This is a genomic window from Deinococcus depolymerans (genome assembly GCF_039522025.1).
Lineage (GTDB): Bacteria > Deinococcota > Deinococci > Deinococcales > Deinococcaceae > Deinococcus > Deinococcus depolymerans.
Map to the genome: position 1 here is coordinate 64,065 of NZ_BAAADB010000008.1, position 53,620 is coordinate 117,684.

55 protein-coding genes (1 of these 55 running past the window's edge) are annotated in these 53,620 nt (G+C 67.7%); 24 read left to right on the forward strand and 31 right to left on the reverse strand.

Annotation, left to right across the window (positions count from 1 at the left end; translation table 11 throughout):
- Window positions 1-319 precede the first annotated feature (319 nt).
- Complete coding sequence (locus ABDZ66_RS05495; RefSeq protein WP_343756973.1) at window positions 320-1,309, reverse strand: alpha/beta fold hydrolase; 990 nt, start codon at window positions 1,307-1,309, stop codon at window positions 320-322.
- 252 nt (window positions 1,310-1,561) lie between these two features.
- Between ABDZ66_RS05495 and ABDZ66_RS05500 the strand changes: the two genes are divergently transcribed.
- Window positions 1,562-2,566, forward strand: coding sequence for a polyprenyl synthetase family protein (locus ABDZ66_RS05500; RefSeq protein ID WP_343756975.1), 1,005 nt, complete (start codon window positions 1,562-1,564; stop codon window positions 2,564-2,566).
- A gap of 328 nt (window positions 2,567-2,894) precedes the next feature.
- On the opposite strand, the gene ABDZ66_RS05505 is transcribed toward ABDZ66_RS05500, so the two are convergent.
- The 6 genes from ABDZ66_RS05505 to ABDZ66_RS05530 all read right to left on the reverse strand — a co-directional run bounded on the left by ABDZ66_RS05505 (window position 2,895) and on the right by ABDZ66_RS05530 (window position 6,904).
- The gene (locus ABDZ66_RS05505; protein WP_343756977.1) at window positions 2,895-3,716 is read right to left on the reverse strand and encodes an N-formylglutamate amidohydrolase; all 822 of its coding nucleotides are present in this window, start codon (window positions 3,714-3,716) and stop codon (window positions 2,895-2,897) included.
- A gap of 46 nt (window positions 3,717-3,762) precedes the next feature.
- Window positions 3,763-4,875 (reverse strand): LysM peptidoglycan-binding domain-containing M23 family metallopeptidase, encoded by a 1,113-nt coding sequence (locus ABDZ66_RS05510; protein WP_343756979.1) that lies wholly within the window; start codon window positions 4,873-4,875, stop codon window positions 3,763-3,765.
- Between the two features lie 60 nt (window positions 4,876-4,935).
- Window positions 4,936-5,373: a D-aminoacyl-tRNA deacylase gene (gene dtd, locus ABDZ66_RS05515; protein WP_343756981.1), complete on the reverse strand. Its 438-nt coding sequence runs from the start codon at window positions 5,371-5,373 to the stop codon at window positions 4,936-4,938.
- A gap of 1 nt (window position 5,374) precedes the next feature.
- Window positions 5,375-5,659 carry a DUF1844 domain-containing protein gene (locus ABDZ66_RS05520; protein ID WP_343756983.1) on the reverse strand — a complete coding sequence of 95 codons (285 nt, stop codon included), beginning with the start codon at window positions 5,657-5,659 and terminating at the stop codon, window positions 5,375-5,377.
- Window positions 5,660-5,744: 85 nt separating this feature from the next.
- Complete coding sequence (locus ABDZ66_RS05525) at window positions 5,745-6,422, reverse strand: uracil-DNA glycosylase (protein WP_343756985.1); 678 nt, start codon at window positions 6,420-6,422, stop codon at window positions 5,745-5,747.
- A 71-nt stretch (window positions 6,423-6,493) separates the two neighbouring features.
- Window positions 6,494-6,904: a hypothetical protein gene (locus ABDZ66_RS05530; protein ID WP_343756987.1), complete on the reverse strand. Its 411-nt coding sequence runs from the start codon at window positions 6,902-6,904 to the stop codon at window positions 6,494-6,496.
- A gap of 461 nt (window positions 6,905-7,365) precedes the next feature.
- Here ABDZ66_RS05530 and ABDZ66_RS05535 point away from each other — a divergent pair, with 461 nt between their 5' ends.
- The gene (locus ABDZ66_RS05535; RefSeq protein ID WP_343756989.1) at window positions 7,366-7,986 is read left to right on the forward strand and encodes a C40 family peptidase; all 621 of its coding nucleotides are present in this window, start codon (window positions 7,366-7,368) and stop codon (window positions 7,984-7,986) included.
- Between the two features lie 277 nt (window positions 7,987-8,263).
- Here the strand turns inward: ABDZ66_RS05535 and ABDZ66_RS05540 are convergent, their stop codons facing one another.
- Together ABDZ66_RS05540 and ABDZ66_RS05545 are read right to left on the reverse strand one after the other, a co-directional pair.
- Window positions 8,264-8,926, reverse strand: coding sequence for an outer membrane lipoprotein carrier protein LolA (locus ABDZ66_RS05540; RefSeq protein WP_343756991.1), 663 nt, complete (start codon window positions 8,924-8,926; stop codon window positions 8,264-8,266).
- A gap of 143 nt (window positions 8,927-9,069) precedes the next feature.
- Window positions 9,070-10,134, reverse strand: a complete 1,065-nt coding sequence (locus ABDZ66_RS05545; protein WP_343756993.1) for a hypothetical protein — start codon at window positions 10,132-10,134, stop codon at window positions 9,070-9,072.
- A 75-nt stretch (window positions 10,135-10,209) separates the two neighbouring features.
- Here ABDZ66_RS05545 and ABDZ66_RS05550 point away from each other — a divergent pair, with 75 nt between their 5' ends.
- The 7 genes from ABDZ66_RS05550 to ABDZ66_RS05580 all read left to right on the forward strand — a co-directional run bounded on the left by ABDZ66_RS05550 (window position 10,210) and on the right by ABDZ66_RS05580 (window position 15,881).
- Window positions 10,210-10,710 (forward strand): LEA/WHy family protein, encoded by a 501-nt coding sequence (locus tag ABDZ66_RS05550; RefSeq protein ID WP_343756995.1) that lies wholly within the window; start codon window positions 10,210-10,212, stop codon window positions 10,708-10,710.
- A 76-nt stretch (window positions 10,711-10,786) separates the two neighbouring features.
- Window positions 10,787-12,016, forward strand: a complete 1,230-nt coding sequence (locus tag ABDZ66_RS05555; RefSeq protein ID WP_343757133.1) for an amidase — start codon at window positions 10,787-10,789, stop codon at window positions 12,014-12,016.
- Window positions 12,013-12,462, forward strand: a complete 450-nt coding sequence (locus ABDZ66_RS05560; RefSeq protein WP_343756997.1) for a hypothetical protein — start codon at window positions 12,013-12,015, stop codon at window positions 12,460-12,462. Before ABDZ66_RS05555 ends, ABDZ66_RS05560 begins: the two co-directional genes overlap by 4 nt.
- Before the next feature lie 63 nt (window positions 12,463-12,525).
- Complete coding sequence (locus ABDZ66_RS05565) at window positions 12,526-12,984, forward strand: hypothetical protein (protein WP_343756999.1); 459 nt, start codon at window positions 12,526-12,528, stop codon at window positions 12,982-12,984.
- A gap of 125 nt (window positions 12,985-13,109) precedes the next feature.
- The gene (gene miaB, locus ABDZ66_RS05570; RefSeq protein ID WP_343757001.1) at window positions 13,110-14,489 is read left to right on the forward strand and encodes a tRNA (N6-isopentenyl adenosine(37)-C2)-methylthiotransferase MiaB; all 1,380 of its coding nucleotides are present in this window, start codon (window positions 13,110-13,112) and stop codon (window positions 14,487-14,489) included.
- Window positions 14,490-14,629: 140 nt separating this feature from the next.
- On the forward strand, window positions 14,630-15,223 hold the full coding sequence (locus ABDZ66_RS05575; RefSeq protein WP_343757003.1) for a hypothetical protein: 594 nt from the start codon (window positions 14,630-14,632) through the stop codon (window positions 15,221-15,223).
- Window positions 15,224-15,332: 109 nt separating this feature from the next.
- Window positions 15,333-15,881 carry a hypothetical protein gene (locus tag ABDZ66_RS05580; protein WP_343757005.1) on the forward strand — a complete coding sequence of 183 codons (549 nt, stop codon included), beginning with the start codon at window positions 15,333-15,335 and terminating at the stop codon, window positions 15,879-15,881.
- A gap of 57 nt (window positions 15,882-15,938) precedes the next feature.
- On the opposite strand, the gene ABDZ66_RS05585 is transcribed toward ABDZ66_RS05580, so the two are convergent.
- The 5 genes from ABDZ66_RS05585 to ABDZ66_RS05605 form a co-directional block, all read right to left on the reverse strand.
- Window positions 15,939-16,889 carry a ring-cleaving dioxygenase gene (locus tag ABDZ66_RS05585; RefSeq protein WP_343757007.1) on the reverse strand — a complete coding sequence of 317 codons (951 nt, stop codon included), beginning with the start codon at window positions 16,887-16,889 and terminating at the stop codon, window positions 15,939-15,941.
- A 189-nt stretch (window positions 16,890-17,078) separates the two neighbouring features.
- Window positions 17,079-17,597: a DinB family protein gene (locus ABDZ66_RS05590; protein WP_343757009.1), complete on the reverse strand. Its 519-nt coding sequence runs from the start codon at window positions 17,595-17,597 to the stop codon at window positions 17,079-17,081.
- A 125-nt stretch (window positions 17,598-17,722) separates the two neighbouring features.
- Window positions 17,723-18,904 (reverse strand): acetyl-CoA C-acyltransferase, encoded by a 1,182-nt coding sequence (locus ABDZ66_RS05595; RefSeq protein WP_343757011.1) that lies wholly within the window; start codon window positions 18,902-18,904, stop codon window positions 17,723-17,725.
- A gap of 45 nt (window positions 18,905-18,949) precedes the next feature.
- Window positions 18,950-19,258: a hypothetical protein gene (locus ABDZ66_RS05600; RefSeq protein ID WP_343757013.1), complete on the reverse strand. Its 309-nt coding sequence runs from the start codon at window positions 19,256-19,258 to the stop codon at window positions 18,950-18,952.
- Window positions 19,259-19,263: 5 nt separating this feature from the next.
- Complete coding sequence (locus ABDZ66_RS05605) at window positions 19,264-21,366, reverse strand: 3-hydroxyacyl-CoA dehydrogenase NAD-binding domain-containing protein (RefSeq protein ID WP_343757015.1); 2,103 nt, start codon at window positions 21,364-21,366, stop codon at window positions 19,264-19,266.
- 147 nt (window positions 21,367-21,513) lie between these two features.
- Between ABDZ66_RS05605 and ABDZ66_RS05610 the strand changes: the two genes are divergently transcribed.
- The 3 genes from ABDZ66_RS05610 to ABDZ66_RS05620 all read left to right on the forward strand — a co-directional run bounded on the left by ABDZ66_RS05610 (window position 21,514) and on the right by ABDZ66_RS05620 (window position 25,231).
- Window positions 21,514-22,503: an NADPH:quinone oxidoreductase family protein gene (locus ABDZ66_RS05610; RefSeq protein ID WP_343757017.1), complete on the forward strand. Its 990-nt coding sequence runs from the start codon at window positions 21,514-21,516 to the stop codon at window positions 22,501-22,503.
- A 428-nt stretch (window positions 22,504-22,931) separates the two neighbouring features.
- Window positions 22,932-24,047 (forward strand): semialdehyde dehydrogenase, encoded by a 1,116-nt coding sequence (locus tag ABDZ66_RS05615; protein WP_343757019.1) that lies wholly within the window; start codon window positions 22,932-22,934, stop codon window positions 24,045-24,047.
- Window positions 24,044-25,231, forward strand: a complete 1,188-nt coding sequence (locus tag ABDZ66_RS05620) for an NAD(P)/FAD-dependent oxidoreductase (protein ID WP_343757021.1) — start codon at window positions 24,044-24,046, stop codon at window positions 25,229-25,231. The genes ABDZ66_RS05615 and ABDZ66_RS05620 overlap by 4 nt, the downstream gene beginning before the upstream one ends.
- A 287-nt stretch (window positions 25,232-25,518) precedes the next feature.
- On the opposite strand, the gene ABDZ66_RS05625 is transcribed toward ABDZ66_RS05620, so the two are convergent.
- Both ABDZ66_RS05625 and purU read right to left on the reverse strand, forming a co-directional pair.
- Window positions 25,519-25,962: a hypothetical protein gene (locus ABDZ66_RS05625; RefSeq protein WP_343757023.1), complete on the reverse strand. Its 444-nt coding sequence runs from the start codon at window positions 25,960-25,962 to the stop codon at window positions 25,519-25,521.
- Between the two features lie 282 nt (window positions 25,963-26,244).
- Entirely contained in the window at window positions 26,245-27,132 is an 888-nt protein-coding gene (gene purU / locus ABDZ66_RS05630; protein ID WP_343757025.1) for a formyltetrahydrofolate deformylase, read from the reverse strand.
- Between the two features lie 44 nt (window positions 27,133-27,176).
- Here purU and ABDZ66_RS05635 point away from each other — a divergent pair, with 44 nt between their 5' ends.
- The 6 genes from ABDZ66_RS05635 (at window position 27,177) to ABDZ66_RS05660 (ending at window position 33,386) form a co-directional block, all read left to right on the forward strand.
- Window positions 27,177-28,271: an aminopeptidase gene (locus ABDZ66_RS05635; RefSeq protein ID WP_343757027.1), complete on the forward strand. Its 1,095-nt coding sequence runs from the start codon at window positions 27,177-27,179 to the stop codon at window positions 28,269-28,271.
- 878 nt (window positions 28,272-29,149) lie between these two features.
- Window positions 29,150-29,575, forward strand: a complete 426-nt coding sequence (locus tag ABDZ66_RS05640) for an acyl-CoA thioesterase (RefSeq protein WP_425544406.1) — start codon at window positions 29,150-29,152, stop codon at window positions 29,573-29,575.
- Entirely contained in the window at window positions 29,572-29,976 is a 405-nt protein-coding gene (gene nrdI / locus ABDZ66_RS05645) for a class Ib ribonucleoside-diphosphate reductase assembly flavoprotein NrdI (RefSeq protein WP_343757031.1), read from the forward strand. The genes ABDZ66_RS05640 and nrdI overlap by 4 nt, the downstream gene beginning before the upstream one ends.
- Complete coding sequence (gene nrdE / locus ABDZ66_RS05650; RefSeq protein WP_343757033.1) at window positions 29,960-32,047, forward strand: class 1b ribonucleoside-diphosphate reductase subunit alpha; 2,088 nt, start codon at window positions 29,960-29,962, stop codon at window positions 32,045-32,047. The genes nrdI and nrdE overlap by 17 nt, the downstream gene beginning before the upstream one ends.
- 72 nt (window positions 32,048-32,119) lie before the next feature.
- Window positions 32,120-33,118 (forward strand): class 1b ribonucleoside-diphosphate reductase subunit beta, encoded by a 999-nt coding sequence (nrdF, locus tag ABDZ66_RS05655; RefSeq protein WP_343757035.1) that lies wholly within the window; start codon window positions 32,120-32,122, stop codon window positions 33,116-33,118.
- Window positions 33,111-33,386 (forward strand): thioredoxin domain-containing protein, encoded by a 276-nt coding sequence (locus ABDZ66_RS05660; protein ID WP_343757037.1) that lies wholly within the window; start codon window positions 33,111-33,113, stop codon window positions 33,384-33,386. The genes nrdF and ABDZ66_RS05660 overlap by 8 nt, the downstream gene beginning before the upstream one ends.
- A 21-nt stretch (window positions 33,387-33,407) precedes the next feature.
- On the opposite strand, the gene ABDZ66_RS05665 is transcribed toward ABDZ66_RS05660, so the two are convergent.
- The 7 genes from ABDZ66_RS05665 to ABDZ66_RS05695 form a co-directional block, all read right to left on the reverse strand.
- A complete protein-coding gene (locus ABDZ66_RS05665) occupies window positions 33,408-34,007 on the reverse strand; it encodes an HAD family hydrolase (RefSeq protein ID WP_343757039.1) in 600 nt (199 codons plus the stop codon).
- A gap of 99 nt (window positions 34,008-34,106) precedes the next feature.
- On the reverse strand, window positions 34,107-36,896 hold the full coding sequence (gene polA, locus ABDZ66_RS05670) for a DNA polymerase I (RefSeq protein ID WP_343757041.1): 2,790 nt from the start codon (window positions 36,894-36,896) through the stop codon (window positions 34,107-34,109).
- 97 nt (window positions 36,897-36,993) lie between these two features.
- Window positions 36,994-37,179, reverse strand: a complete 186-nt coding sequence (locus ABDZ66_RS05675; protein ID WP_343757042.1) for a hypothetical protein — start codon at window positions 37,177-37,179, stop codon at window positions 36,994-36,996.
- A gap of 871 nt (window positions 37,180-38,050) precedes the next feature.
- On the reverse strand, window positions 38,051-38,173 hold the full coding sequence (locus tag ABDZ66_RS05680) for a hypothetical protein (RefSeq protein WP_343757044.1): 123 nt from the start codon (window positions 38,171-38,173) through the stop codon (window positions 38,051-38,053).
- 330 nt (window positions 38,174-38,503) lie between these two features.
- Complete coding sequence (locus ABDZ66_RS05685) at window positions 38,504-39,124, reverse strand: N-acetylmuramoyl-L-alanine amidase (RefSeq protein WP_343757046.1); 621 nt, start codon at window positions 39,122-39,124, stop codon at window positions 38,504-38,506.
- Window positions 39,114-39,461: a hypothetical protein gene (locus ABDZ66_RS05690; RefSeq protein ID WP_343757048.1), complete on the reverse strand. Its 348-nt coding sequence runs from the start codon at window positions 39,459-39,461 to the stop codon at window positions 39,114-39,116. The genes ABDZ66_RS05685 and ABDZ66_RS05690 overlap by 11 nt, the downstream gene beginning before the upstream one ends.
- Complete coding sequence (locus ABDZ66_RS05695; RefSeq protein WP_343757050.1) at window positions 39,458-39,805, reverse strand: hypothetical protein; 348 nt, start codon at window positions 39,803-39,805, stop codon at window positions 39,458-39,460. The genes ABDZ66_RS05690 and ABDZ66_RS05695 overlap by 4 nt, the downstream gene beginning before the upstream one ends.
- A 305-nt stretch (window positions 39,806-40,110) precedes the next feature.
- Between ABDZ66_RS05695 and ABDZ66_RS05700 the strand changes: the two genes are divergently transcribed.
- Genes ABDZ66_RS05700 through ABDZ66_RS05715 form a run of 4 tightly spaced genes read left to right on the forward strand, consistent with a single transcriptional unit; the run spans window position 40,111 to window position 44,492 of the window.
- On the forward strand, window positions 40,111-40,698 hold the full coding sequence (locus ABDZ66_RS05700) for an alginate O-acetyltransferase AlgF (RefSeq protein WP_343757052.1): 588 nt from the start codon (window positions 40,111-40,113) through the stop codon (window positions 40,696-40,698).
- A gap of 10 nt (window positions 40,699-40,708) precedes the next feature.
- Window positions 40,709-42,130 carry an MBOAT family O-acyltransferase gene (locus ABDZ66_RS05705; protein ID WP_343757054.1) on the forward strand — a complete coding sequence of 474 codons (1,422 nt, stop codon included), beginning with the start codon at window positions 40,709-40,711 and terminating at the stop codon, window positions 42,128-42,130.
- Between the two features lie 11 nt (window positions 42,131-42,141).
- Entirely contained in the window at window positions 42,142-43,245 is a 1,104-nt protein-coding gene (locus ABDZ66_RS05710) for an alginate O-acetyltransferase AlgX-related protein (RefSeq protein ID WP_343757056.1), read from the forward strand.
- Window positions 43,242-44,492 carry an alginate O-acetyltransferase AlgX-related protein gene (locus ABDZ66_RS05715; RefSeq protein WP_343757058.1) on the forward strand — a complete coding sequence of 417 codons (1,251 nt, stop codon included), beginning with the start codon at window positions 43,242-43,244 and terminating at the stop codon, window positions 44,490-44,492. Before ABDZ66_RS05710 ends, ABDZ66_RS05715 begins: the two co-directional genes overlap by 4 nt.
- Window positions 44,493-44,643: 151 nt before the next feature.
- Here the strand turns inward: ABDZ66_RS05715 and ABDZ66_RS05720 are convergent, their stop codons facing one another.
- Together ABDZ66_RS05720 and ABDZ66_RS05725 are read right to left on the reverse strand one after the other, a co-directional pair.
- Window positions 44,644-47,250: a hypothetical protein gene (locus ABDZ66_RS05720; RefSeq protein WP_343757060.1), complete on the reverse strand. Its 2,607-nt coding sequence runs from the start codon at window positions 47,248-47,250 to the stop codon at window positions 44,644-44,646.
- Complete coding sequence (locus ABDZ66_RS05725) at window positions 47,247-47,717, reverse strand: hypothetical protein (RefSeq protein ID WP_343757062.1); 471 nt, start codon at window positions 47,715-47,717, stop codon at window positions 47,247-47,249. The genes ABDZ66_RS05720 and ABDZ66_RS05725 overlap by 4 nt, the downstream gene beginning before the upstream one ends.
- Before the next feature lie 386 nt (window positions 47,718-48,103).
- On the opposite strand from ABDZ66_RS05725, the gene ABDZ66_RS05730 reads away from it, so the two are divergent.
- Complete coding sequence (locus tag ABDZ66_RS05730) at window positions 48,104-49,033, forward strand: transposase (protein ID WP_343757064.1); 930 nt, start codon at window positions 48,104-48,106, stop codon at window positions 49,031-49,033.
- Here ABDZ66_RS05730 and ABDZ66_RS05735 read toward each other — a convergent pair.
- The 3 genes from ABDZ66_RS05735 to ABDZ66_RS05745 are packed head-to-tail and all read right to left on the reverse strand — an operon-like array spanning window position 49,020 to window position 51,457.
- A complete protein-coding gene (locus ABDZ66_RS05735) occupies window positions 49,020-49,373 on the reverse strand; it encodes a hypothetical protein (RefSeq protein ID WP_343757066.1) in 354 nt (117 codons plus the stop codon). The genes ABDZ66_RS05730 and ABDZ66_RS05735 overlap by 14 nt on opposite strands.
- A gap of 12 nt (window positions 49,374-49,385) precedes the next feature.
- Window positions 49,386-50,738: a hypothetical protein gene (locus ABDZ66_RS05740; protein WP_343757068.1), complete on the reverse strand. Its 1,353-nt coding sequence runs from the start codon at window positions 50,736-50,738 to the stop codon at window positions 49,386-49,388.
- Window positions 50,735-51,457, reverse strand: coding sequence for a terminase small subunit (locus ABDZ66_RS05745; protein ID WP_343757069.1), 723 nt, complete (start codon window positions 51,455-51,457; stop codon window positions 50,735-50,737). The genes ABDZ66_RS05740 and ABDZ66_RS05745 overlap by 4 nt, the downstream gene beginning before the upstream one ends.
- A gap of 35 nt (window positions 51,458-51,492) precedes the next feature.
- Here ABDZ66_RS05745 and ABDZ66_RS05750 point away from each other — a divergent pair, with 35 nt between their 5' ends.
- Window positions 51,493-51,702 carry a hypothetical protein gene (locus ABDZ66_RS05750; RefSeq protein ID WP_343757071.1) on the forward strand — a complete coding sequence of 70 codons (210 nt, stop codon included), beginning with the start codon at window positions 51,493-51,495 and terminating at the stop codon, window positions 51,700-51,702.
- On the opposite strand, the gene ABDZ66_RS05755 is transcribed toward ABDZ66_RS05750, so the two are convergent.
- The 3 genes from ABDZ66_RS05755 to ABDZ66_RS05765 all read right to left on the reverse strand — a co-directional run.
- The gene (locus tag ABDZ66_RS05755; RefSeq protein WP_343757074.1) at window positions 51,680-51,898 is read right to left on the reverse strand and encodes a hypothetical protein; all 219 of its coding nucleotides are present in this window, start codon (window positions 51,896-51,898) and stop codon (window positions 51,680-51,682) included. The two genes, ABDZ66_RS05750 and ABDZ66_RS05755, sit on opposite strands and share 23 nt — an antisense overlap.
- A 344-nt stretch (window positions 51,899-52,242) precedes the next feature.
- A protein-coding gene (locus ABDZ66_RS05760) for an IS630 family transposase (protein ID WP_343757076.1) occupies window positions 52,243-53,242 on the reverse strand; the annotation gives its coding sequence in 2 pieces (ribosomal slippage) (window positions 52,243-52,770 and window positions 52,772-53,242; 999 coding nt in all).
- 248 nt (window positions 53,243-53,490) lie between these two features.
- Window positions 53,491-53,620, reverse strand: the final stretch of a protein-coding gene (locus ABDZ66_RS05765) for a hypothetical protein (RefSeq protein ID WP_343757078.1). 410 nt of this gene lie beyond the right edge of the window; only the last 130 of its 540 coding nucleotides appear in the window; the start codon falls outside the window, past its right edge — the gene reads right to left on this strand; its stop codon occupies window positions 53,491-53,493.

Below are 53,620 nucleotides of genomic sequence, written 5' to 3' on the forward strand. Positions count from 1 at the left end.
GTACGTCCTGACCGGGATGGAGCAGGACGGACTCCTGCTTAAGGCCGCGTGACACGACATCGGCAGGGAAGTGGAAACTCTTGGTGGAGAGAGGGAAGCGGGGGGCGCGGTGTTCATGGCCTGCGACACGATAGTTCACCGGGCGCCGGGCCGCCGCAGCGCTGGCCTTCACGTTGGGGGGGGAGGACCCGCCCCCCGCCGGGGGCTGCCATGGCTGATCTCGCGGGGGCTGGCACTGGGGGAGCTGGCATTGAGGGGGCTGGCACTGGGGGGGGTTGGCCGCACGGGGGCTGCCCGGACGACCCCCGGGCCGCGCCGGTCAGCGGCGGGCGGTCCAGAAGGCGTCGAGCGCGGCTTTCACCTCGGGCAGTTTCTCGAAGTGCGGCAGGCCGTCGGTGCCCTCGATCCTCACGGCCTGCACGCCGCTCTTCTGCGTGAAGTCCTGCAGGCGGTCGAAGGACACGAACCCGTCCTGGTCATACAGGACCAGCGTGGGGATGCTCAGGCGGCTGTACAGGTCGGCGTAGGCGTCCGGGGTGAACAGCCGCCCGCTGATGAAGTAGAGGGGCGCGTACTTCGCGCCGGGCTGGCGGGTGGTCTCGACCGAGTAGTCCACCAGCCCGGCGTCGACCGGTCCGCGGAACGAGCGGCTCAGGAAGTACTCGATGCTCAGGCGCGTGCGGATGAGGGCGTACAGCGGCGTGCCGAAGGTGTTCAGGCGGTCGTAGAGTTGCTGGCCGCCGTCGTCGGCGGTGGCTTCCTGCGTGCCGCCGCGCGGGTTGCCCAGGCCGCTGGGGCTGATCAGCGCGAGGCTGCGAACGCGCGGGTCGAGCAGCGCGGCGCGGGCCGCGAACTCGCTGCCGAGGCTGAGGCCGACCACGTCCACGTCAGTGTTCAGTTCCCTGATCAGGGCGTTCAGGGCGGCCGTCATGAGTTCTTTGGTGTACGTCACGTCGGGGCGGTCGCTGCTGCCGAAACCCGGCCATTCCAGTGCGTACACCGGGCGGGTGCCCACGTAGGCGTCCCAGACGGGTTTCATCTCGTAGGCGCTGGCGGCGGCGTTCACGCTGCTGGTCAGGACCAGGGGTCGGCCCTGGCCGCGCGGATCGGCGTAGTACGCGACCCGCCCGAAGTCCGGGATGGTCAGGTAGCGCCGCTCGCCGCTGAGGGCAGGTCGCAGGGTGGACGCCGCCTGGGTGGCAGGGACAGGGGTGGGCGCGGCCGTCTGAGCGGCCGCCACGGCCCCCAGGGTCAGGCCGGTGATCAGCAGCGCGGCGCTCAGGATGCGGCGGGCAGGCAGAGGGTTCATGTCTTCATGCTTTCCTGTCCTGCTGCGGTTGACTGTCTGGCCGGGTACAGGTCCGCGGGGGGGTGATACGGACTCCGGTTGAACGGGTGACCAACACCGTTCCATCCGGGCGGAGGCGACTCGCAGAGCTGCTCCGCAGAGGAGGAGCGGGGCGGGCTGCCGGACGTGGAGCTGGCCATCCGGTGAAGTTCCGGCTTGTCGGCGAAAGAAACGGCAGTCCGTATGAGGGGTCAGGCGGTAGACTGCGCGGCGATGCGTGCCGATCTGCTGTCCCGTGTGTTCTCGCTGCTGCCCGAACGGTCGGACCGTCCGGAGCTGACCGGGTATTACGACATGCTGCGCGACTACCCGGCGCGCGGCGGCAAGGGGATCCGCAGCGAACTGCTGCTCGCCAGCGCCCGCGTGCACGGCGCGCAGCCGGAACCCGATCCCGCGCCGGGCACGCCGTGGGACGCGGCGCTGTGGCTGGCCACCGGACTGGAGATGTTCCAGAACTGGGTGCTGATCCACGACGACATCGAGGACGACAGCGAGGAACGCCGGGGCCGCCCGGCCCTTCACCGCCTGCACGGCGTGCCGCTGGCCATCAATGCCGGGGACGCCCTGCACGCGTACATGTGGGCCGCCGTTCACCGGGCGGGCGTGCCGGGCGGGATGCAGGCGTTTCTGGACATGATTCACCGCACGGCGGAGGGGCAGCACCTGGACCTGTGCTGGGTGGAGGGCCGCCGCTGGGACCTGCGCGAGGACGACTACCTTCAGATGGTGCGCCTGAAGACCGCGTACTACACGGTGGTCGTGCCGCTGCACCTGGGGGCGCTGGCGGCGGGAGCGCAGCCGCACGCCGGGTTTCACGCGGCGGGGCTGGCGCTGGGCGCGGCCTTCCAGATCCGGGATGACGTGCTGAACCTGAACGGCGACCCCGTGAAGTACGGCAAGGAGATCGGCGGGGACCTGCTGGAAGGCAAACGCACCCTGATCGTGCTGCACTGGCTGGCGCGCGCGCCGCGCGAGCAGCGCGAGGTGTTCCTGGAGCAGATGCGCCGCGACCGCCCCGCCAAGGACCCGGCCGTGATCGCGCAGATTCACGGGTGGCTGCTGGAGAGCGGCAGCGTGGCCCACGCGCAGGCCACTGCCGACGCCCTGGCAAGCGAGGGCCTGAGCCTGCTGGAAGACGCGCTGGGTGGCTTGCCGGACCCGGCGGCGGCGCAGCAACTGCTGGGCGTCATCCGGGAACTGGCGACCAGGGACGCCTGATCCGGACGGACGTCTGTCTCGCCGACACCCCGGAACATCACCGACGCTGCCAGCTCCACGCCCGGCAGCCCGCTTCTGCTCCCGCCCGCTCGGATCGAAGGGTCCTTGTAGCCCCTTCAACCGGGGTCCGTATGAACCCGGCAGCGGGCAGGGCTCATGCAGATTCCGTCTGTTTCGTTGACAACCCGGAACGGCACCGGGTCGTCAACGCCACGTCCGGAACCCGTTTCTCTCCTCCTCTGCGGAGCAGCTCTACGAGTCGCATCCGCTCGGATTGAATGGCTTTATAAGCCATTCAATCCGAGTCCGTATCAGCAGCGCGGCAGGTTCAGGGCAGGAGGTTCAGGGCGGCGTGCGCGAACACGCCGAACGCGGCGTTCAGGGCGCGGATGGCCGGGTCGATGGGCTGACCGCCTTGCAGGTACAGGCCGGCGTTGAATTCGATGCCGAAGGCGGGCACGCCGCTACGGGCGCTGTGCGTGAGACTGAGGGTGTCGGTCGCCCAGGGTTCCCCGATCGTGACGCGCGGGTCGGGGCTGGCGGCGATGACCGGCGCGAAGGCGTCCTGGCAGGCGCGCTGCAGTTCTCTCCACAGCGCGTGCGGGTAGGTGGACTGCGCGGGCGTGCCGGGCATCAGGCAGATGGCCGGGCGGGGGCTGCCGGTGTCCAGTCCCAGCGCGGGGCCGGTGGGGGCCATGGAGTGCCCCACGATCATCAGGCCCGCGCCGACCAGTTCGGCGCTCAGCTGGGCATTGAAGGGGTCCCAGATGCGCCGCAGCCGCGTTTCGCGGGTGTCGTCGCCGGGCGTCCATCCGGCCGGGTACAGGGGCGCGCGGTCGAAGCCCATGACCTTCAGAACGCCGTTGTCGTCACGGTCGTCGCGTTCGCGGTTCAGGTCGGCGGCGAAGCGGCTCCAGGGGGCCTGGGCGTGGCGCGCGCCGGGCACGCTGAACAGCAGGTCGGTGTAGGGGTCGCCGTCCAGGAAGATGCGGCGCAGGAACGCCTCGCGGCGGGGCGTGTCGAAGGCGTCGTCGCCCAGCATGTCGCGCAGCACGTCGGCCGGGATCTGCCCGGAGGGGTGCGGCGTGACGATCAGCAGCCGGTCTGTGCGGGACAGGTCGCCTGTGGGGTGGCCGGGCGCGGAGGTCATGCGCGGAGCATAGCGCCGCCCGGCCGGGGTGCAGGGGTGATTCAGGTCAGCGGGGCCACAGGCGGTTCATCCACCCGGCGGGGTTGGTGCCCTCGCCGCGCACGCGCAGTTCGAGGTGCAGGTGCGGCCCGGCACTCAGGCCGGTGCTGCCGACCTCGCCGATCTTCTGGCCGCGCGTGACCTTCTGCCCGACCTTCGCGGTCACGCGGCTCTGATGGAAGTACAGGCTGGCCACGCCCGCCCCGTGGTCGATGACGACCAGCCCGCCCCGCACCGGGTAGCGCCCGGCGATCACGACCGTGCCGTCGTTCACGGCCAGCACGGGCGTTCCGGCCCTGGCGGGGTAGTCGGTGCCGAAGTGGTACGCGACCGGGCCGCCCGCCGTGTACGTGCGCGGCTGCCCGAAGGAACTGCTGGTGGGGCTCACGCCGCTCAGGGCCGGGGCGAAGGGCCGCGTCCAGGCCTGCGGGGTGCGCCGGGCGTAGGCCTTCTCGACCAGGGCGTCCTCGGCCTTGCGGCCCGGGTCGACCAGCACGCCGCTGATCTGCGGGGGCAGGTTCAGGTGCTGGATGGGCTGATCGAGTCCCACGACCGGAATGCGGCCGCGCACGAGTTCGCCGCCCACGCTGACCTCGAACACGACCGGGGTGGTCTTGCCCAGGACCACCCGGCCCGGCACGACGAACTCGCCGGCCGCCCCGATGGGTTTCAGGATCTCATTGGGTTGCCGGACGTCCTCGCCGATCTCGCTGGGGAAGCGCACGGTGGCCTGCGCGGCCCGCGCGCCGCTGAGCTGCACGGTGAACGCCTCGCCCATGCGCAGACTGCCGGGCACCGTGATGTTCACGCCGGCGATGCGGGCCGTGGCGGGTGTGGGCGCCAGCTGTTCTGGCGGCAGTGGGGCGGGCAGGCCGGGTCGGCTGTTCGCGGCGGGCGGCGTCTGCGCCGGGCGGGCGGGCGTGGCCGCCTGACCGGGCAGGCGCAGTTCCTGCCCGACTTCCAGGGTCGTGCTGCCCAGGTTGTTCAGCTGCATGAGCGCCTCGGGCGTGGTGCCGTTGGCGCGGGAAATCGAGTACAGCGTGTCGCCGGGTTTGACGGTGTAGGCCGCCGCGCCGCCCACCAGGAGCAGCGCGGCCAGCAGCAGGGAGCGGCGGTTCATGCCCAGAAGGATAGCTGCCCCGCGCGTGAGAAGGCCTTCAGGCGGACCTGACCGGCAGGTCTACAGGTCGAGGGTCAGGGTGACGGGGCCGTCGTTCGTCAGGTCGAGGACCATGTGCGCGCCGAACACGCCCTCTCCCACCGGAAGGTCCAGGTCACGCAGCGCGGCGTTGAAGGTGCCGTACAGCGCGCGGGCCTGTTCGGGCGGGGCGGCCCCCGTGAAGCTGGGGCGGTTGCCGCTGCGGGTGTCGGCGTACAGCGTGAACTGACTGACGCTCAGGACGCCGCCGCCGATGTCCTGGACGCTGCGGTTCATCTTGCCGTTCCCGTCGTTGAAGATCCGCAGTTTGGCGATCTTGGCGGCCAGGGCGCGGGCCGTTTCCTCGGTGTCGCCGGGCGCGACGCCCAGCAGGACGAGCAGGCCCGGGCCGGTCTGCCCCGTGACCTCACCCTCGACGGTGCAGGTGGCGCGGGTCACGCGTTGCAGGGTGGCGCGCACGTCAGTTCTGCGCCGCGCCGCCCTGCGGAGCGGTGTTCAGGCGTTCGCGGACGCTGCCGATGGCGTCCGTGAGCAGGTCCGCCTCGGTGAAGTCGAGGTTCCCGCGGGTCTTCTCGGCCAGCATGGTCAGCAGTTTCAGGCTGCGCTCGGCGGTCTGGCGGGCGCGGCGTTCCTCCAGCAGGCCGTCGCGGGCGGCGCTGGCGGTCGCGGCGTTCAGGTCGCCCAGCGCCGCCTCGGCGGTCGCCTGCAATGAGTTGACAAGTCCAACGAATTCCGGGTGAGGCATGCGCCGAGCATAGCGGCCGCAGGCGGGGGCGGGTGTCTGCCCGGTGACGGTGGGAGCAGGGAGGGGGTGAGGGCAGGAATCAGAATCAGAACAGGCCGGGTTGGCCCTGCATGTCCGGCGGGGCGGGGTCCGCGAAGGGGCCCGGTGCGTGGTCGCCGCGCAGCACGGCCGCCGCCTCGCGGATGTCCCGCCAGGTCAGGCTCTTGGGACCACCGGGCGCACGGGTGTCGCGGCGCAGCAGGTAGGCGGGGTGCAGCAGCGGCATCAGGGGCGCGGCGTACGTCCCGCCCTGCCCGTCGTCGTGCCGGTACTGAAACCACTGGCCGCGCAGGGCTCCCATGCCCAGACGGGTGTCGAGCAGGTACGCGGCGGCGGTGTGCCCGACTGCCAGGATCACGCGGGGGCGCAGCAGGGTCAGTTGCGGTTCCAGCCAGCGGGCGGCGCAGGTGCGGGCCTCGTGCGGGAGGGGGTCGCGGTGGCCGGGCGGGCGGCATTTGACGACGTTCGTGAGGTACGCCTCGTCCCGCCCGATGCCGGCGGCGTGCAGGATCCGGTCGAGCAGTTGCCCGCCGGGGCCCACGAAGGGCCGGCCCGTCCGGTCCTCGTGCGCGCCGGGGCCCTCACCGACGATCAGCAGCGGCGCGTCGGCGCGGCCCTCGGCCACCACGACCTGCGTGCAGCCGGCCCGCAGGTCGCAGGCGCGGCAGGCGCGGTTCTGGCCTTCCAGGGTCGGCAGGTCGCGGGCGTCGGGGAGCGCGGTCACGGCCGCAGGATAGGGGGCGGCGCGGCCGGTTTCTGTGACGCGGCGTCTGACCGCGCCGGCAGGGGGCGGCCTTACCGGGCGGGCTGGCTTTCCTGGGTGTTCTGGGGGGCCGGGGCGACCGCGCCGAGTTTCGGTCGTTTGCTGCGCGCCTCGCGGCGGGTCTTGGGGTCCAGGCCGATCAGCAGGAAGAAGTTCTCGAGGGCGTTCTCCTGCCCCTTGATGTCCGGGTGTTCGTGTTCGGGGGTGCCGGTCACGAAGGGCAGGGCGCGGTAGAGGTCGAGGGCGTGTCCGATCACCTCGTCCGGGGCGTGGGTTTCGGCGTGCGTGCCGAGGCGGGCGTAGATCTCGCGGCGGCTCTCGGCGTGTTTCAGGAAGGCGTCCGGGTGGGGGGTCTCGGCGGCGCGCAGCATGTCCTGGCGGGCAATGCGCCGGTAATGCTTCAGGCCGATCTGGATCTGTTCGGTGGTCATGGTTTCCTTCATGCTGTCCTCCAATGCACCGTGGTGGGCTGGTGGGGGCCGCTGTGGCCGGGGGCGGGAGTGCTTGTGCCGAGTATAGCCGGGGGCCGGCGAAATCGACGGGCTGCGCGGGTGGCGCGGGTCCTGTGTTCGGCCCGGCGGGATCGCTGCGCGGGCCCCGGCGGGGTGCTGTGGCAGCCGGGTCAGGGTGGGGTCGGCGGCAGCGGACGCCCGTTTTCTCTCATAATGAGTGGATGGTGATGAAGTGGAAAAACCGTCATTTGTTCTGGATCCCGCTTCAGAAGGTCAAAAATCCGCCACAAGGTGCATGAGCTTCAATCTGAGAAAGCTGAGCCAACTGCCGGAAAGTGACCCGCCGACCACCCGGTCATGAACGCATAAACACCGTATAGGCGCATACCAGAGGCCGGTTTCCCCATGAATGAAGGACAAATAAATAAAGGCAGGATAAACTTCAGGCGTCGATGAAACCCTTCCACGTACTTCTGACTGCTCTTGCCCTCTGCGGCACCGCCAGCGCCACCAGCTACACCGTCAAGGCCGGCGACACGCTGTACTCGATCGCCAAGGCCACCGGCGTGGACGCCAGCACGCTGATGAAACTGAACAGGCTCGGCAGCAGCACCATCAACGTCGGTCAGAAGCTCAACGTGGGCGGCGCCAGCGCCAGCACCCCCGCCGCCCGTCCCGCGGCCGCCGCGCCCGCCCCGCAGGGCGGCACCTTCGTGCGGGCCGCCGCCACCCGCTACCTGGGCATCCGCTACGTGCTGGGCGGCACCGGCAACGGCGGCATCGACTGCAGCGGCTTCACCATGAACGTGTTCCGCCAGATGGGCATCAACCTGCCCCGCACCGCCGCCGCCCAGTGGCGCGTCGGCAGCGCCGTCAGCCGCCGCGACCTGCGCGCCGGAGACCTGGTGTTCTTCAACACCATGGGCCGCACCGCCAGCCACGTCGGCATCTACCTGGGTGACGGCATGATGGCCAACGCGAACTCCTACCACGGCCGCACCATCGTCGAACCCCTGTTCGGCAACGCCTACTGGGCCAGCCGCTACGACGGCGCCCGCCGCGTCCTGAACTGAACGCACGCCGGACGTTTCACCGACACCCCCCGCCCATCCCGGCGGGGGTTTTTTCATGCCGCGGCCCAGACAGGGACCGGGCCCGGCATCACCTGGGATACCGGGCCGCACCACGCTGGGAGTCGGGTTCCTGGGAGTGGGTTATACGGACTCCGATTGAATGGCTGACAAAGCCGTTCAATCCGAGCGAAGCGAGTGGGAGAAAACCGGGTTCCGGACGTGGAGTTCACAGATCGGTGGTGTTCCGATCTGTGAACGAAACAAACGGCAGTCCGTATTACTGGCGGATGATCTGTGCGTCTTTCGGCAGGGCCCGGATCCCGGCGGCGCTCAGGCCGGCGTTCACGCGGTAGTTCGAGACGTTCAGGTCGGCCAGGGTCTTGCCGCCGCTGTTCAGGATCTGAATGCGGGTGGGCCGCCAGCCGTCCTCGGTGATCCACACGCGGGTGCGGTCCGTGCCGCCCGACCGGGGCGTGGCTTCCAGCTGGAACAGGCGCTTGCCGGCGCTGCCGCTGGTGCCCAGCAGTTTCACGTTGTAACTGGCGAGCATGCTGGCGGTGTTGCTCAGCTGCGTGAAGTCCAGGCTCAGGCCGGCGCTGCTGGCGGCCTTCTGGGCGCTGGTGACGGTGATCTGATTGGTCAGGTACATGTACTGACGGATCTCGTTCTTGTCGGCCACGACCACGTTGTCGGCCAGGGCGTCGGGCGCGGCGAACTGCACGCGGGCGACGTTCTGCGCGGGAATGGCCTTGATGGTCAGGTCAATCTTCTGGCTGCTGGTATCCAGGGTGGCGTTGCCGCTGAGACGGAAGGACACGTCCCTGGCGGCCTTCTGGGTGGCGTCCACCCGGTTGATGATGTCCTGCGCGGTCTGGGCGCCGGCCACCGAGCCGAGGGCCAGCAGGGCGGGGGCCAGGAGGGTCAGGGGGAGTTTCTTCATGCCTGCCAGTATCCCGTCCGTCCTCATGAGAAGGGGTCCAGGCACCTGACGGCAGGTTCATCCAGGGAACGTAAAAATGCGCTGCTGGACACAGTCGAGCGGTCCAGCAGCAGGGGCGGGCTTCCCCCGGCGGGGGCGGACCCTCAGGGCAGCGGCAGCGAGTACCCGACCCGCACCCCGAAGCCCGCCTGCCCGCGCAGGGTGCGTCCGGCGCTGGCCTCCAGGGTCAGGGTGCCGCTGCCCGCCGGGAGGCTGGCACTCACACCCGTGCGCAGCGGGGAACTGACGGTCCGCCACGGCTCGTAGGCGGCGTACAGGCGCACGCTGCTGCCGTCACCCAGCAGGTCCGGCGCGGACAGGCTTCCGGTCACGCCGAAGGTCTTCGGGCCCGCCAGGGCGTCCACGCCCACGCTCAGGCCGCTCTCGGCCGCGTAGGTCAGGCCGCCGGTCAGGCCCAGCACGTCCCGCCCGGCCAGGACGCCCGAGCGCCACGTCAGGGTGCCGGTCTGCTCGGTCTCGGGCAGGGTGTCGTCCATGGCCAGGGGATCGGTATCGGGGTTGCCGGTGGTCGCCGGTCCGGTCGTGGCGGGATCCGCAGCGGCCTCCGGAACGCCGGCCGCGTCGGGTTCCGTCAGGGCGGGAGGCACGGGCCGTGTCAGGACGCGGCGGCCCTCCACGCCCACGCTCAGCTGAGGTTGCGCCCCCAGCTCACCGCCCAGCACGGCGATCAGGTCACGGTTCACGCGGTAACGGGCGCCCAGCACGGCGTTCCAGCCGCGTTCGCGCAGGTCCGCCGGGGCCTGCGCGAACGGGGCGAGCGGGTCCACGTCCGTGACGGGCGCCGTGAAGTACGCGCCCGCGAGGTTCAGCGCGACCGGTCCGAGCCCGGCGCTGGCGCGGCTGTCCACGCGCACGCCACCCTGCCACGTGACGGCGAGGTCCGTGCGGGCCGTCGCGGCGCCCAGCGGCGGCAGGCTGAGGCTGCGGACGTACCCGACCTGCGCCGCGCGGCTGCCCAGCGCGGCCGACACCTGCCCGCCCAGCAGGTCCAGCTCCGAGACGCCCACGCGCCCCCACAGTCCGGCGTCCGGGGCGCGGTACGCCACGCCGAAGTCCAGCGTGGCGGCCGGCGCGGACGTCACGAGCAGCGCCGCGCCGAGCGTGACGGGCAGCAGACGGAAACGGCCGGAACGGGGTAGGGGTCGCATGCAGGCAGCGTAGCGCAGCCGGAACCTGACGCGCCCGGTCAGGTTCCGGCGTGGGGGGCGGGGTAGCCTGGGCACATGCGCCTGCTTCCTGCCGCCGTCCTGGGCACCGCCGCCCTGTCCCTGAGTGCCTGCGCGCCCCTGCAGCAGATCCTGCAGGTGCCCCGCGTGGACGTGCAGAACGTGTACCTGCAGAGCCTCACGCTGCCCGGCGGGTTCGGGAACGCCCCGGTCGCGAACCTGACCCTGAACCTGCGGGTCACGAATCCCAACCCGCTGCCCCTGCGCCTGGCGAACCTCGCGGGGACACTGGTCATCGACGGGGCCGAGGTGGGGCAGGTGTCGTTCCCGAATGTCGCCATTCCCGCCAGCGGCGTGGCCGAGCAGCGGGCCGACGTGTCCATTCCCGTCACGCTGAACACGGCCGCGTCGTTCCTGAAGGTGGCGCGCGGGCAGCTGGTCACGTACCGCGTGGACGGCGGGTTCACGGCAGATTTCGGGCCGCTGGGCCTGCAGGACTTCGGGCCGTTCACGCTGGCGCAGGGGCAGTGGAAGCAGGCACCCATCCTGCCGTTCTGAGCCTCCCGCCGTTCTGCGCGCCCGGGCGGTACGTTACCCTGTACCGGTGACCGATCCCGCCCGCCCCGATCACCCCATGCCAGTGACCCCGGACGCCGTCAGATCAGACGCCAGCGACCCGCAGCGGGCCTGGGCGTTCCGGCCCGCGTCTCCCCTGCCCGGCGTGCCGGGCGGGCCACTGTCGGGCCTGACCTTCAGCGTGAAGGACCTGTTCGGCGTGCCCGGCTGGCCGCTCCGCGCCAGTACCCGCGCGCCCGTCCCGGACCCCGGCCAGAGCGTGCTGGTGCGCCGCCTGCTGGACCTGGGGGCCAGCGCGACCGGCAAGACGCACCTGCACGAGATCGCGCTGGGCATCACCGGGGCCAACGGCTTCGGCGGGACCACTCACCCCACCCTGCCGGGGCGCGTGCCGGGCGGCAGCAGCAGCGGCGCGGCCGTCAGCGTGGCGCTGGGGCAGGTGGAGTTCGCGCTGGGCACCGATACCGGCGGCAGCATCCGCGTGCCCGCCGCGTGGTGCGGCGTGCGGGGCTACAAGCCCACCAAGGGGCACGCCGACTGGAGCGAGGCGGGCGTGCTGCCCCTGTCGGGCACCTGCGACCACACCGGGCCACTGGCCGCCGACCTGCGGACCATCATCCGCGTCCACGGGGCCCTGACCGGGCAGCCCGTGCCCCCGCAGGACTGGGCGGGCCGGCGCGTGGGCCTGTGGCTCCCGGACGGCTGGGTCACGCCGGACGTGCGCGCCGCCGTGCTGGGCGTGGCGGGCACCCTGGAGGGCCTGGGCGCGACCGTGACGCCCGTGGACTTCCCGGAAGTGCTCGACGCGTACTCGCCCATCGTGCTGAGCGAGGCGGCCGCCGTTCACCGGGACGCCCTGACACTGGACGAGCCGGGCTTCCTGCCGTTCACGCTGGCCGCGCTGCGGCAGGGCGCGGCCCTGAGTGCCGACGAGGTGCAGGCAGCCTTCGCGCGCCGCGCCGCGTACCGCCAGCAGCTGGACGCCCTGCTCGGCACCTTCGACGTCCTGCTGGCCCCCGCCGTGCCCACCCCGCCCCCCCACACCGGGCAGGACGAGGTGGACCTGCCGGGCGGCCCGCTCCCGCTGCGCCGCGCCGTGCTGCGCCTGACCGCGCCGTTCAGCCTGCTGGGCGCCCCGACCGCCGCGCTGCCCACCACGCACCACGCGGGCGGCCAGCCGTTCGTGGGCGTGCAACTCGTCGGGCGGCACGGGCAGGACGACACGCTGCTGGCCCTGGCCCACGCACTGGACACCGCCCCGGCCACGGGCACCCCGAACCCCGCGTGAAACGCGCCGCCCTCCCCCTGGCGACTCTGGCGCTGCCGGTCCTGCTGGCCGCCTGCGCCCCAACCACGCAACCCGCCGCGCAGCCCGTGTACTCGTACGCGGGCGAGGCGCGGTTCCTGCTGACCCCGCAGAAGATCCGCGTGACGTACACCGTGGACCCCGTCACGCACGAGGCGCGCGGCGAGTACCGCAACCTGACCAGCGGCGGCACCTTCACCCTGCGCGGCACGCAACTCCCCAGACCCGGCGGCGCGGCCACCCTGACCGCCACCATCGACCCCGGCGACACGCCCCGCCTGAACGCCAGCCTGCTGGGCTTCGGCGTCAGCAACGTGCCCCTCAGGGCCAGCGGGCTGCTGGGCGCCACCGTCACGGACACCCTCCTGAGCGGCACCCTGACCGTGGGCGGCGTGAAGCACAACGTGACCCTGCGCGCCGAACGCTGAGCGCACCCGCATCAGGCGCACGGCATCAGGCCCGCTTCATGAGGGGTGCGTACGCTGCGGCCCATGCGCCGCCACCCCGCCCCCCTCGCCCTGACCGCCGCCCTGCTACTCCCGCTGGCCCTGAGCAGTTGCGCGTTCGGCGCGTACTTCCCACCCACCACCCCCCTGGAACGGCAGATCAGCGGCGTGTACGAGGGCGTCGGCATCGGCCCCACCGGACGCGTCCCGTACCGCCTGACCCTCGGCCTCGTCGAACGCGACGGACGCGCCAGCGGCAGCCTCGTGAACCTCGAAAGCCGCAAAGTCTACACCGGAAGCGGCCCCTTCAGACGACTCGCCGACGGCACCGAACTCACCCTGACCCTCTACGAGAACGGCACCCACCGCGCCAACCTCTCCCTCATCCGGCACGACACGGACGGCACCGTCACCCTGGACGGCCACCTGCGCACCGTCCTCCTGGGCCGCGAAGCCCTCGGGTACACCCTGCAACTCCGGCCCATCCCACCAGCACAGCCCTGAGCCGCCCGCCCCACCCCCGGCGCACCCGTGACGCTGCGCTAGACTGCCCTCCGACCGCCCAGCGCGACACAACGGGCAGGCAAAGGCCCCGGAATCCATCCGACCGGCTGAGAGGAGAGACACACATGAAGGCAATGATCGTCACCTACGGGTGTCAGATGAACGAGTACGACACGCACCTGGTCCAGTCGCAACTCGTGAGTTTCGGGGCGGACATCGTGGACAGCGTGGACGTCGCCGATTTCGTGCTGCTGAACACCTGCGCCATTCGCGGGAAACCCGTCGAGAAGGTCCGCAGTCTGCTGGGCGACCTGCGCAAGATCAAGGCCCGCCGCCCCCTGGTGATCGGCATGATGGGCTGCCTCGCGCAACTGGAAGAAGGACAGCAGATGGCCCGCAAGTTCGGCGTGGACATCCTGCTCGGGCCGGGCAGCCTGCTGGACATCGGCAAGGCGCTGGAAAGCAACGAGCGCTTCTGGGGACTGGCATTCCGGGACGAACTGCACGACCACGTCCCCCCCGCCCCGGCCGGACAGTTGCAGGCGCACCTGACGATCATGCGCGGCTGCGACCACCACTGCACGTACTGCATCGTGCCCACCACGCGCGGCCCGCAGGTCAGCCGCCACCCGGACGACATCCTGCGGGAACTGGACCTGCAACTCGCGGCGGGCGTGCAGGAAGTCACGCTGCTCGGCCAGAACGTCAACGCGTACGGCGTGGACCAGGGCGCCCGGCTGGGCGGCTACCCCACCTTCGCGAACCTGCTGCGCATGGTGGGCCGCAGCGGCGTGCGCCGCGTGAAATTCACGACCAGCCACCCCATGAACTTCACCGAGGACGTCGCCGCCGCCATGGCCGACACGCCCGCCATCTGCGAGTACGTGCACCTGCCCGTCCAGAGCGGCAGCAACCGCGTCCTGCGCCGCATGGCCCGCGAGTACACCCGCGAGCAGTACCTCGCGCACGTCGCGGACATCAAGAAACACCTCCCGCACGTCGTGCTCGCCACCGACATCATCGTCGGCTTCCCCGGCGAGACCGAGGACGACTTCGCGCAGACCCTCAGCCTGTACGACGAGGTCGGGTACGACAGCGCGTACATGTTCGCGTACAGCGCCCGCCCCGGCACGCCCAGCCACAAGCACTTCGACGACCTCCCCCGCGAAGTGAAAACCGAACGCCTGGAACGCCTGATCGCCAGGCAGAAAGACTGGAGCGCCCGCAAGAACGCCGCCAAGGTCGGCACCACCCAGGAAGTCCTGATTCGCGGCGAAGCGCACAGCGACGGCTTCCTCGAAGGGCACACGCGCGGCAACCACCCCACCATCGTCCCCGCCGCCATCGGCGCCACCGGCCCCGGCGTGTACTCCGTCCGAATCGACCACGCCACGCCGCACATGATGTACGGCACGGTCCTCGGCCCGGACGGCCACCCCCTCCCGCAGGTGCCGCGCCTGGACCCGCAGGCCGCCGCCCTCAGCGCCCCCCTCAGCATGGCCTGACCCGCCCGCACCACACGGCCCGCCCCGGCACGCCCGGCGGTGGGCCGCCCCACTGCACCGCCACGCCGCATTCACGGAACTGAAGGTTTCCTCAGCGGCGCGTCACACCCGGATCAGACTGGACAGGCAAAGTGAGAGGCATGAAGAAACTGATGCTGGCTGCGGTGGGATTGACGGGCATTCTGGCAAGTTGCGGTTCGTTCGGAGCCGCACCGGACGGCACCAACGCCGTGATGCGTAAAGTCACGACGGAGTACAAGATCGCGGGAACTGACCCCGCACGTTTCGTGGGCTGTGACCGGATTACCAACCCGACGGATGGACGTGCGACGGACACCCAGGTAGTCGTCAACTTCACGGCTGCTGGCAACCTGTCCAAAGTGGATGTAGCTATCGTCGGAGCCTCTGGTACGAAGAAGACCCAGACCATTCAGGCTGCTGACCTAAAGAAGAATGCCAACAACGACTATCAGGCTATTTTCGAATTTAAATCCGCGAGCAATGATCTGATCCCCGCAAGCATCATCGTCAGCCCCAACCCCCAATTCAGAGAGCCTCGCAATGTAACCGTGGACGGTCGTGACCGAGTCGGCAGCTTCCATGCCGAGATCCTGGTGTACACAACCGGTGGCGACACCTTCCCCATCACGAGCAAAAATTTGGGCAGCGACGGCAATATTGACGTGTACAGCAAGTGCACCCTTGCCAGCACGGCTCAGCCGCTCAGCCAGTAAGCTCCTGCTTCATACCGGCCCCTGCTTCGTGTGGGGGCCTGTTTGTTTTCTCAGGTTCGCTGAGGAATTCATCACATTCCGGTCAGGTTCGGCGGGCACAGTGAGAGACATGAAGAAACTGGCATTGACGGCACTCGGACTGACGGGCCTCCTGGCGGGTTGCGGGGCAACGGTGGTGATCGGCACTTCTGATCCGGTGCGGAATTTCCGCCTGGTTTCGTATCAGAGTCAGTACACGCTGCCGTCTGATTACGTGGATACGGCGACGGGTACGCGCTACCCGAAAGGGACTTCGATCATCTGCGACAACTGGAACACGCGCCTGAGCGTGACGCTCGACTGGGACGGCACGGTGGACTTGGTGGGGGCGCGACTGGTGGGCCGGGATTCCGGGCAGACGCGCACGGTGTACTCGACGCCGCTGGGTGACATGTACTCTGACGCCCCAACGGTGTTCGAGTTCGTGGTCGGGCCGAACACCGCGCCTCTGAGCGTGGGGAAGGGTGGGGTCAGTGCGCAGGCGATCGTGGTGACGCCCGTGAACACGTTCACGGTGAAGGGGGCGACGTTCGTGGACGTGCAGGCCCAGTCGTCGGACGGTACGAACAGCCCGGTGCGTCAGAGCGTGCAGGCACTTCCTGTGGCGAACTGCTCCTGATCTCTGACCTGTGAGCGCCGCCCCCACCAATTGATGGTGGGGGCGGCTTCTTTCATGTCAGGTGAGGGGGGTGAGGCCGGCTTCGATCTGGGCGCGGCGGGGTTCGAGGAACGGGGCGAGGATCAGGGTTTCGCCCAGGTGGTCGGGGTGTTCGTCGACGGTGAAGCCGGGGCCGTCGGTGGCGAGTTCGATCAGGATGCCCTGCGGTTCGCGGTAGTAGATGCTGTGGAACCAGTGGCGGTCGACTTCGCCGCTGGTGCGCAGGCCCAGGCTGGTCAGGTGGGTGTTCCAGTCGTGGTACTGGTCGTCCTGGACGCGCAGGGCGATGTGGTGGACGCCGCCGGCGCCGGGGCGGGCGGGGGGCATGGCGGGGTCGATGCGCAGGTGCAGTTCGGCGTGCGGGCCGCCTTGCTGCATGGCGTAGACGTGGATGGTGCGCGTGGGTTGTTCGGGGTCGGGGTACGTGCCGGCGGGGGTCATGTGGTAGGCGCGTTCGAGGACGCGGGTGGTGGGGAACAGGTTCGGGAGGGTGAGTTCGCTGGGGCCGAGGCCGTGAATCTGTTTGTCGGTGGGGACGGTGCTGCCTGTCCAGGGGGTGCCGTGCGGGCCGCCCTGCACGAGGCTGAGGCGCTGGCCTTCGGGGTCGTTGAAGTCGAGGTGGGGGCGGCCGTGGCGGGTGGTGGGGGTGACGGTCAGGCCGTGGGCCGTGAGGTGCGTGTGCCACCAGTCGAGGGTGCCGTCGGGGATGCGGAGGCTGGTGCGGGTGACGCTGTTGTTGCCGGGTTGTTCGGGTGGGACGGGCCACTGGAAGAAGGTGAGGTCGCTGCCGGGGGTGCCGGCGCTGTCGGCGAAGAAGAGGTGGTAGGCGGTGACGTCGTCCTGGTTGACGGTTTTCTTGACGAGCCGCATGCCGAGGACGCCGGTGTAGAAGGCCAGGTTGGCGCGGGCGTCGGCGGTGACGGCGGTGACGTGGTGCAGGCCGTGCGGGGTGAGGGGCGTGGTGGTCATGCCCACAGAGTAAATCGTTTGACGTTAAGCGATTGTGACGAGCCGACAGCTGTCATACGGACTCCGATTGAATGGGCTGCAAAGCCCGCTGGGTCCGAGCGAAGCGAGTGGGAGCTGGGCGGGTTCCGGACGTGGAGTTGGCAACCCGGTGCTGTTCCGGGTTGTTAACGAAACAAACGGCAGTCCGTATCACACCGCACCCTCCACGTCCCACGCACCGCCCCGCACCACCCGCCGCTCCCAGCCCAGCACGTCCCCCTCCTCCACGTCCGGCACGCCCAGCACCCGCAGCAGGTGAATCAGCTGCGCCCGGTGATGCATCGAATGCGTGATCACATGCGCGATCCCACCCCCGAACGACTTGCGCCGGGGCGGATCATCCAGCACGTCCACCCAGGTGTCGTCCAGCCGCCCCTCCGCCTGCACGTGCCGCGCCAGCGCCGCCAGCTGCGGCCCCACCACCTCCAGCCGCCGCGCCAGCTCATCCAGACCGACCCGATCACCCGGCCCCTCGCGCGGCGGGACGCTGCCCATCAGGTCCGTCCAGACCTCCATGTTCCGCACGATGTGCGCCAGCGTCGCCCGCACCGTCCGCCACCCCAGCTCGAACGGCTCATCCAGCTGCGCCTCGCTCAGGAAGCGCGCCTGATCCAGCAGCCGCCCCGTCGTCCACGCGTCATGCCCCAGCAACCGCTCCAGCAGATCCATAGCGCACTCTACCCACGCCCAAACAGAAAGCGGGCCGCAGGGTCACCCCCACCGCCCACTTCCCACCACCGCCTTTCGCGGCTTCTCGTTCCACTCGGTTCAGGGCGCCGCCCTGAACGCCGCCCTCACAGCACTTCGAACAGACCCGCCGCGCCCATGCCGCCCCCGATGCACATGGTCACGACCACGTGCTTCGCGCCGCGGCGTTTGCCTTCCAGCAGCGCGTGCCCGGTCAGGCGCGCACCGCTCATGCCGTACGGGTGCCCGATGCTGATGGAACCGCCGTTCACGTTGTACTTCTCCGGGTCGATGCCCAGCGTGTCCCGGCAGTACAGGGCCTGCACGGCGAACGCCTCGTTCAGTTCCCACAGGTCGATGTCGTCCACCTTGAGGCCGTGACGCCTGAGGAGTTTCGGCACGGCGAACACGGGGCCGATGCCCATCTCGTCCGGTTCACAGCCCGCGACGGCAAAGCCCTTGAACAGACCCAGCGGGGCGAGGCCGCGCTCGCGGGCCATGTCGGCGTTCATGACGACCACGGCCGCCGCGCCGTCACTGAGCTGACTGGCGTTCCCGGCGGTGATCACGCCCCCCTCGAACACGGGTTTCAGCTTGCCCAGGCCCTCCAGGGTGGTGTCGGCGCGGTTCCCCTCGTCCAGCGTGCGGGTCACGGTCTGGTCACTGATCTCGCCCGTGGCCTTGTCCTGCACCTTCATGGTCGCGGTCATGGGCACGATCTCATGCTCGAACAGTCCTGCCTGCTGGGCGCGGGCGGTACGCATCTGCGAGTGGTACGCGTACTCGTCCTGCGCCTCGCGGCTGATCCCGTAACGCCGGGCGACAATCTCGGCGGTCTCCAGCATGGGCATGTAGATCTCGGGCTTGTGCTCCATGAGCCACTCGCCCCGCAGGCGGTACTTGTTCGCGTGCTCGTTCTGCGTCAGGCTGATGCTCTCCAGGCCCCCCGCCACGAACACGTCACCCTGACCGGCCATGACGCTGTTCGCGGCGGTCGCGATGGTCTGCAGGCCGCTGGAGCAGAAACGGTTCACGGTCTGCCCCGCCACGCTCACGGGCAGCCCGGCCCGCAGCGCGATCTGCCGGGCAATGTTGCTGCCGGTCGCGCCCTCCGGGTTCCCGGCGCCCATGATCACGTCCTCGACCTCGGACGGATCGATCCCGGCCCGCTGCACCGCGTGCAGAACAGCGTGCGCGCCGATATCGGAGCCGTGCGTGTCGTTCAGGAAGCCCCGGTAGGCCTTGCCGATGGGGGTGCGGGCAGTGGAAACAATGACAGCGTCTTTCATGGTGGAACTCCTGGGTCGGTGAGGGGGCGGGTTCAGCGGGTGGGTTTACCGCAGGGTGCGTTCGCCGCTGAGCGTGCAGAGAATGGCGTGTGGGCTGTGCTGCTCGATCTGGTCTGTCAGCGTGAAGAACGCGTCCCGGTAGGTTTCAGGCGGCGCGGACGGCCCGTGCAGCGCGAACAGGTGAGTGTACGACCTTGTCTGTTCCTCGCGGGTGCCGATGCGGCGCACCATCTCGCCCAGAGCCTGCGGGTCGGTCGGCATGGCCCGCAGGGTGAACGGCGGGTGAATCAGCGCGGTCAGTCTCGGTACGTCCGCCCCGGCAGGGAGCAGCAGCAGGGCGTCCGGGACGTCCATGTGGGTCAGGCCCGGCCTTTCTCGGCGTCGTACTGCGCGAAGGTCTTGCCTTCCTCGGCCAGTCGCTTCAGCAGGGGGGCGGGCGTCTGGCCGTACTTCTCCAGGTCCGCGACCACGCTGCTCAGGCCCTGTTCGCTGGCGTACTGCATGGGACCGCCGCGGTAGGCGGGGAAGCCGTACCCGTAGATGTAGATCACGTCGATGTCCCCGGCGCGCTGCGCGATGCCTTCTTCCAGGATCTTGGCGCCCTCGTTCACCAGGGAGTACGCGAGGCGCTTGGTGCTTTCCTCCTGGGTGATCTCGCGGGGCGTGATGCCCTTCTCGGCGCGGTAGTCCTCGATGAGTTTCTGCATGTCGGCGTTGGGGATGGGCCGGCGGGTCTCGTCGTAGTCGTAGATGCCGCCCTGCGTCTTCTGGCCCTTGCGGCCGGTTTCGACGATCCGGTCGAGCCAGCCGTCGGGTTTGGGTTTCCCGGCGACCTTCGCCTGGTGCTGGCGGATGGCGTACCCGATGTCCAGGCCGGCCATGTCGCTCATCTGGAAGGGACCCATGGGGAGGCCCAGGGCGTTCATGCTGGCGTCCACGTCCTGGGGTCGGGCGCCTTCCTCGACGAGTTTGCGGGCCTCGTCGCCGTAGCGGTGGACCATGCGGTTCCCGACGAAGCCGTCGCAGACGCCGACGACCACGCCGACTTTCTTGATCTTCCTGGCGAGGGCCATGCTGGTCGCCAGGACGGTGTCGCTGGTCTTCTCGGCGCGCACGATTTCCAGCAGTTTCATGACGTTGGCGGGGCTGAAGAAGTGCAGGCCGATCACGCTTTCGGGGCGGCTGGTGACGCTGGCGATCTCGTTCACGTCCAGGGTGCTGGTGTTGGTCGCCAGGATCGCGCCGGGTTTGGCGATCCCGTCGAGTTTCGTGAAGATGTCCTTCTTCACGTCCATGTTCTCGAACACGGCCTCGATGATGATGTCGGCGTCTTTCAGGTCGCCCATGTCCAGCGTGGGGGTCAGGAGGGCCATGCGCGCCTCGACGTCCTCCATGCTCATGCGGCCTTTTCTGGCGGTGTTCTCGTAGTTGCGGCGGATGACGCTCAGGCCACGGTCCAGCGCTTCCTGCTGCGTTTCGACGATGGTGACGGGAATGCCGACGTTCAGGAAGTTCATGGCGATGCCGCCGCCCATGGTGCCCGCCCCGATGATCCCGGCCGACCGGATCTCGGTGGTGGGCGTGTCCCTGGTGATGCCGGGAATCTTCGCGCTTTCACGTTCGGCGAAGAAGATGTGGCGCAGGCCGCGGCTCTGGGGGCTGTCCTTGGCTTCCATGAACCTGGTCGCCTCGGCGTCCCAGCCTTCCTGGAAGGGGACGGTGGCGGCCATCTCGGCGAGGTCCACGATCAGCGACGGTGACAGCTGCCCACGGTGCGTTTTCTTGATGCCCTGGCGGGCAGCGGCGAACACGTCGGGGGTGGCGCCGGGCACGCTGCGTTCGCTGATGCGCGGCAGGGGGCGGGCGTCGGCCATCTCGCGGGCGAACTCGACCGCGCCGGCCAGCAGGTCGCCGTCGATCAGGCGGTCGATCAGGCCCAGCTGGCTGGCTTCCGTCGCCCTGATGGGGTTGCCGCTCAGCATCATGTCCAGTGCCTTGGCGGCGCCCACCACGCGGGGCAGGCGCTGCGTGCCGCCGGCGCCGGGCAGGACGCCCAGTTTCACCTCGGGCAGACCGACCTGCGCGCCGGGCACGGCCACGCGGTACGTGCAGGCCATGGCGAGTTCCAGGCCGCCGCCGAGCGCGGTGCCGTGGATGGCGGCGACGGTGGGTTTGGTGAACGCGTCGAGTTTCTGGATGGTGCCGCGCAGGTCCGGGGCCTGCTCGCGGGGCATGTCGAAGGTGCGGATGTCGGCCCCGGCGACGAAGGTGCGCCCCCCGCCGATGATGACCACGGCCTTCACGCTGTCGTCGGCGGCGGCGGCGTCCAGTCCGGCTTTCAGGCCCTCGGGCACGCCGGGCGAGAAGGCGTTCACGGGCGGGTTGTTGATGGTCAGGATGAGGACGTCGCCGTCGCGGGACGGCTGCACGAGACTGGGCTGGCTGGACTCGGGGGTGCTCACGGTAGGGCCTCCTGGAAGAGTGTGTTGCGGTGTGGTTGTGGCGCGGTCCCTAGCTTTTCACGATTCCTGAACCCGGTCAAACACGTTCACGTTCAAGATGTACGTCAACGTTCACTTTCGGGGTGACAGTCGGGTATGCTGCGCCTCATGAGTGAATCCATGAAGGCCATCCGGGTCGAACGACTCGGCCCCCCAGACGTGATGGAACTCCAGGACGTCCCGGTCCCCACCCCCGGTCCCGGCGAGGTCCGCATCGAGGTCGAGGCCGTCGGCATCAACTTCGCGGACGTCCTGAGCGTCGCCGGCGAGTACCTGACCCGTACCCGCGTGCCGTACACGCCGGGCATGGAATTCGCCGGGATCGTCGAGTCCCTCGGCGAGGGCGTCACGGGCGTGCAGGTCGGGCAGCGCGTCGCCGCGCTGGGCGGCAGCGGCGCCCTGGCCCGCTACTCGGTCGTGAACGCCGCCGGCCTGATCCCCGTCCCGGAGAACCTGAGCGGCGCGCAGGCCGCCGCGTTCCCCGTGTCGTACTTCACGGCGTACCACGGCCTGAAGACCCTGGGGCGCGGCGTGGAAGGCGAGTGGGTGCTCGTGCAGGCCGCCGCCGGGGCGCTCGGCACCGCCAGCATCCAGCTGGCCAGGGCGATGGGCATGCACGTGATCGCGCTGGCCAGCACCGACGAGAAACTCGCGCTGGCCCGCGACCTGGGCGCCGACGTGACCATCCTGCAGGACGACCCGGACCGCGTGCAGAAGGTCCGTGACGCGGCGGGAGGCAAGGGCGTGCCCCTGATCCTGGAGGTCGTGGGCGGCAAACGCTTCCAGGAGAGCCTGGACATGGCCGCCCCGCAGGGCCGGATCATCGTGATCGGGAACGCCAGCCGCGAGCAGGCGAACCTGCGCCCGGTGGAACTCATGAAACGCAACCTGACCGTCACGGGCCTGTGGCTGACCAGCCTGATGAACGACCGCGCCGCGACCATGCAGGCCGCGCAGGCCCTCGCCGGACTGGTCGGGAGCGGGCAGGTCACGCCGCAGGTCGGCCCCACCTACCCCCTGGCCGACAGCGCCCGCGCCTTCCAGGACCTGCTGGACCGCAAGACGACCGGCAAGGTCATCATCGAACCCGGCCGCTGACGCCCCGGCCAGCCTCCTGATCGCCACCCCGCGCCGCGCGCCGGGTGGCGATCACCCGTTGAGCCCGGCCCCGCGAGGGCAACCCGGGCGGCCCTGCAGGCCCCGGACGACACCCCCGGGGGCCGCCCGGCCCCCGCCGGTCATGGTTCGATCACGGTGCGGGGCGCACACTGCCCGTACCGGTTCCGGTCCCCACCCGGCGCGGACATCGGTCGAGAGCGGCGCCGCGGGGTGACCGGCCGGCGTCCCTCCGGTCCCGCAGGAAGGCCATCCGGAGTCCTTCCGGGCGGTCCCCGGAACAGCCGGCCCGGTCCGAGTTAACGGGCCGGTAACGCCCTCAGTGCACACTGGTCCCAGGGATGACCCCCTGCGCCGCTTCCCGTCTGGTTCCCGTCCCGGCGTCCGTGTACACCGGCAGGAGGACTCGCATGCCCACCCTCTCCCCCACCCTGCAGCCGCAGCTGCCGCCCGCCGATACCCGCCACCCGGTCGCCTACCTCACCCACCCGGGGCCTCAGCTGGCCCGCGACCTCGGCAGGCTGTTCGGGCCGCTGGGCTGGTGGCCGGACAGCGCGTACCGCGCGCTGCTGGGCCGCCTGAACCTGCCGCCCTTCGTGACCGGCACGTTCCATTACCGCGACCGGCCCGAACGGGTGGCAGGCTGGCTGATCCTGGTCCCGCTGACCCCCGACCAGCTGCGGGCCGGCGGGTCGCGCGTGCACGCCCTGATCGGGCGGGCCGTAGACCGCGCCGCGCAGCTGGGCGCACGGACGGTGGGTCTGGGTTCCCTGCTCGGCCCGGCCACCGGGAACGGCACGGACCTGCGCCGCCGGACCGATACCGGCGTCACGACCGGCAGCGCCTTCACGGCCGCCATGGCCCTGCGGGCCGCGCAGCGGCTCCTGACGCAGTGCGAACCCGCAGCGTGCGTGGCGCTGGTGGGACCCGGCGGCAGCGTCGGCAGCTGCCTGGCCCGCCTGCTGGCCGCGAACACCGACCACGACCTGCTGCTGATCGGGCAGAACGAGGCTCGCCTGCGGGGCCTGCAGGCCACCCTGCCCGGCGGTCGCGCCGCGATCAGCACCGACCTGACCCGCCTGCGCGACGCGGAACTCGTGATTCTGACCGGGCGCGTGCCGCACGGCGCGCCGCTGGGGCCGGCGCTGCGGCGCGGGTCGCTCGTGCTGGACATCACGCGGCCGCGCGTGACCGGTCCGGACCTGCTGCTCGAACGGCCCGACGTACGCGTCATCGACGGGGGGCTGGTCAGTCTGCCGGGCGTGGACCTGCCGGAGACCGCCGGCTGGCCGCGCGGGCTGGGGGACGCGGCGCTGGCCGAGACGCTGCTGCTGGGCCTGCACGGCCACCCGGGCCATTTCGCGCTGGGCACCCCCACCCCCGCGCAGGCGGCCGAGGTCACGGTCATGGCGCGCGGCGCGGCCCCGCTGGGGTTCACGCTGGCCCCGCCGCACTCCTTCGGGCAGCCTGTCACGGTGGACCGCCGCTTCGACCGTTGGTCCTGCCCGGCCGGGGTGCCAGCGTGACCGGACGGCCCGTCACGCGGATCGTGATCCTGGCCAGCGGTGGACTGGACGGCACGGACGTGGTCACGCACGTGACCCGCGCGTTGCGCCGCCACGCCGGCAGGCGGCTGCGGTCCGGTCAGGTGCAGGTGACGCTGGTGGGCGGCCCGTCCGAGCAGGCCGCGGCCGGCTTCACCGGCGAGTTCCTGGGCGGCCTGATCCGCCCTGGCCACCTGTCCCTCCCCGCGCGGACGTTCCTGCCGGAGGTCCGTGTCCGGGCCGGCGCGGCGCAGGTGGACCTCGACATGCAGCGCGTGCTGGTCGAGGAGGGCGGCGTGCAGGACTGGCTGCCGTTCGATCAGCTGATCCTGACCCGCCACGCCGCCAGCACGCCCGACCGGCTGCCCGGTCAGGCCGAGCACACCTACCAGGCGCGGAACGGCCGGGACCTGCAGCGGCTCCGGACGGCGCTGGACGACCGCTGCCGGGAGGGCCAGCCGACGCGGGTGGCGGTCGTGGGCGGCGGGCGGCGCGGCGTGGAGGTGGCGGCCGCCATCCGCGACCGCCTGACGCGCGCCCGGGTGGCGGGCGAGGTTCACCTGCTGTGCAGCGGCCCGCTGCTGGCGCCACTGAACACCACGCACCCGGACCTGACCGTTCACGTCCGCGGGACGCTGACCCGTCTGGACGTGCGGCTGCACGAGGGGCAGCGCGTGTCCGCCTTCCGGGCGGGCGAGGTCTGCACGGTCCTGGGGCCGCTGCTGCGCGCCGACCTGATCGTGTACGCCGCCAGCGGCCGCCGCCGCGTCCCGCTGCCGGGCAGCGAAGCGCTCCGGCGTGACCGGCAGGGCCGGGTCCTGACCGACCGACACGGGCGCACGCCGGACTACCCGAACGTGTGGGTCGCGGACACGCTGGACCCGCCGCAGCTGGGTGATCAGGTGGCCCGGACGGTGCTCGGCCGGTCCCTGCGTCCGCCCGGCCCGCCGGAACCTGCGGCGCTGGGCCTGGGACGGCGCAACAGTGTCACGCAGGTGATGGGCCTGACCGTGACCGGCGCCATCGGCTGGGCCGTGCGGGTCGCCCGGCTGCTCCGGAACCTGCCCCGCCCGCACGGAACGCAGTTGATCCTGGACCTGCTGCGCCCCCCGGCACCCGCACCGCCCCCCCAGCGGCTTGCGGGAGCCAGCGACGCGGCCGACTGATGGCCGTCTTCAGTCCCCGGGACGGGCCCTCCGGCCGCGACGGTCCATGCGGGCGCGGCGGGTGCGAGAGAAGCGGGGGCGAAGTGGAGGCTGGATGGACGCCGCGGCGTTCATCCAGGGGGGAATGGCGTTATACGGATTCCGTTTGTTTCGTTGACAACCCGGAACGGCACCGGGTCGTCAACTCCACGTCCGGAACCCGTTTCTCTCCTCCTCTGCGGAGCAGCTCTCCGAGTCGCATCCGCTCGGATTGAATGGCTTTATAAGCCATTCAATCGGAGTCCGTATTACTGCGTGAAGAACCTCAGCAGGGGCCGCCACCAGGGAATGCCGGCCAGGATGACGATCATCGAGAGGCCGGTCCAGAGGGCCGCCGCGCGGAACTTCAGGGGGTCGGCGGCGGCCTTACGGCTCTGAATGCTGCCCAGCGTGGCGAACACGGCGGCCAGGACGCCCAGGCCCAGGTGTTCCCACTGGAAGCTGGGGCGGGGCGCGCCGGCGAACACCGGGATGTTCTGCATGCCCATGAAGGCGAACAGCAGCAGGCCCAGCACCACCTGCAGGTGCAGGCTCCCCATGAACGCCGCGACGGGGCGGCGATCGGCGGGCGTGAAGGGCCGCCCGCTGCTGAGGCCGGGAATGGTCTGCGCCAGGGCCCACAGGCCGGTCAGCAGGATCACCCAGCGGTTGAGGTTGTGAAGGGTCAGCAGCACGAGGTACAGGGTCGCCATGAGAACCAGCCTAACCTGACCGATCGGTAAGCTCAAGGGACACGGGCGCCGCAGGGCGTGAGGGCAGCCCTCACGGCCCCCACTGCCCACGCCATCTCATCAATGGTGCGGACAGGTTCATCCCTTCAGGGCAGACCAGCGATGAACACGCAGTGTTTACCCCTCCCCCTTGAGGGGGGAGGCTGGGAGGGGGTGAGCAGGCATGGCGTTACATAAGACGTTTTCCATGCTTTTCCCCTCTGGCGCCCGAACAGTGTCCGCACCATTCAATCCGAGTCCGTATCAGAACACGACGGTCTTGTTGCCGTGCACCAGCACGCGGTCCTCCACGTGCGCCTTCACGGCGCGGGCCAGCACCTGCCGTTCCACGTCGCGGCCCAGGCGCATCAGGGTGTCCGGCGTTTCGCGGTGCGTGACGGGAATCACGTCCTGCGCGATGATCGGCCCGGCGTCGAGTTCCTCGGTCACGTAGTGGCTGGTCGCGCCGATCAGTTTCACGCCCCGGTTGAACGCCGCGCGGTACGGGTTGGCGCCCACGAACGCGGGCAGGAACGAGTGGTGAATGTTGATCACGGGCCGCCCGAAGTCGCGCAGCAGCTCGCCGCTCAGGATCTGCATGTAGCGGGCCAGCACGGCGAAATCCACGTTCGCCTCGTGCATCAGGCGCACCTGTTCGGCCTCGGCCTCGGCCTTGTTCTCCTTGGTGACCTTCACGACGTGGAAGGGAATGCCGAACATCTCCGCGTCGCGCCGCAGGTCCTCGTGGTTGCTGATGATCAGCGGGATCTCCACGTTCAGTTCGCCCCGGCGTTTGCGCCACATCAGGTCCAGGAAGCAGTGGTCGTAGCGGCTGACGAGTACGGCCATGCGTTTGGGCTGCGTGGTGTAGTGCACGCTCCAGTCCATCCCGAACGGCGTGGCGACCACGTTCGCGAACGCCCGCTCGAAGGGCTCGCGGGCCAGGTCCAGTCCCGCGAGGTGGAATTCCATGCGCATGAAGAACGTCCCGCCCTGCGGGTCCGTGCTGTGCTGGTCACTGTGGATGATGTTCGCGCCGTGGTTGTGCAGGAACTGCGAGACGGCCGCGACGATCCCGCCCCGGTCCGGGCAGGTGATCGTCAGTACGGCAGTGTTCAGGGGGTCGGGCGCGGTTGAAGCGGGGGCCGTCATATCCGGCGAGGATACCCCGCGCGGCGGGTGGTAGCCTCGCGGACGTGCAAACAAACACCTCTTACGTGGCGTACGACCCGGACCTTCACGCGGCCCTGCTGGCCGACTACTGCCTGTCGGCCGCGCCCGGCGAACGCCTGCTGGTCGCGGGCGGGCAGGAGGCCACGCCCCTGATCCGCGCCGTGACCCGCGCCCTGCTCACGCGCGGCGCGCGGCCCGTGGTCCGCGTGGACTACCCCGGCCAGCACGAGGACTTCGCGGAACTCGCCAGTGACGCCGTCCTGGACGCCATTCACCCTGCCGACCTGAGCGACGTGGAAGCCCTGGACGGCAGCCTGCGCGTCCTGACGCCTGCACCCGCCCGCCCCGTGGACGCCGCCCGCCGCGCCCGCCTGCTGGCCGCAAACGCCCCGGTCGCCGCCGCCCGCGCCCGCCGCAAGTGGAGTCTGACGCTGTACCCCACCGCGCACGCCGCCGCGCAGGCCGGCATGAGCGAGGCGCAGTTCGGGGAGTTCGTGATGCGCGCCATGTTCCTCGACCGGCCCGACCCGGTCGCCGCGTGGGCCGAGGTCCGGCTCATGCAGGCCCGCCTGATCGAACGCCTGAGCCGCGCCGACGTGGTCCGCATCGAGGCGCCCGGCACCGACCTGACCCTGCGCGTGGGTGGCCGCACCTGGGCGAACAGCGACGGGCGGCGCAACATGCCCAGCGGCGAGGTCTTCACCGGCCCGCACGAGGACAGCGCCGAAGGGATCGTGACCTTCACCGTGCCCGCCGAGTACCAGGGGCAGATGGTGCGCGGCGCCCGCCTGGAATTCCGCGCCGGGCAGGTCGTGAACGCCACCGCCGACGAGGGCGAGAGCGCCCTGCACGCCGCGCTGGACACCGACCCCGGCGCGCGCCGCCTGGGCGAACTGGGCATCGGCACGAACACCGGCATTCAGGTGCCCACCGGGAACATCCTGTTCGACGAGAAGATCGGCGGAACCGTTCACCTCGCCATCGGCAAGAGCTACCCGGAGACGGGCGGCGTGAACGCCAGCGCCGTCCACTGGGACCTGATCACCGACCTGCGCCAGGGCGGCCGCCTGAGCCTGGACGGCGAGGTCGTGCAGGAAGGCGGCGTGTTCCTGATCTGACCCGGACTCGGATGGAATGGGTTGCACAACCCATTCCATCCGAGCGAAGCGACTCGCAGAGCGGCCCCGTGACCCGATGACCTTCCGGACCGTCCCGGCCAGGGTGAGTACAGCACCGCGAACTGGCCGCGCCGGTCGGCCCAGACGCGGTCCATGTCGCTGTAGCGCATGGCGACGTGCCCCAGCAGGGGGTCCATGATGCACACCTGCCCGGTCGTGTCGTCGTACCCGACCAGCACCCGTCAGTGCGGGATGACGGTGCCGGTGTCCGTGATGTGCGGTTGCAGCGCGATGATGGGCAGCCCCGCCCGGATGGCGTTCCGGACGGTACTCATACGGATTCCGTCTGTTTCGCCTACAATCCGGAACTTCACCGGATTGCCGACTCCACGTCCGGAATCCGCCAAGCTCCCACTCGCTTCGCTCGGATTGAAAGGACTTTGCAGCTCTTTCAATCGGAGTCCGTATCAGGGTCCCGCCCGTGAACAGCCGGGCCTGCATGCCGACCCTGGGGGCGTGGTTCACGGTGGCCTGCGCGGCCCGTGACGCGGCCAGACCCGGTCGGGAGCAGGGCGGAACAGTCAAGATCTTGCATGTGCAGGTGCGTTTGACCTGACCACGTACTACATGTAGACTCCGCGCTGTCGTTGCCACCCGGCAACACTTCGCGGGAACAGAGGGAAGTCCGGTCACGCCCCCACAGGGGGTTCAGTCCGGCACGGTCGCGCCACGGTCCTCAGTCCGAACGCTCGCCCAGCGAAGAGACGCCCACATCACGGCCCCCGCGCAAGGGGCACAAGGCGGTTTTCCCTTGATCACCTGACAATCCACCTCTGCCCCGTTCTGCCCCCGCTTCTTCCCTGTTTCAGAGGTGTTCCATGACCCTGCCCGTGTCCTGTCCCCCGCAAGGCGGCCTTCCGCCCGTGCCGCCGCGTGAGACGCGCGTGACGCACGTCGTCTTTCCCGGCCTGACGAATCACCACGGAACGCTGTTCGGTGGCGAGGCGTTGTCGCTGATGGATTCGGCGGCGTTCATTGCCGCGACCCGGCACTGCCGCCGGAAGGTCGTGACCCGGCACCTGGACGCCATGGAGTTCCGCAACCCGATTCCGCAGGGGTCGCTGGTGGAACTCGTGGCGCGGGTCGTGCGGGCGGGGCGGACGAGCATGACGGTGCAGGTGGACGTGTTCCGTGAGGACATGTACTCCGAGGAGCGGGAACTGGCGTGCGCGGGGACGTTCACGCTGGTGGCGCTGGGTGACGATGGGCAGCCGGTGCCGGTGCCCCCACTGGCGGACGTGTGAGGCTGGTCTTCGACTCCCTGACGGGAAACGTGCGGCGGTTCGCGCTGGCGGTGTCGCGGGAGGCGGGGGGGGTGCCGGTGGGGTCCGTGCGGGACGCGCCGCCCGCGCCGGGTGAGCCGTTCCTGCTGCTGACGTACACCTTCGGGCAGGGGGAGGTTCCGGCCAGCACGGCGGCGTTCCTGCGGTCGCACGCGGGGGGGCTGCGGGGCGTGGTCGCCAGCGGCAGTTACCACTGGGGTGCGAATTTCGGGCGGGCGGGTGACCGGATCGCGTCGGAGTTCCGGGTGCCGCTGGTGGCGCGTCTGAACAAGGGTGGAACGGTCTCGGACCGTGAGCAGGTCACGCGCTGGGTGCGGTCGCACCTGCCGGGTGGGGGGGAAACGTATGGAACGCTGGATTGAACTGAACAACCGGGTGCTTTCGGGCACGCACATCGACACGAGCCATGACGCGCAGGCGCTGCGGGCGTACTTCACGGAGAAGGTGAACCCGAATACCGTGACGTTCCCGACGCTGGCCGAGAAGGTCGCGTACATGACCGAGAAGGGCGTGTGGGACCCGGCGGTGTTCGCGCGCTACCACCCGCGTGACGTGAAGGCCGTGTTCCAGCGGGCGTACAGTTACGACTTCCGGTTCCAGTCGTTCATGGGGGCGTTCAAGTTCTACAGCGAGTACGCGACCATGACCCCGGACCGCAAACAGTGGCTGGAGCGTTTCGAGGACCGCCTGAGCGTCACGGCCCTGGCGCGCAGCAGCAGCGTCGAGGAGGCGCTGGAACTGGTGCATCATCTGGTGAACCAGACGTTCACGCCCGCCACGCCCACCCTGATGAACTCCGGGAAGGCGAACACGGGGCGGCTGGTCAGCTGCTTCCTCCTGCAGGACTGCACGGACAACCTGGATTCCATCACGAAGACGCTGTCGTTCGTGGCGGAACTCAGCAAGGGCGGCGGCGGGATCGGCGTGGAGGTCAGCAACCTGCGGGCACGTGGCGAGAGTCTGCGCGGCATCCAGAACGTCACGAAGGGCGTGATGGGCGTGGCGAAGATGCTGGACAACATGCTGCGCTACGCCGATCAGGCCGGGCAGCGTCCCGGCGCGGGGGCGATCTACCTGAGCGTCATGCACGCCGACTTCCTGGACACCCTGAGTGCCAAGAAGATCGCCACGGACGAGGACGCGCGACTGAAGACCCTGTCGGTCGGGGCGACCGTGCCGGACGTGTTCATGCAGAAGGTCCGGGCCGGTGAGGACATCTACCAGTTCTACCCGCACTCGCTGTTCCAGGCGACCGGGCGCGAATTCACGAGCATCGACTGGACCCGCGAGTACGACGCGCTGGTCGCGAACCCGGACATCCGCAAGAAGCGCGTGTCGGCGCGGCGTGTCATGGAGGAGATCGCGGTCACGCAGGGCGAGAGCGGGTACCCGTACCTGCTGTTCGAGGGCAACGCGAACGCCGTGAACCCCATCCCGAACGTCGGGACGATCAAGATGAGCAACCTGTGCAGCGAGATCCTGCAACCCACGCTGCCCAGCACCTTCCACGCCTACGGGCAGGAGGCGAAGGATCAGGTGGGCCTGGACGTGAGCTGTAACCTCGCGTCCCTGGTGATCGAGCAGAGCGTCGCCAGTGGCGACCTGGGCCGCGTGGTGCGCGCCGCCGTGCGCATGCTGGACGACGTGGCCCGCTCCACCAGCATCACGGAGGTGCCCGCCGTCAAGCGCGCCAACGACGAGATGCGCTCCATCGGCCTGGGCGCCATGGGCCTGCACTCGTTCCTGGCGAAGAACGCCCTGGCGTACGGCAGCCCCGAGGCGCTGGAGTTCGTGGACGTGTACTTCGCGGCCGTTCATTACCACGCCCGCCGCGCCAGCATGGAGATCGCACGCGACACCGGCTTCGTGTTCCGGGGCTTCGAGGGCAGCCGCTACCAGAGCGGCGAGCACTTCGCGCAGTACCTCACGCAGGACTTCGCGCCCCGCACGCCCGAGGTCGCCGCGCTGTTCGACGGTCACCAGCTGCCCACCCGTGAGGACTGGGCGCAGCTCGCAGCCGACATCCGGACGCACGGGCTGGCGCACTCGTTCGTCATGGCCATCGCCCCGACCGGCAGCATCAGTTACGTCAGCAACGCGTCGGCCAGCATCATGCCCATCACGGAACGCGTCGAGACCCGCACCAGCAACAAGGCCCGCACCATCTACCCCATGCCGCACCTGAACGAAGTGACCGAGTGGTTCTACGAGGAAGCGTACGACATGGACCAGCGCCGCGTGATCGACACGGTCGCCGCCGCGCAGAAGCACGTGGACCAGGGCATCAGCTGCACGCTGTTCATTCCCAGCAGCGCCACCACGCGCACCCTGCAACGCTACTACCTGTACGCCTACGCCAAGGGCCTGAAAACGCTGTACTACACGCGACTGCGCAAGGTCAGCATCGACGAGTGCCTCAGCTGCGCTGTCTGACCAGAACACCCCTCACCCCGCCCCTCTCCCCAGCGGAGAGGGAGCACACCCCCACCCCCCTGTGAGACTCCCATGACCCGAACCCCCTTTACTGCCACGAACTGGAGCGAACCCGAGGACAGCTTCTCGGTCACGTTCTACGAGAAGTACACCTCGCAACTGTGGTTCCCGGAAGAGATTCCGCTGTCGAACGACGCCATCGTCTGGAAGTCCCTGACCGAGGCCGAACGCTGGACGTACATGCACGCCTCGGCCGGCCTGAACGCCCTGGATACCCTGCAGGGCGAGGTCGGCATGCCCGCCCTGCGTGGGCTGGTGCCGGGCCACATCCGCAAGGCGACCCTGCAATTCCAGGGCATGATGGAAGACATTCACGCGCGCAGCTACAGCCTGATGAACAAGACGTTCCTGTCCACCACCGAGGAACGCGCCGTGTTCGCCTGGGTGGAGGCGCAGCCGCAGCTTCAGTTCAAGATCGCGTTCATTCAGGACGTGTTCGCCGACCCGGACACCAGCGACTTCGGGCTGTGGCGCAAGATGGTCGTGTCGTGCATGCTGGAAACGGCGCTGTTCTACAGCGGCTTCTACTACCCGCTGCTGATGGCCGGGCAGGGCCGCATGGTGTCGGCCGGCGAGATCTTCAACCTGATCATCCTCGACGAGGCCGTGCACGGCGTGTACGTGGCGCTGCTCGCCCAGGAACGCTTCGAGGCCATGAGCGAGGCGCAGCAGGCCGAGGCCCTGGCGTGGTTCGACCATGCGCTGGACACCCTGTACCGCAACGAACTGGCGTACACCGACACCCTGTACGCCGGGGTGGGCCTGACCGAGGACGTGGGGCGCTTCATCCGCTTCAACTTCAACGTGCTGACCGACAACCTGGGCCTGGAACGCCGCTTCCCGGACGAGGACATCAACCCGGTCGTCCTGAACGGCATCCGCACGCGCGGCACCACGCACGACTTCTTCAGCGCCAAGGGCAGCAGTTACGCCAAACTGAACGTGGAACCCCTGGCCGACGAGGACTTCGCAGAACTCTGGCCCGAACGCACGGCGGTCGCGCATGACTGACACCGATCAGACCCGGCCATTCGTGCTGTTCACGCAGGACCAGTGCCCGCAGTGCGAGACCCTGAAGCGCATGCTGGCCCTGCCCCTGCGCGGCGCGTTCGACACCCAGATCGAGGTCCTGCACCGCCAGGAACAACCCGGCGCCTTCGCGCAGCTCGCCGAGGCGCACGCCCTGGCCCGCACGCCCGCCCTGCTGCACCGCCCCAGCGGCAAGCTCCTGCTCGACACCGGCAGCCTCGGCGCCGTCAAGGCCTTCCTGACGCAGTAAGGGCTGGGGCCACACCCTCCCCTACTTCACGCCCAGCGCCGCCAGTTCCTTCCGGAGCTGCGCGGCGTTCTCGTACCGCACGGCGTGCATGCCGACCGAGCGGGCCGCCTCGGCGTTCTGCGCGCGGTCGTCGATCATGACGGTCTCTTCGGGCCTGAGGCTGGCGAGGTTCAGGCCCAGGCGGTAGATGGTGGGGTTGGGTTTCATGACGCCCAGGTAGCAGGAACTGAAGAAGGCCAGCAGGAACTCGCGCAGGGCATAGTTGCGGATGCGGCACTCGTTCAGGTCGTGCCCCTCGTTGTTCAGGGCGTACATGCGGTACCGGCCGCTCAGGTCGCGGGCGAGGGCCAGGGCGTCGTCGTGGGCGCGGCTCTCGGCTTCCATGGCGGCGCGGAAATCCTCACGGGTAAAGTCACGCGGGGCGTGGAACACCGTCTGCGACAGGTACTCGTCGAGGGTCATGCGGCCCAGTTCGAGTTCCGGCGCGGCCAGTTTGTGCCGCTCGGTGAACTCGGTCAGGTCCAGCCCGAAGCGTGAGAGAACATCCGCGCGTTGCTCTCGGTCCCAGCCGTTCGTGAGGAGCACCCCGCCGATATCCCAGAAGACAGCCTTGATGGTCATGCGCGCAGGGTACGCCGGGGCGGCGGCAGACAGGCAGACGCACAAGAAAGCGTGAGGGGGCGGGCTATTCCCACAGCCCACCCCGCACGACCCAGCCCCTTACTTCGTGTCGTACCAGTTGGGGCCGGTGCCTGCCTCGACGGCCAGGGGGACCTTGAGGCTGGCGGCGCCTTCCATGATGGTTTTCACGAGGCGGCTGATCTCTTCGGCTTTCTCTTCGGGCGCTTCGATCAGCAGTTCGTCGTGGACTTGCAGCAGGAGGTGCGCGCCGGTGCCCTGGAGTTCGCGGTCGAGTTTGATCATGGCGAGTTTGATGATGTCGGCGGCGGTGCCCTGGATGGGCATGTTGTACGCGAGGCGTTCGCCGGCCTCGCGCAGGGTGCGGTTGGTGGCGATGAGTTCCGGGACGTAGCGGCGGCGGCCGTACAGCGTCTCCACGTACCCGTGCTGGCGGCCGAATTCGAGGGTGCGGTCGATGTAGCCGCGGATGCCGGGGTAGGTGTTGAAGTACGTTTCGATGAAGCCGGCGGCGTCGGCGTAGGGGATGCCGAGGTCGTTACTCAGGCGGTGGGCGCTCATGCCGTACAGCACGCCGAAGTTCACGGTCTTGGCGGCGCGGCGCTGGTTGGGGGTGATGGTGGCCTCGTCGAGCCCGAGGACCTGCGCGGCGGTGCGGCGGTGAATGTCGGCGCCTTCCTGGAAGGCCTGCTGCATCAGGGGGTCGTCGGCGATGTGGGCCAGGAGGCGCAGTTCGATCTGTGAGTAGTCGGCGCTGATCAGGCACATGCCGGGCGCGGCGATGAAGCCCTTGCGGATCTCGCGGCCGGCGTCGCTGCGGATGGGGATGTTCTGGAGGTTGGGGTTGAGGCTGCTCAGTCGCCCGGTGGCGACGGCGGCCTGCGCGAAGGTGGTGTGCAGGCGGCCCGTGGCTGGGTTCACGAGGTTGGGGAGGGGTTCGAGGTACGTGCCGCGCAGTTTTTCCAGTTCGCGGTATTCCAGCAGCGCGGGGATGATGGGGTGTTCGTCCCGGAGGGGTTCGAGGGCGGCGACGGCGGTGCTGCGTTTGCCGGTCAGTTTGGTCTTCTTGCCGCTGGCGAGGCCGAGTTCGTCGTACAGGACCGCTTCGAGCTGGTCGCGGCTGCGGATCTGGAATTCGCGTCCGGCGAGCGAGTGGATCTGCGTTTCGAGAATCTGGAGGCGGGCGGCGGTGGCGGCGGACAGGCCGCGCAGGTACTCGCTGTCGAGTTGCACGCCCCGGACTTCCATGCGGGTCAGCACGCCGGACAGGGGGCGTTCCATGTCGTCGTACAGGGCGCGGCGGGTGTCGTCGAGCAGGGGTGGCAGCAGGTGCAGCAGCTGGGCGGTGGCGGCGGCGCGCCCGGCGGCGGCGTCGGGCCAGGGGACGTTCAGGTACCGCTGGCTGACGGCGCTCATGGTGGTGTTGGCCGGGTCGAGCAGGTACGCCATGAGCAGGGGGTCGTCGCCGGGTTCGGTGTTCAGGCCCCGCACGCGCAGATGCGTGGCGAGGGCCTTGGCGGCGGCGGCCGTCACGGTCGGCTGGGCGGCGAATTCGGTCTCGCTGACGGTGGCGGGGTACTGCGCGCGAAGTTTCGCGGCCGCTTTTTCCTGGTCTTTCAGGGCTTTCTCAGCGGCTTTCTGCTGCGTTTTCGTCAGGGGCGCGGCGGGCGTGTCGGGGCTGTCGAACAGGCCGCCGGGCGGGGCGTACACCTCGGCTTTCTTCCACTGGGGGGGTTCGTGGGTGGGCGCGGTGCGCAGCACGCCCCGGTACTCGCCGGCGGCGGGGTCGCCGGTCGCCTCGAAGGTGGCGGCGTCGGTCAGGGCGGCGGTCAGGTCGTCCTCGCGGGACAGGGCGTACCCCCAGATGACGTTCCCGGTGGGGGCCTGCCAGGGGGCCGTCTCGGTGATCAGGTCCGGCAGCGGGTCGGCGCCGGGCCCGTCGTGCGGCGCGGTCTGGTGCGCGGTGTCGTGCACGCTGTCCGGCAGGTCCGTCGCGGCGTCGGCGGCGTCCAGGGCGGCCACGTCACGCTTGACACTCATCAGGTTCAGTTCGTCCAGCAGCGCTTCCAGGCGGGCCGGGTCGCCCGGCAGTCGCCCGGTGCCGAGTTCCACGTCCAGCGGCAGGTCCGTGACCATGCACGACAACTGGTGGCTGAACTGCACGTTCTCCTCGGAGTCCAGCAGTTTCTGGCGGGTGCCGTCGGGTTTCAGGGTGCCGGCCCTCGCGGCGGCATAGATGCCTTCCAGCGTGCCGTACTCCTGCAGCAGCTTCGCGGCCGTTTTCGGGCCGATGCCCCTGGCGCCGGGAATGTTGTCGCTGGCGTCGCCGGTCAGGGCGCGGTAATCCACCCACTGCCCCACGGTCACGCCGTACTTTTCGAGCACCTCGTCCGGGCCGATCAGTCGGAAGTCGTTCGTGATGACGCGCACGTGGTCGTCCAGCAGCTGGTACGCGTCGCGGTCACTGGTCACGATCCGCACCTGCATGCCGGTGCCCTCGGCCTTGCGGGTCAGGCTGGCGATCACGTCGTCCGCCTCGTAGCCGGGTTCCTCCAGTCGCGGCAGGCCGATGGCGTCCACGATCTCGCGGATGCGGTCGATCTGGCCGGGCAGGTCGGCAGGCATCTCGGCGCGGCCTGCCTTGTACCCGTCGAACTGCTCGTGCCGGAAGGTCTTGACCGGTGGGTCGAACACCACGATCACCTGATTGCTGCGCTGCCGGGCGAGGCGCAGCGTGAGGCGCAGGAAGCCCAGGATGGCGTGCGTGCTCTCGCCCTGCCGGTTGGTGAGGGGCGGCAGGGCGAAGTACGAACGGAACGCCAGGGCGTGCCCGTCGATCAGGACCAGGGTGTCGGGTGAAGCGGAGGTCATACCCCCCATTCTACTGTGGGCGTAATGAAGCGGCGCGTCGGGCAGGCACGGACGGCCACCCCACGCGCCTGATCGGCTTCCCCCGACAGCCCGGCGCTCAGTCCGCAGCCTGCCCGTAGTGCTCGGGATCCGCCACCCGCCGGTTGCGGGGACGCAGGGGTTGAAGGTCGAGGGGAAGGTCCTCCTGCTCCCGCAGCAGCGCGCGGTCGTCACGCGTGAGCGCAACGAAGGCACCCAGCATGATCAGGAGAGTCAGGGCCGCCATGATCAGGAGCAGGTTCATGAACCCAGTGTGCGCCTGTGCCCCCACCGCCCCATGACCGGCCCCTCAAGGCCCCTGCATGCAACCTTCAGGGGCGCTACAGGCAACGCTGAGCGAACCTCCATCTTCCCGGCCGTCAGTGGCCTCCCGTGGCCGTGGCACAGGAAAAACCCCGCAGATCAGCGGGGTTGGCCCTCACCGACTTCACCCGGTCGGTCTTGGTTGTGGGTGCCGTCAGCGTAGGCGAGCGGCGTGAGGAACCCTTACGACCCACATGGACCCACCTTGAAGGATCAAGCCAGCATCAAGACGCCGGCCAGACCAACGCAGGCCACCCCCGGCAGGCACCGCACCGACCAGCGCACCACCCCGAAGCCAGGACAATCTGAAAGGGACCCGTGCGGCGCCACCGCGGTTGGGGCCGTTCTCCGAATGGAGGCCTCGGAACACCAGACGTCCGGTGCCTCCATTCTCTTCTCATACGGACTCCGATTGAATGGCTGACAAAGCCGTTCAATCCGAGCGAAGCGAGTGGGAGAAAACCGGGTGCCGGACGTGGAGTTGACAGATCGGTGATGTTCCGATCTGTGAACGAAACAAACGGCAGTCCGTATCAGCAGCTGCTCCAGTCCGTTCTGCCTGTCCAACTTCACCTGCTCTCTTGCGGAGCTCTACAAGTCCGCCCGGCCAGACAGACTGCCTCTTTATGGCGGCTGCTCCGAAAAGCGCATGGGGGGCGCACTGCCCCTCGTTCCGTGCGCACCCCAGGCCATCAGGACGTTCCGAGTTCCCAGGCTCAGCCTGCTTGCCCGAACTGCATTCGGAAACGCAATTTTTCAAGGTAGAGAAAATCACTGCTTTTTTGGGATCCGGGTCACTGCGGGTTCGTCGCTCAGCGGTTGTCGCGGATGTATTCCTCGTAGATGATTTCCAGCAGTTCCTCGCGTGACGCGCGCGGGTGTTTGTTGCGTTTGGCGGCCAGGGTCCGTTCGAACCGCGCTTGGTCTCCGCGCATCTGAGCCAGCACTTTGCGTTCCCATTGACTTGCGTGGAGGCGCGCAGAGCCGGAGCGTGATGGGGCGGAGCGTGGCTGGGTGGAGCGTGGTTGAGCCGGGCGTGGTCGGGTGGGGCTGCTGGGCTTGGACCCGGACAGCATGTACAGCCAGAGGGCGAGCAGGCCTATGCTCAGCAGGGTGAGTGACATCCACAGTTCCACCCTGGCAGTGTAGGAAGTGATCGCCGTTCGGGTGGCCTCAGGTGCGTGTTGGGGTGTGGGGGAGTTGGGGGGGACAGTTGCCGGGGAAGAGGCGTTTGAAGGCCATCTCGATCAGGCCAGCGGCGGGTCTTACTTCGTGACCTTCAGGTAGACCTTGTCGGTCCCCTCGATCAGGGTGCCCTCCCCCACCTGCTGGTTCGTGCGGGGGTCGAAGAACCGGACGGGCCGCTGCTCCTGGCCATCCTTCATGTGCCCCGGCTGGGGGGCCGGATTGAGGCTCTCGCGGATCATGTTCAGGTACGCGTCCCACGGCCAGGTCGGGCCGGGGCAGCCCTGGCGGGCCTTGCGGTCCGGGTTCACGTCGCTGTGCCCGATGATGTGCGCCCGGTCCGCGGGGATGCCGTGCCGCTGGCAGATGCTGGCCACCAGCCGGGCGCTGGCCTGCAGCTGGGCCGCGCTGGGCGTCCAGGGTCCCCGGCTGGGCATGCCTTCGTGTTCGATGCCGATACTGCGGGCGTTCATCTGCCAGTCGCCGGCGTGCCAGGCGGTGTCGCCTTCCTGAACGCTCTGACCGGTGCGGCCATCGGTGGCGACGGTGTAATGGGCGCTGGCGGGCGCCGCGTCCTGCGCGAACCAGCTGAGCGTGCCGCCGTATGTGCCGTCCGCGACGTGGACGACGATTCGGTCGATCTTCGCGGTGCGACCCCTGGTGTAGTTGCCGGGGTGTGCCGGGCGCTGTTCAATCGACATGCTCTTCCCTTCCTTTCTGAATGAGTCGGGCGCGGCGTTCCACCATGTCCAGCACGGCCCAGATGCTGTCCAGGATCGCCCAGGTGACCAGCAGCAGGCCCGCGAGGTTCCGGTACGTCTCCTCGATAGGGATGAAGACTGGGATGCTCCCAGCGGAGGCATGCCGCCAGACGAAGAACACGCCCGCAACGGCATGCACGATCACGGCGAACAGTCGGCGTTCCCGCTGGTCCGGCCAGCTGAGGGCCGTGAGGATCAGGCGGATCAGGGCGCTGATGAACCACCCGCCCGCCAGGACCGCCCACATGAGTTTCAGCCAGTAGCCGTCGATGATCACGTCGCGTCACCTTCCTTCTTCGGGCTGTTGGTGGCAGTGAGTTCCCCGAGTTCCACGCCGTACTTCTGCCCGATGAGCTTGACGGCGGCCCGCAGGGTCCACAGCGGCGGGATGGCCCCGGCAAGCGTGCCGACCGTGGCGCACACGTAATCGTCCAGGGCGGTGAGTTGCACGAGCAGGACGGTGGTACTCGCGCTGAACACAAGGGACAGCAAAAGGAAGCCGTACAGCTTGCCCTTGTCCCTGGCCATGTCCATGGCGAGGCTGGTGCCGAGTTGCGCGATCAGGCCCAGCACAGCGGAGAGAACGGCGAGGAGCCAGAGCGGGGGGACGTGTTTTTCCATGAGGCTCCAGAGGCCGGCCAGGAATGAGGAACCGCCAGTGGGCCGGAGCACTGGCGGTCTGTTGGGAAGGCAGGTGATGGGTGGGGGCCGTCGCGGGCGTGATGAGTCTTGGATGCTCCAAAGGGAAAGAGCGAGTCAGTGAGTCGCCCCATGAACCGAAACGCCGCGACCCTGGGGAGAGAAGCGGCGTTTTCTGCTGTGTTCAGGTACTGATATCAGGCCTGATTCTGTGTGGGATCAGCCATCAGTCAGACGGTGCGCAGATTCCGAACAATGAGAAAAGAGACAGTGTACCGTGAGTGTCTATGCGGACCCCTCTCCTTTCGGCTGCCCTTCTCCTCTCGTTCGCAGCGGCGCAGGAGGGCCTGTACGACCCAGCCCCGCCCGCCGACAGCGCGTTCGTTCGCGTCCTGAACGCCTCTAATGCCACTCTCGGCAACAAGACTGTCACCGCTGAGAAGGGCGCCGCCAGCGCGTACGTCGTCATTCCGCAGGGCGACCTGACGGCCAAGGTCGGCACGGTCAGCGGCAAACTCAAGGTTGAGGCCGGGAACTTCTACAGCGTCATCGCTCAGGGCAGCAAACTCGTCCTCCTCAAAGACGAGGGGGCCGAGAACCGCGCCAAGGCCGTCCTGACCATCTACAACCTCAGCAAGACCGCCAGCGTTGACCTGAAAACCGCTGACGGCAAGACCGCTGTTGTCACCGGCGTGAAACCCGGCGAGAGCAGCAGCCGCGCCGTCAACGGCATCACCGTCACCCTCGCCGCCTTCAGCGGCACCAAGAACCTGGGCAGCGTCAAGGAACTCAAACTCGAACGCGGCAACGCCTACGCCCTGGTCCTCACCGACAGCGGCCTGACCATCACCCAGAGCACCACCAAGACCAAGTAAGGCGGCGGCCATGGTCTTCAGCAGTAACGTTTTCCTGTTCCTGTTCCTGCCGGTCTTCCTGATCGTCTACTACCTCCTGCCGTTCAGGTGGCGGAGCGCGTGGATCCTGACCGGCAGCTACGCGCTGTACTCCTGGTGGCGCCTCGACTTCCTCTGGCTGCTCGTCGCCATCACCGCCGTCGCCTACCTGTACGGCCTGATCCTCGAGAAGCAATCCGACGGCCCCCGGCGGCGCTGGACCCTGACCAGCGCCATCGTCCTGAACCTCGGGGCGCTCGCGTACTTCAAGTACGCGAACTTCGGCATCGAGTCCTTCAACGCCATCACGCAGTCCTTCGGGATGCAGGCCTTCACGTGGGCACCGATCCTGCTGCCCATCGGCCTGTCGTTCTTCATCTTCCACGCGATCAGTTACATCGTCGACGTGTACCGCCGAGAAGAGCAGGCCACGCACAACCCGCTGGACTTCGCGGCGTTCATCGCGCTGTTCCCACACCTGATCGCCGGACCGGTCCTGAAGTACAACCTGCTCGCCGATCAGTTCCGCAGCCGCACGCACACCCTGGAGAAGTTCTCGTACGGCGCCACGCGGTTCATGACCGGCTTCGCGAAGAAGGTCCTGATCGCGGACACCATCGCGCCGCTGGTCACGGCCGCATTCCACCAGCCCAACCCGTCCATGGCGGACGCCTGGCTGGGCGCGCTGGCATACACCCTGCAGCTGTACTTCGACTTCAGCGGGTACAGCGACATGGCCATCGGACTGGCCGCCATGATGGGCTTCAAGTTCCCGGAGAACTTCAACCACCCGTACATCTCCCGCTCCATCACGGAATTCTGGCGGCGCTGGCACATGAGCCTCAGCTCCTGGCTGCGCGAGTACCTGTACATCAGCCTCGGTGGGAACCGGCACGGGCGCGCGCGCACGTACCTGAACCTGTGGCTGACCATGGTCCTGGGGGGACTGTGGCACGGCGCGAACTGGACGTTCGTGCTGTGGGGCGTCTGGCACGGCAGCATCCTCGCGGTCGAGCGGCGCATGAAGGAAGCGAGCCTCTGGAAGCCCAGCCCGGCGTGGCTGACCATTCCGGGCACGATGATCCTGGTGATCATCGGGTGGGTGATGTTCCGCGCGGACAGCGTGCCGGATGCGTTCCGGATGTACAGGGGCATGCTCGGCCTGAACGGAGTGTCGCTGAGCGACACGCTCGCGTGGCAGGTCAAACCCAGCGTCCTGGTCAGCATGCTCCTGGCGGCCCTTCTGGTGTACCTGGCACCCTACTGGGGCAACCGGGTGGGGGACGTGGGCAGCAAGCTTCTGCGTCCCCGTCTGGCGGTCGGGGCGACTGTGATGCTGCTGCCGCTGTTCGTGCTGGCGATCCTAAAACTGTCCGCTCAAAGCTACACTCCTTTCCTTTACTTCCAGTTCTGAGGTGACCTGACATGACTGAATTTGCGCAGGACACCGTAAAATCCAACGCCAACAACCCAGCGGCCCCCGCTGTTCTGCACTGGCTGCCCGCTGCGTTCCTGCTGGGCGTGGTGGCGGTCGGGGCGGTCCTGACGGTGCTGACGCCCACCGTCCGGCAGTGGCCGCAGGGGAAAGCCGTCGTGACCGGGGAAGCCATGGTCACGTACGAGAAAGAGAACCTCGACGCCAAGGTGCCCTGGCGGGACGCCAGCGTGAATCTGTGGGGCGGCCTGAACGCCCGCCTGTTCGGGGAGGCCCGCGACGGCGCCCTGATCGGCAAGGAGGGCTGGCTGTTCACCAGCGAGGAGTACCAGACGTCTGCCGGGGACGCCGCCGAGATCCAGGGCAAACTCGCGTACATCCAGGAGGTGCGGGATGAACTAAAGAAGGACGGCGCGCAACTGGTCGTGGCTCTGATTCCTGCAAAGGCCCGCGTGTACGCGGACCAGACGAACGCGAAAGTCCCCGCGCAAACGGAGGCGCTGTACCAGTCCTTCCATACGGAGCTTGAGAAGGCCGGGATTCCCGCACCGGACCTCCTAACTGCGTTCGAGAACGGCAAGAGCAGAAGCGACCTGTTCTTCAAAACAGACACCCACTGGACGCCGACCGGTGCTCAGGTCGCTGCGCAGGCCATCGCACCCGTCGTAACGGAGTTGGGCTTCGACCTGCCCGCCGCTGAGTACACCGCGCAGACGCAACCGGAAGTACCACGCGCCGGGGACCTCACCCGTTACGTACCAGGGGCCGATCGGTCAGATCTGGTCAGCCCCATCACCTACGAACGCAACGATGAGGGCGGCGGCGGTCTCTTCGGTGACGAGGGCATCGCAGTGACGTTGGTCGGCACGAGCTACAGCGCGGAGACTAAGGACAATGTCTGGCACTTCGACGGCGCCCTGGCCGCCGCATTGGGTACTGAGGTCCTGAACATGGCGCGTGAAGGCAAAGGCCCGATCGTGCCGATGCGGGAGTACCTCATCAGCCCAGAACGCAAAGACTATCCCGCCCAGATCGTAATTTGGGAAATCCCTGAGCGATTTCTAAGAGAAGATTATAAGGAGGATGATTCATGAGAAAGATCTTTTTTGTTTTCGCGATGGCTGCATTATCTAATGGCCGTTTACAAGCTTCCGATGTGTCGATATGTCCTCAGGCTCAGGATCAGGCTATCGTGAGCAAATCTAACAAATCCATCCAACCAATCTTAAATGCCGGTATTGGCGCAAGAATGTTCTATTCATGGGATTTAAATCCTATGCCTAGCACTCAAACCCTGACTTATTTCGACCCACTTAAGAAAGCTCTAAAATCGAAGGGAGTCGAACTAATCATTATATCTCTGCCTCAGCGCTCATATTTGACTCCAGACATGATTCCTAAAGAAATCGCACTGAAATATAATTTCAACGCAGGCACAATAGCATCCTATGACAAATATATTGCTGAGATTAATAATTTGGGTATATACTCACCGAACATCGTTAATTTATCCAAGTCTTCAGGAATAAGCAATCAATTTTTCTTCTTAAGAGATCATCACTGGACATCAATCGGTGCCGATCTGGTCGCAAATAATGTAGCAAATTATATAAAATCGAAAAATGTCCTGCTACGTCAGGAAAATTACTCAGATAAATTAAAATCTCTTGAAATCTCAAATTACGGCAGCCTTGAGGCGACATATAATGAGTTTTGTGAACCAAAATTATTACCAGAAAAATACCTGTCATATACTATTGATGCGGTCGAAGAACTCATATCAGAAGACGGCCCCCAAGTAGTTATCGCTGGGACAAGCAATAACTATAGAACATTAGCTAGTGATACAGTAGAGCAGTCATTCTCTGCTTTGCTATCTAACAAACTTAAAACTAACGTCCTTAACGTTTCTATATCTGGCGGAGGTGCGTCTGCCGCACTGGATAGCTACCTTAGATCCAAATCCTTCCAAGAATCACCACCAAAATTCATTATTTGGGAATATACTCCAAACGGATCTCCTACCGAGGATCAGCTTCTTCAAATCATACCAGCGGCTAAAGGAATCTGCAAAAACCCTATAGTTTCAACCGGAAATACGTTATCCCTAAAAGATAATTCCGACGGTTATTTCTTAATCCAGACGTTTGACAAAAACTTAGAGGAAGTGCAGTTGAAGTTCACGAAAGACGGCAAATCTACTAATTATTCAATGAAAAGAGATAGGCGTCAATCCAAGAATGAAATCTTTTATTTAATGAGAAGGAAATTACTTGATGGAGCAGGAACAATAGAGGGTGATAAAAAAATTATTAAATCTATTTCATACTGCGCTAATTGATGCTCAAGTAAATAATGAATCTACAGATTGCGGTGCGCTATTGTAATTAATGCGCACCGCAGAAAATTTTCATTGACGCGGAATGGTGGAATGGAAATAAATGAAATACACTGTACAAATCTGAATATCTGCCCCAATTAAACAGGCCAATTTAGCGCCCCAGCCAAATCCACTGAGGCACAACCGAGTATGTGAGCCGGATCGTTTCTTGCGGCCCAACCTCAACCATGCCCGATGTCAGGCCGGTGACGACGCCCGCCACGCGGATGTCCGAAACCGTCCCGCCCGACACGAACACCCGCACCGTGTAGGGATATGGGTTGCTGAACGATGTGCCGCTGGAGCTCATGGCGGGCGTGGTGAGCTGCCCCACCGGGTTGTGCCCGGCATTGTTTACGATGCTGGATTTATCACCGAACGCGATGCTGGGCGTCTGTAGGCTCACGGCCCACGTTGCCGTGTCGGTGCGTGTCGCTCCCCGTGCATCCACGTTCTCAACGCGGTAGTTGGTTGTTCCAGTTTCGACACGCACTCCGTACCGCGCCCGTTTTGTGCCTGTCCCAGCCCGCAGCCGCCCGCCGGACACCCGGATGTTGTTGTTCGGGGCAGTGCTGGACGCCAGGATAATGTGCGCGTACAGGTTATCTGCCTCGGTGCTGTTGCCCGCCCCCTCCGGGTTGATCAACTCGAAATCCGCGCAGCCGTAAATGTTCGCGCCGTGCTGGGCGTTGTTGATGAGTTTTATGCTGGCAGCGCTGCCGGTCACACGATCAATGTTGACGCCGCTGGCCTGCGAATCGCGGAACACGGTGCCCCGAATGTTTGCCGTCTGCGTCGTACCGAATCCCTCGGTGGCGCTGTCGCCTGCCAGCACGCCGACGTATGACCCCAGCTCGCCGCCGTCGAAATCGCCGCCGTCCACGACCGTGCCGACGCCCCCCGCCCACAGGCCGCGTTTGGCGCTGTTGCGAGTGGTGACGTTGCGAATCACCGTCCCGACCGCGCCGAGCGTCTGTTTCGGCGTGGCGGTCAGGTCCAGGCCGATGTCCACCCCGAAACGATTCGGGGCCGGGTTGTCGTCCGGAGAGCGGGGCCGCTGCCCGGCGTCCGTGACGGTGATGCCCTCGATGAGCGTGTCGGTCGGGGTGTAGCTGCTCAGCGCAATGTCGCGGTACACCCGGATGGCGCTGCTGCTGCTGTTCGTGGCTCGCCCGCGCAGGAACCGGACGTTTTTGCCCCCGAGGTTGCTCAGGAGTCGCGCGAACGAATCCCGCACGTCCACGTCGCTGAACTCGATGTCCTCGGTCTGATCCTGCCCGACGTGGTTGTAGCCGTCCACGGCCAGGGCATCATCCCCGGTGTTGCGGATTTTGGGGCGGCGCACGCGGATGCGCCTGCTGGCGTTGCCGATATGCACACCGTCGCTGAGCGTGTCGTACACATACGGGTCAGTGATCTCCCCGTCCTCGCAGTAGGAGAGGTTGATGGCAAATGCCCGGATGCGCGTGGCAGACGGAGCCGTGACGGTGAACCGCTGGCAGCGGTGCAGCCACAGGCCGTAGGCGTTCCCGGTCAGGTCCCGGTCTGCGCCCGTGCCAGGGATGCTGCTGATACTGCTCTGCGGCAAGCCCGCCCCGACGTGCGTGCAGAGAGGCGGCGTGAGGTCCAACTCCTGTTGCCGCTGCACCGTCAGTACGGGTTTGGTGTTGTCCAGGCCGTGCAGCACCGCGCCCGCCGCGTACATGCGCCACCCGACCCGGTAGCCAGTCGCGGGGCCGGTCCGCAGGTCGTTGACCGCGTAATGCCCCGGCTCAATGACGACGTTGCCGTAGGTGAGCAGCGCAGTCAGCGCGGCGGTCCAATCCGTGCCGGTCTGGGTGGTCAGGTCGAAATCGGGCGTGACGCCTGCCCACGCCGCGTACACGGGGCCGGTGTACTCACGCTGTGCGATCAGGCCACCCGCCAGGGCGTACGTGGTGATGCCGTCGCCCGCCTCAGCGCCCACAGCGGCCCGCACGGTCAGGGGCGTGTGCTCATCTGCGAGGCGCTGCCCCACGCCTGCCGTCACGCCCCCCGCAGCGAGGGCGGCGCGGGTGGTTTTGGTCACGCCCGCCTGTGCGCTCAGGGCCATTGGAGCGCGGGCCGTGATCGCGGCACCACTCCAGTACACCCGCTCATTGGTGCCCAGCACGCGGTATCCGCCTGCGGGTTTACCTGTCAGCGCCGCCTCGTTGGGTACGGCGGTCAGCCCCATCTCGGCCTGCTGCTGCGCGGTATCGGCGATGATATCGGCCACCGCCTGGCGCTCCGCTTCTAGGTCGAGGATGGCGTCGTTCACCCGCTGGGCAGCCTCTTCTGCCTGCGTGCGGGCCACGTCCGCGCCAGTGATCAGGTCGATCAGCGTCTGCGCCGCCACGACCGCCGCGGGGTTCGGGTCGACCGTGATGTCCAGCTCACCCGGAGCCGTCTCGTACGCCTGCAGGGGGTACCGGGCCGTCTGGCTCAGCGGGCCGGTCCCGATGGTGTACACGGCCACCAGCGGGCCGCGCAGGGCGTTGTCGTTCTGCCCGGCGCGGGGGTGCGGGAAGGTCAGTTCAGCCTGCCCGTCCATGTACTTCCCAGTCGCCCAGTCGTACGTGGCGTCCCGGTGTTTGGGGCTCAGGCCGCGCCCGGCGCCCTGGAGGGGCACGTCCCAGATCAGACGGACGTTCAGGGCGGTGCCGGCGGGAACGTCGGGGTGTCCTTTGAGTGTGGTCATCGTTGAACCTCGGCCAGCAGCGCGCGCGTCACGCGCTGCACGGTATTCAGGGTGAGGGTGAAGGCCGTGTCCCGCAGGGTCGCGCCCGTCTGGCAGCGCACCACCTGCGGCACGTCGGGGCGCAGGTCGCACAGGAACCGCCCCCGCCAGTGCAGTTGCGTCGCCAGGGGCAGCAGGGCCTCCACGGTCCTGGCGTGCTCCAGGGCTTCGGCCTCACTGCGGTACGTGTGCTCGCCGCTCAGGGTCAGCAGGGGCCGCTCGCGGGTCACGCCGTCCCCGACCGGGTACCACGTGTCGTCGAAGGGCGCGTGATCGTACTCGTACGGGTCCGTGCTTCCCAGTTCCCCCAGGGCGATCGTGGGCGGCAGGGCGAACAGCAGGCCCTGCGCGCGGCGGAACTCAAAGCACCAGCCCGGCCAGGAGGCCGGGCTGAGCGGATCGAAGAAGGTCGGGAACGTCAGGGTCATGGGGGTCTCCTGTGAGGCGCGGTCACCGGCGGGCCTCGACGGCCGCCATGGTGGCCTGCCGGTCCCGGAAGCGCACGAGTTGCTGCAGGGCGACCGCGCGCGGATCGTCGGCCTGGTCGGTCAGGGCGTGCGTGTTCACACCCTCGCTGCTTTCGATGGTGTACTCCCAGCAAGAGTTTCCACGGGCGAGAGAACAGCGACCAGAACGAAGGCCCAGGAGGCAGGGGCTTGAAATTCCCCGGTCTCATGGGCCTTGATGCGAAGTGACTATACCTCGCATCCCTAGCCTACCGCACAGCATCATCACCGCTCAGCTGAACCGGGTCACCAGCCTCAGTGGCCTCGTCCCCTACAGCACCCTGCGTAAAAGTGCCATCTCCTGGGAGATGGCGCGGGACTCCTTCGCATCGACGGAAGACCTTCAGCGTCGAGCCAGGAACGCGCCGGAAGGCGCGTTCCTGGCCATTGATTTCGTCATGGTGCCCCACGCCGGACGGACGATGGAAGGCGTCAATTACCACTACAGCGGTCAGGCACAGACCCGCCTCGGCCATCAGTTCACCTCCGCGGCCCTGGTCAGGTTCGGTGAAGATCCAGTTCCGTTGCTGGAGCGCTTCAAGGTGTCCCAGGTCCTTGAGACGACCTGTTACCCGTACCGCACCGCCACGCAGGAAATGATCCACGTTGTTCAGGATTGCCTCGCGGCCGGCATCCCCATGGCGGGGCTTCTGCTGGATGGGGAGTTTGGCCGGGACGCCGCCGTGACCTTCAGTCGCGAGCATCAGATTCCCGTCTTGATTCGTGCCAAAGCCAATATGACCGTGCAATTCGAGGGTGAGTCCCTCACCCTCGGTGCGCTGAGCCGGCAGTTCCCTCCGGAACGCTGCCACCTGTACGCGGAGTTCGGGTGGCGTGTCCGCCGCTTGCCGGTCGCCCGTGAGGTCGGTGGGTTCGATGTCCTGATCGTGTGGCGCAAGGTGCATGGGGAGTGGACGCGCTTTTTCCTGTTCAGCACGTTCGGTGGTGACGTCACGGTTCGTTCGCTGCTGCGGGCCTGGAAGGCCCGCTGGGGGATCGAGGTGATTCACCGGCTGTTCAAGCAGAACCTGGGGTTGGGACGTTGTCATTGCCGGACGATCCAGGCGCAGGAGAACTGGGTGTGGTGCGTGGTGGAGGCCTTTCACGCGGTGTTACGGGTGCGTCGGGAAGTACCGGGCATGACGTGGCGGGCCGCACAACGGCAGGCAGCTCAGAATGCTGAAAAGTACGTCCTGACCGGGATGGAGCAGGACGGACTCCTGCTTAAGGCCGCGTGACACGACATCGGCAGGGAAGTGGAAACTCTTGGTGCACGTCCCGGCGCACCACTTCCCGCAGGACGTTCGTGCTCGTGAACGACCGCCGCAGGGCCGTCTGGAATTCCGTCACGACGCCCTGCGCGCGGCGCTTGTCTGCTTCGGTGCCCTCGTCCGGGACGCGGACCATCGGGCCGCGCCAGTAGTCGAAGTTCATCTCCCCACCGCCGATCGGCACGCCGAGGTGATGCCCGCTGTACATGTGCCGCGCCTGCTGCGCCGTGGCGTTCAGGCCGCCTCTGGCAGCGTCGCGCAGTTCGCCCAGGCTGGCGGTGAGCAGGTTCAGGGTCAGGTACTTCATGCTTCACCTCCTCTAGCCGGTCCAGCCGGCCCACCCGTGCTCGCCCAGCGTCTCCGGAACGGGTGCCGGCGCGTCTTCTTCCATGAAGGCCTGCACGACCGCGTCACCCTTGTTGGTGCTGCGGCCGATGCGTTTCTTGATGTCCTTCTTCGACTCGATCAGGATCTTCCCGCCCCGCGGTTCCCACCCGACGCTGATCAGGTCCTGCACCAGCTGCTCGTCCGGCGGGAGTGCCAGGCCCAGACCGGAAACCGGATCCAGGGCTTCGCGGAACGTCCAGTACGCCTGGGCGCGGAAGTTCGCGAAGTCGTAGGTGTCCGTGCTGTCGCGCGCGTCGCTGCCCGCCCCGAAGTTGATGGGCCGCGTCCGGGCGTGCGCCTGCTTCGTGAAGTCGTACGGGCTGGTGCCCACGCCGACCACGTCCACGTTCACGAGCGTGTCCGGCCCGACTTCCGGGAGGATCAGGTCCCGCACGGACGGGCCGTCTGGGGTGCGGGAGCCGGGGATCTCCGTGACCCGCCCGAAGTACACGCCCCAGCGGGGTGAGAGCACCGTCGTGTCCTCACCGCCGCGCGCGACGTCCACCCCGAGGGCGTCCGGTGGGCGGGGCGGCTGGGTCAGGGCAGCCCAGCGCTGCTGCGCGAGGCGCACCCACGCTTCCGGAATGACCTTCAGGCCACCGCCCTGGATGTTCACGAACCTGCCGAAGATCTCCTGATCGACGAGCAGCTCGCCGCCCAGGGTGCGCATCTCCTCCATCAGCCCGGCCAGTGCCGAGGCACTCAGCCAGGGACTGTCGTGACTGGTGAACGTCCGCGTGTGGTACCCGGGGAGGGCCTGAGTGGCGCGCTGGTGCAGGTCGAAGAACAGGTTCGCGGTGCCTTTGGGCACCCCGAACGCGTACAGTTCGCTCTCCGGGAAATCCAGCAGCATGGGCAGCACGCTGTTCTGGTACAGGTACCGGCCGTTCTCCCCTTCCAGGATGATCCCGGCCTCGTTCAGCAGGACTTTGTGATACCCGAAGCCCTCCCAGTTCTCGGGGTTGTCCGCTGACCGGAAGTCGATGAAGCCGCCCGTGTCGAACCGCAGGGTCTTCTCCACGACGTTCCAGGTGTGCGGGATGCGCTGCTTCTGCAGGAACGGCAGCGCGTACCGCTCGACGTACTTGCGGATGTTCACGCTGATCGTGTCCCCCCACAGCACCGCCAGGCCCTCAAGGGCCCACTCGCACGCGGCCTGCATGCCGCCCCGGGTGAAGCCGACGCGGCGGCCCTTCGGGTAGATGAAGTACTTGCCGGGCGGGTGATCGAAGAACGCCGCGTTCTGCGCGGCGCTGTACGTCAGGTCCAGATGCACGCCAGTCATGGGGTGCCGCCCACGATGCGCCGCGTGATCTGCACCTGCACCGGCCCGCCGTCAGCGCCGCTGACCTGGACCTTGTCGGTGAACATGTTGTGCAGGCGGCCCAGCATCTCCAGAGCCTTGCTGGTGTCCTTGACGCGGTACTCGACGCTGCCGTCCCGGTTCTTCTTCAGGACGGCCATGCCGCTGATCGCGCCGGCAGCCTTGGCGGCGGCCCAGTCGATCTCGACGTCCTGACTGATCGTGGCGACGCGGACGAGCATCTCGCCGTCACCGGTGCGGCTGATCTGGTCTTCCCCGAAGTGCCCGCACAGGTCGTACAGGTCCAGGTCGTCCACGTGGCAGCCCTTGCGTTTGGCCAGCTCCCGCACCGGCTCGTGCTCACGGGCGGGCACCCAGAAGGTCCGCTCGGTTGGCGCGACATGCACGAAGGCGTCCATGTCCACGACACTGCGGGCTTCCAGGGTGAGGCGGGCGGCGACTTCGCTGCGACTCATGACGTCGTCCTGCTCCTCGAGGCGCGCGGCGATGTACGCCTTCACGCCCGCGTGACGCAGCAGGCCCCAGCCTTCACGGTGGTCGCTGTACCGCGCCTCTCGGGCCGCAGCGCTGGCGTTCAGGCGACACGGGCCGAGGTAGGCGTCCGCGAAGCGCTTCTGCTTGGCAGTGAGGGCCGCACCCAGCTCCTCAGCGGTCCTGGGTTGTGGGGCGTCGGTTTGCATGGGCGGGATCACCTCCAGAGGGTTAACGTGGATGCATGAATCAAGATCAGCAGCTGGCCTGGGCGACCGCTAAACAATTCGCATATATGCAGTACTTCCAACGACGAAACGAAGGGTTTTCCTCGGAAGAAGCGGCAAAAAAAGCTCTAAGCACGGTGGAATCGTTTTTGCTTGATGCCGGTTATGGAACCACGATGTTCAACGGTGAGAAAGAGCAACTCTTCAGCGAACTCTTGATGTCCTGATCACCGGCACTTCCCCCATCTCCGGGACGTCCCCCTGCCAGCACTCGGGCGTGAAGCCCAGCAGGTCCGGCAGGTAGAACGGCTCTCGGACGGGGGGGAACACGCGGTGCCTGGGCTCCAGCGGGGGCGGCGGGGCCTGGACAAACTTCAGGAGGCGGGTGCGCCGGGCGGCCCGCTGCTGCGCTTTCTTCGACATGAGCGGAGACCACCTCCGGGGCGGCATGAAAAAGCCCCACGCGGCGGTGGGGCGGCCCTTCCGCCTTCACTCGGGCGGGTCTGTGTTGTTGGGTGACGAGAAGGTAGCGCGGCGCGTGTGACGGGCGCGTCATGCTTTTGACTGATTGAAGCGGGGCAGCAACGTGTCGCCGTTCAGTGTGTGAGCAGGAAAAAGCCCCGCGCTGAGCGGAGCTGCCTTCCCACCTTCACCCGGGCAGGTTGGACTTTCTGGCTAGCTTCAGAGTGAAGGGCGATCAGACGCCAGAATTTCCAAGTGCATGAATGTGCCTTGAGCAGGCCTGTGGTCTTCCTATTGATAACGGTTTAAATTGAAGTCGCCGCCATGAGGCGCTGCGGCAACTGGATGTACCGAATCCTCTGCCATCCCGCACGCAGTCGTGTCCTCAGTTCCTTTGTCGTCCTGGCGCAGAAATTTCCCAAGACGTTCCGCTTCACGTAGGCCCAGACCTTCTCAATCGGATTGAACTCCGGTGAATACGGTGGCAGGTACACCAGCGAGAGCCGAGCCTGCGTCTCCACGAAGGCCGAGACGGCCTTCGCCCGGTGAATCGCGGCATTGTCCAACACCACCACCAGTTCGCCCGTCACGTGCTTCAGCAGGTGGTTCAGAAACGCCAGCACATCACCCGTCTTGACCGCTCCTGTCTGGGTCCGCTGGAGAAATTGCCCGTTCGACGTAATGGCCCCAAGCGTTGAGAGCTTCTGCCAACTGGCCGGAAGACGCACCACGGGTGTCTTCCCCCGTTGTGCCCATGTCCGTCGGAGCACGCCCTTCAGACTGAAGCCCACTTCATCGAGGTAGACGAGCGTGACGCCCTGCGCGACCTTTTTTTTCGACACCCGGGCGCGTGGTCTGCACCCAGGTCCGTACGGCCTCCTCGTTCTGTTCCAGCGCCCCTTTCCCGGGTTTCTGGGGGGAGAATCCCAGGCGATGGAGCACCTTGCGGACATGGTCGACGTGGTACCACACGCCCAGGTGCCGCCCGATGATTTCGCGGACACGAGCGGTGGTCCAGGTGGCGTCGGGAAAGCCGTGGGCCAGGGCACCCTCCTGCAGGAGGGTGCTGATCTTCTGCTGCCCCTCTGGGGTCAGGCGGGCGGGACGACCCGTGGTGGGGGTGGCCTCCAGGCCACCCTGGCGTTTGAGCCGCTCTTTCCAGGTGTAGATGGTGTGGATCGAGACGCCGAAGTGATCCGCGATCTGTTGGTTGGTGTGTCCACCGGCCTGAATCATATTCAGTGCGGCGAGTCGCCGTTCTTCGAGCTGGGCGCGGGTGTACTTGGAGGGTTGCCACGGTGCCATGTCCGGGTCAGTCTAGCAACCTAAATTTCTACCGTTATCAATAAAGGTGGGTTGGGCAGGGCTTCCGGAGTTGCACCGGCGCGGCAGGCGTTCGCCTGACACGTTCTGTTGGCCCTGACGCGTCCCGGCCGCCACGCCCCGCACGGATGGGCGTGACGACTGGGTATTGGGCCGGACTGTCACCATCCGGCAGTCTTGAAACGCAACGAAAAACCGCTCCTTTCGGAGCGGCGTTGCTTGTCTCTTGACTACTCTTGCGAGCTTACAGAAAGAGTAGCAGATTTGTTTGCAGGATCAAGCGCATGAATGATGCTCAGGGCTTCATCAGCACGGGAATCACCCAGTGTTGCAGCGAGCCTCAGTACGGCCTTGGCGTAG

Bases quoted from the DNA above. Each gene is read 5' to 3' on its own strand.
- purU (WP_343757025.1), bottom strand. From the start codon at position 27,132: ATGACGGCCCCCGCTTCAACCGCGCCCGACCCCCTGAACACTGCCGTA.
- ABDZ66_RS05540 (WP_343756991.1), bottom strand. From the start codon at position 8,926: ATGAAGAAACTCCCCCTGACCCTCCTGGCCCCCGCCCTGCTGGCCCTC.
- ABDZ66_RS05715 (WP_343757058.1), top strand. From the start codon at position 43,242: ATGAGAAAGATCTTTTTTGTTTTCGCGATGGCTGCATTATCTAATGGC.
- ABDZ66_RS05665 (WP_343757039.1), bottom strand. From the start codon at position 34,007: ATGACCATCAAGGCTGTCTTCTGGGATATCGGCGGGGTGCTCCTCACG.
- ABDZ66_RS05710 (WP_343757056.1), top strand. From the start codon at position 42,142: ATGACTGAATTTGCGCAGGACACCGTAAAATCCAACGCCAACAACCCA.
- ABDZ66_RS05640 (WP_425544406.1), top strand. From the start codon at position 29,150: ATGACCCTGCCCGTGTCCTGTCCCCCGCAAGGCGGCCTTCCGCCCGTG.
- ABDZ66_RS05730 (WP_343757064.1), top strand. From the start codon at position 48,104: ATGGCGCGGGACTCCTTCGCATCGACGGAAGACCTTCAGCGTCGAGCC.
- polA (WP_343757041.1), bottom strand. From the start codon at position 36,896: ATGACCTCCGCTTCACCCGACACCCTGGTCCTGATCGACGGGCACGCC.
- ABDZ66_RS05740 (WP_343757068.1), bottom strand. From the start codon at position 50,738: ATGACTGGCGTGCATCTGGACCTGACGTACAGCGCCGCGCAGAACGCG.
- ABDZ66_RS05595 (WP_343757011.1), bottom strand. From the start codon at position 18,904: ATGAAAGACGCTGTCATTGTTTCCACTGCCCGCACCCCCATCGGCAAG.
- ABDZ66_RS05610 (WP_343757017.1), top strand. From the start codon at position 21,514: ATGAGTGAATCCATGAAGGCCATCCGGGTCGAACGACTCGGCCCCCCA.
- ABDZ66_RS05705 (WP_343757054.1), top strand. From the start codon at position 40,709: ATGGTCTTCAGCAGTAACGTTTTCCTGTTCCTGTTCCTGCCGGTCTTC.
- ABDZ66_RS05530 (WP_343756987.1), bottom strand. From the start codon at position 6,904: ATGAAGGAAACCATGACCACCGAACAGATCCAGATCGGCCTGAAGCAT.
- ABDZ66_RS05585 (WP_343757007.1), bottom strand. From the start codon at position 16,889: ATGACCACCACGCCCCTCACCCCGCACGGCCTGCACCACGTCACCGCC.
- nrdF (WP_343757035.1), top strand. From the start codon at position 32,120: ATGACCCGAACCCCCTTTACTGCCACGAACTGGAGCGAACCCGAGGAC.
- ABDZ66_RS05700 (WP_343757052.1), top strand. From the start codon at position 40,111: ATGCGGACCCCTCTCCTTTCGGCTGCCCTTCTCCTCTCGTTCGCAGCG.
- ABDZ66_RS05725 (WP_343757062.1), bottom strand. From the start codon at position 47,717: ATGACCCTGACGTTCCCGACCTTCTTCGATCCGCTCAGCCCGGCCTCC.
- ABDZ66_RS05600 (WP_343757013.1), bottom strand. From the start codon at position 19,258: ATGGACGTCCCGGACGCCCTGCTGCTGCTCCCTGCCGGGGCGGACGTA.
- ABDZ66_RS05685 (WP_343757046.1), bottom strand. From the start codon at position 39,124: ATGTCGATTGAACAGCGCCCGGCACACCCCGGCAACTACACCAGGGGT.
- ABDZ66_RS05660 (WP_343757037.1), top strand. From the start codon at position 33,111: ATGACTGACACCGATCAGACCCGGCCATTCGTGCTGTTCACGCAGGAC.
- ABDZ66_RS05580 (WP_343757005.1), top strand. From the start codon at position 15,333: ATGAAGAAACTGGCATTGACGGCACTCGGACTGACGGGCCTCCTGGCG.
- ABDZ66_RS05575 (WP_343757003.1), top strand. From the start codon at position 14,630: ATGAAGAAACTGATGCTGGCTGCGGTGGGATTGACGGGCATTCTGGCA.
- ABDZ66_RS05555 (WP_343757133.1), top strand. From the start codon at position 10,787: ATGCCAGTGACCCCGGACGCCGTCAGATCAGACGCCAGCGACCCGCAG.
- ABDZ66_RS05735 (WP_343757066.1), bottom strand. From the start codon at position 49,373: ATGAAGTACCTGACCCTGAACCTGCTCACCGCCAGCCTGGGCGAACTG.
- nrdE (WP_343757033.1), top strand. From the start codon at position 29,960: ATGGAACGCTGGATTGAACTGAACAACCGGGTGCTTTCGGGCACGCAC.
- ABDZ66_RS05680 (WP_343757044.1), bottom strand. From the start codon at position 38,173: ATGCGCGGAGACCAAGCGCGGTTCGAACGGACCCTGGCCGCCAAACGC.
- ABDZ66_RS05520 (WP_343756983.1), bottom strand. From the start codon at position 5,659: ATGCCTCACCCGGAATTCGTTGGACTTGTCAACTCATTGCAGGCGACC.
- ABDZ66_RS05695 (WP_343757050.1), bottom strand. From the start codon at position 39,805: ATGGAAAAACACGTCCCCCCGCTCTGGCTCCTCGCCGTTCTCTCCGCT.
- ABDZ66_RS05590 (WP_343757009.1), bottom strand. From the start codon at position 17,597: ATGGATCTGCTGGAGCGGTTGCTGGGGCATGACGCGTGGACGACGGGG.
- ABDZ66_RS05675 (WP_343757042.1), bottom strand. From the start codon at position 37,179: ATGAACCTGCTCCTGATCATGGCGGCCCTGACTCTCCTGATCATGCTG.
- ABDZ66_RS05545 (WP_343756993.1), bottom strand. From the start codon at position 10,134: ATGCGACCCCTACCCCGTTCCGGCCGTTTCCGTCTGCTGCCCGTCACG.
- ABDZ66_RS05495 (WP_343756973.1), bottom strand. From the start codon at position 1,309: ATGAACCCTCTGCCTGCCCGCCGCATCCTGAGCGCCGCGCTGCTGATC.
- ABDZ66_RS05550 (WP_343756995.1), top strand. From the start codon at position 10,210: ATGCGCCTGCTTCCTGCCGCCGTCCTGGGCACCGCCGCCCTGTCCCTG.
- ABDZ66_RS05750 (WP_343757071.1), top strand. From the start codon at position 51,493: ATGAATCAAGATCAGCAGCTGGCCTGGGCGACCGCTAAACAATTCGCA.
- ABDZ66_RS05745 (WP_343757069.1), bottom strand. From the start codon at position 51,457: ATGCAAACCGACGCCCCACAACCCAGGACCGCTGAGGAGCTGGGTGCG.
- ABDZ66_RS05625 (WP_343757023.1), bottom strand. From the start codon at position 25,962: ATGGCGACCCTGTACCTCGTGCTGCTGACCCTTCACAACCTCAACCGC.
- ABDZ66_RS05565 (WP_343756999.1), top strand. From the start codon at position 12,526: ATGCGCCGCCACCCCGCCCCCCTCGCCCTGACCGCCGCCCTGCTACTC.
- ABDZ66_RS05720 (WP_343757060.1), bottom strand. From the start codon at position 47,250: ATGACCACACTCAAAGGACACCCCGACGTTCCCGCCGGCACCGCCCTG.
- miaB (WP_343757001.1), top strand. From the start codon at position 13,110: ATGAAGGCAATGATCGTCACCTACGGGTGTCAGATGAACGAGTACGAC.
- ABDZ66_RS05755 (WP_343757074.1), bottom strand. From the start codon at position 51,898: ATGTCGAAGAAAGCGCAGCAGCGGGCCGCCCGGCGCACCCGCCTCCTG.
- ABDZ66_RS05615 (WP_343757019.1), top strand. From the start codon at position 22,932: ATGCCCACCCTCTCCCCCACCCTGCAGCCGCAGCTGCCGCCCGCCGAT.
- ABDZ66_RS05535 (WP_343756989.1), top strand. From the start codon at position 7,366: ATGAAACCCTTCCACGTACTTCTGACTGCTCTTGCCCTCTGCGGCACC.
- ABDZ66_RS05500 (WP_343756975.1), top strand. From the start codon at position 1,562: ATGCGTGCCGATCTGCTGTCCCGTGTGTTCTCGCTGCTGCCCGAACGG.
- ABDZ66_RS05505 (WP_343756977.1), bottom strand. From the start codon at position 3,716: ATGACCTCCGCGCCCGGCCACCCCACAGGCGACCTGTCCCGCACAGAC.
- ABDZ66_RS05510 (WP_343756979.1), bottom strand. From the start codon at position 4,875: ATGAACCGCCGCTCCCTGCTGCTGGCCGCGCTGCTCCTGGTGGGCGGC.